General features: G+C 71.9%; 62 protein-coding genes and 1 pseudogene (1 of these 63 cut by a window edge). 31 read left to right on the forward strand and 32 right to left on the reverse strand.

The genetic code is table 11. From position 1 onward, the window contains the following. The first annotated feature begins 148 nt into the window (after window positions 1-148). A complete protein-coding gene (locus ACFWE1_RS13205; protein WP_376933887.1) occupies window positions 149-583 on the forward strand; it encodes a VOC family protein in 435 nt (144 codons plus the stop codon). Here ACFWE1_RS13205 and ACFWE1_RS13210 read toward each other — a convergent pair. Next, on the reverse strand, window positions 543-1,001 hold the full coding sequence (locus tag ACFWE1_RS13210) for a pyridoxamine 5'-phosphate oxidase family protein (RefSeq protein ID WP_376933888.1): 459 nt from the start codon (window positions 999-1,001) through the stop codon (window positions 543-545). The genes ACFWE1_RS13205 and ACFWE1_RS13210 overlap by 41 nt on opposite strands. 20 nt (window positions 1,002-1,021) lie before the next feature. Continuing rightward, on the reverse strand, window positions 1,022-1,735 hold the full coding sequence (locus tag ACFWE1_RS13215; protein ID WP_285464422.1) for a CoA pyrophosphatase: 714 nt from the start codon (window positions 1,733-1,735) through the stop codon (window positions 1,022-1,024). A gap of 92 nt (window positions 1,736-1,827) precedes the next feature. Here ACFWE1_RS13215 and ACFWE1_RS13220 point away from each other — a divergent pair, with 92 nt between their 5' ends. Beyond that, window positions 1,828-2,538: an endonuclease/exonuclease/phosphatase family protein gene (locus ACFWE1_RS13220; RefSeq protein WP_376933889.1), complete on the forward strand. Its 711-nt coding sequence runs from the start codon at window positions 1,828-1,830 to the stop codon at window positions 2,536-2,538. Window positions 2,539-2,551: 13 nt separating this feature from the next. Here ACFWE1_RS13220 and ACFWE1_RS13225 read toward each other — a convergent pair whose 3' ends face one another. Further along, entirely contained in the window at window positions 2,552-2,920 is a 369-nt protein-coding gene (locus tag ACFWE1_RS13225) for a hypothetical protein (protein WP_376933890.1), read from the reverse strand. 147 nt (window positions 2,921-3,067) lie between these two features. Here ACFWE1_RS13225 and ACFWE1_RS13230 point away from each other — a divergent pair, with 147 nt between their 5' ends. After that, window positions 3,068-3,517 (forward strand): DUF805 domain-containing protein, encoded by a 450-nt coding sequence (locus ACFWE1_RS13230; RefSeq protein WP_376933891.1) that lies wholly within the window; start codon window positions 3,068-3,070, stop codon window positions 3,515-3,517. Window positions 3,518-3,524: 7 nt separating this feature from the next. On the opposite strand, the gene ACFWE1_RS13235 is transcribed toward ACFWE1_RS13230, so the two are convergent. Continuing rightward, window positions 3,525-3,938 (reverse strand): hypothetical protein, encoded by a 414-nt coding sequence (locus ACFWE1_RS13235; protein ID WP_376933892.1) that lies wholly within the window; start codon window positions 3,936-3,938, stop codon window positions 3,525-3,527. 46 nt (window positions 3,939-3,984) lie between these two features. Then, window positions 3,985-5,400 carry an amidase gene (locus ACFWE1_RS13240; protein WP_376933893.1) on the reverse strand — a complete coding sequence of 472 codons (1,416 nt, stop codon included), beginning with the start codon at window positions 5,398-5,400 and terminating at the stop codon, window positions 3,985-3,987. A gap of 70 nt (window positions 5,401-5,470) precedes the next feature. Between ACFWE1_RS13240 and ACFWE1_RS13245 the strand changes: the two genes are divergently transcribed. After that, window positions 5,471-6,091 (forward strand): TetR/AcrR family transcriptional regulator, encoded by a 621-nt coding sequence (locus ACFWE1_RS13245; protein WP_376933894.1) that lies wholly within the window; start codon window positions 5,471-5,473, stop codon window positions 6,089-6,091. Then, the gene (locus tag ACFWE1_RS13250; protein ID WP_376933895.1) at window positions 6,088-6,873 is read left to right on the forward strand and encodes a DUF2188 domain-containing protein; all 786 of its coding nucleotides are present in this window, start codon (window positions 6,088-6,090) and stop codon (window positions 6,871-6,873) included. Before ACFWE1_RS13245 ends, ACFWE1_RS13250 begins: the two co-directional genes overlap by 4 nt. Before the next feature lie 18 nt (window positions 6,874-6,891). Here the strand turns inward: ACFWE1_RS13250 and ACFWE1_RS13255 are convergent, their stop codons facing one another. After that, window positions 6,892-7,389: a hypothetical protein gene (locus ACFWE1_RS13255; RefSeq protein ID WP_376933896.1), complete on the reverse strand. Its 498-nt coding sequence runs from the start codon at window positions 7,387-7,389 to the stop codon at window positions 6,892-6,894. A 276-nt stretch (window positions 7,390-7,665) separates the two neighbouring features. After that, window positions 7,666-7,830, reverse strand: a complete 165-nt coding sequence (locus tag ACFWE1_RS13260; RefSeq protein ID WP_376933897.1) for a hypothetical protein — start codon at window positions 7,828-7,830, stop codon at window positions 7,666-7,668. A 332-nt stretch (window positions 7,831-8,162) separates the two neighbouring features. On the opposite strand from ACFWE1_RS13260, the gene ACFWE1_RS13265 reads away from it, so the two are divergent. Beyond that, window positions 8,163-8,384 carry a DUF2283 domain-containing protein gene (locus ACFWE1_RS13265; protein ID WP_376933898.1) on the forward strand — a complete coding sequence of 74 codons (222 nt, stop codon included), beginning with the start codon at window positions 8,163-8,165 and terminating at the stop codon, window positions 8,382-8,384. A 63-nt stretch (window positions 8,385-8,447) separates the two neighbouring features. Here the strand turns inward: ACFWE1_RS13265 and ACFWE1_RS13270 are convergent, their stop codons facing one another. The 3 genes from ACFWE1_RS13270 to ACFWE1_RS13280 all read right to left on the reverse strand — a co-directional run bounded on the left by ACFWE1_RS13270 (window position 8,448) and on the right by ACFWE1_RS13280 (window position 13,586). Continuing rightward, window positions 8,448-11,147, reverse strand: coding sequence for an ATP-dependent Clp protease ATP-binding subunit (locus ACFWE1_RS13270; protein WP_376933899.1), 2,700 nt, complete (start codon window positions 11,145-11,147; stop codon window positions 8,448-8,450). A gap of 913 nt (window positions 11,148-12,060) precedes the next feature. Further along, window positions 12,061-12,429, reverse strand: a complete 369-nt coding sequence (locus ACFWE1_RS13275) for a hypothetical protein (protein WP_376933900.1) — start codon at window positions 12,427-12,429, stop codon at window positions 12,061-12,063. Window positions 12,430-12,656: 227 nt separating this feature from the next. After that, entirely contained in the window at window positions 12,657-13,586 is a 930-nt protein-coding gene (locus tag ACFWE1_RS13280) for a LysR family transcriptional regulator (protein WP_376933901.1), read from the reverse strand. A 266-nt stretch (window positions 13,587-13,852) separates the two neighbouring features. Here ACFWE1_RS13280 and ACFWE1_RS13285 point away from each other — a divergent pair. Further along, window positions 13,853-14,602: pseudogene (locus tag ACFWE1_RS13285) on the forward strand (EamA family transporter); the annotation flags it as partial. A gap of 81 nt (window positions 14,603-14,683) precedes the next feature. Here the strand turns inward: ACFWE1_RS13285 and ACFWE1_RS13290 are convergent. After that, the gene (locus ACFWE1_RS13290; protein ID WP_376933902.1) at window positions 14,684-16,276 is read right to left on the reverse strand and encodes an ABC-F family ATP-binding cassette domain-containing protein; all 1,593 of its coding nucleotides are present in this window, start codon (window positions 16,274-16,276) and stop codon (window positions 14,684-14,686) included. A gap of 153 nt (window positions 16,277-16,429) precedes the next feature. Between ACFWE1_RS13290 and ACFWE1_RS13295 the strand changes: the two genes are divergently transcribed. Together ACFWE1_RS13295 and ACFWE1_RS13300 are read left to right on the forward strand one after the other, a co-directional pair. Then, a complete protein-coding gene (locus tag ACFWE1_RS13295; RefSeq protein ID WP_376933903.1) occupies window positions 16,430-16,924 on the forward strand; it encodes a DUF6993 domain-containing protein in 495 nt (164 codons plus the stop codon). A 34-nt stretch (window positions 16,925-16,958) separates the two neighbouring features. Continuing rightward, entirely contained in the window at window positions 16,959-17,207 is a 249-nt protein-coding gene (locus tag ACFWE1_RS13300; protein WP_376933904.1) for a hypothetical protein, read from the forward strand. Here ACFWE1_RS13300 and ACFWE1_RS13305 read toward each other — a convergent pair whose 3' ends face one another. After that, a complete protein-coding gene (locus tag ACFWE1_RS13305) occupies window positions 17,208-17,615 on the reverse strand; it encodes a VOC family protein (protein WP_376933905.1) in 408 nt (135 codons plus the stop codon). A gap of 110 nt (window positions 17,616-17,725) precedes the next feature. Here ACFWE1_RS13305 and ACFWE1_RS13310 point away from each other — a divergent pair, with 110 nt between their 5' ends. Further along, window positions 17,726-18,001 (forward strand): hypothetical protein, encoded by a 276-nt coding sequence (locus ACFWE1_RS13310; protein ID WP_376933906.1) that lies wholly within the window; start codon window positions 17,726-17,728, stop codon window positions 17,999-18,001. 63 nt (window positions 18,002-18,064) lie between these two features. On the opposite strand, the gene ACFWE1_RS13315 is transcribed toward ACFWE1_RS13310, so the two are convergent. Next, on the reverse strand, window positions 18,065-18,841 hold the full coding sequence (locus ACFWE1_RS13315) for a type I restriction enzyme HsdR N-terminal domain-containing protein (protein WP_376933907.1): 777 nt from the start codon (window positions 18,839-18,841) through the stop codon (window positions 18,065-18,067). Window positions 18,842-18,917: 76 nt separating this feature from the next. Continuing rightward, window positions 18,918-20,075, reverse strand: a complete 1,158-nt coding sequence (locus ACFWE1_RS13320) for a Cmx/CmrA family chloramphenicol efflux MFS transporter (RefSeq protein WP_376933908.1) — start codon at window positions 20,073-20,075, stop codon at window positions 18,918-18,920. A 286-nt stretch (window positions 20,076-20,361) separates the two neighbouring features. Between ACFWE1_RS13320 and ACFWE1_RS13325 the strand changes: the two genes are divergently transcribed. Continuing rightward, window positions 20,362-20,706: a hypothetical protein gene (locus ACFWE1_RS13325; RefSeq protein WP_376933909.1), complete on the forward strand. Its 345-nt coding sequence runs from the start codon at window positions 20,362-20,364 to the stop codon at window positions 20,704-20,706. Here ACFWE1_RS13325 and ACFWE1_RS13330 read toward each other — a convergent pair. Then, window positions 20,696-21,169 (reverse strand): hypothetical protein, encoded by a 474-nt coding sequence (locus tag ACFWE1_RS13330; protein WP_376933910.1) that lies wholly within the window; start codon window positions 21,167-21,169, stop codon window positions 20,696-20,698. The genes ACFWE1_RS13325 and ACFWE1_RS13330 overlap by 11 nt on opposite strands. A 148-nt stretch (window positions 21,170-21,317) precedes the next feature. Here ACFWE1_RS13330 and ACFWE1_RS13335 point away from each other — a divergent pair, with 148 nt between their 5' ends. The 4 genes from ACFWE1_RS13335 to ACFWE1_RS13350 all read left to right on the forward strand — a co-directional run bounded on the left by ACFWE1_RS13335 (window position 21,318) and on the right by ACFWE1_RS13350 (window position 24,626). Beyond that, window positions 21,318-22,493, forward strand: coding sequence for a DUF4303 domain-containing protein (locus ACFWE1_RS13335; protein WP_376933911.1), 1,176 nt, complete (start codon window positions 21,318-21,320; stop codon window positions 22,491-22,493). Beyond that, window positions 22,490-23,113 carry an HD domain-containing protein gene (locus ACFWE1_RS13340; protein ID WP_376933912.1) on the forward strand — a complete coding sequence of 208 codons (624 nt, stop codon included), beginning with the start codon at window positions 22,490-22,492 and terminating at the stop codon, window positions 23,111-23,113. Before ACFWE1_RS13335 ends, ACFWE1_RS13340 begins: the two co-directional genes overlap by 4 nt. 81 nt (window positions 23,114-23,194) lie before the next feature. Then, window positions 23,195-24,274: a hypothetical protein gene (locus ACFWE1_RS13345; RefSeq protein WP_376933913.1), complete on the forward strand. Its 1,080-nt coding sequence runs from the start codon at window positions 23,195-23,197 to the stop codon at window positions 24,272-24,274. 112 nt (window positions 24,275-24,386) lie between these two features. After that, window positions 24,387-24,626: a hypothetical protein gene (locus tag ACFWE1_RS13350; protein WP_376933914.1), complete on the forward strand. Its 240-nt coding sequence runs from the start codon at window positions 24,387-24,389 to the stop codon at window positions 24,624-24,626. Between the two features lie 131 nt (window positions 24,627-24,757). Here the strand turns inward: ACFWE1_RS13350 and ACFWE1_RS13355 are convergent, their stop codons facing one another. The 4 genes from ACFWE1_RS13355 to ACFWE1_RS13370 are packed head-to-tail and all read right to left on the reverse strand — an operon-like array spanning window position 24,758 to window position 28,823. Beyond that, the gene (locus ACFWE1_RS13355; RefSeq protein ID WP_376933915.1) at window positions 24,758-25,648 is read right to left on the reverse strand and encodes a nucleoside hydrolase; all 891 of its coding nucleotides are present in this window, start codon (window positions 25,646-25,648) and stop codon (window positions 24,758-24,760) included. Window positions 25,649-25,706: 58 nt separating this feature from the next. Further along, window positions 25,707-26,588, reverse strand: coding sequence for a carbohydrate ABC transporter permease (locus ACFWE1_RS13360; protein ID WP_376933916.1), 882 nt, complete (start codon window positions 26,586-26,588; stop codon window positions 25,707-25,709). A 1-nt stretch (window position 26,589) separates the two neighbouring features. Next, window positions 26,590-27,534, reverse strand: coding sequence for a carbohydrate ABC transporter permease (locus tag ACFWE1_RS13365; protein WP_376933917.1), 945 nt, complete (start codon window positions 27,532-27,534; stop codon window positions 26,590-26,592). Beyond that, window positions 27,531-28,823, reverse strand: coding sequence for an extracellular solute-binding protein (locus tag ACFWE1_RS13370; RefSeq protein ID WP_376933918.1), 1,293 nt, complete (start codon window positions 28,821-28,823; stop codon window positions 27,531-27,533). The genes ACFWE1_RS13365 and ACFWE1_RS13370 overlap by 4 nt, the downstream gene beginning before the upstream one ends. A gap of 238 nt (window positions 28,824-29,061) precedes the next feature. Here ACFWE1_RS13370 and ACFWE1_RS13375 point away from each other — a divergent pair, with 238 nt between their 5' ends. From ACFWE1_RS13375 to ACFWE1_RS13405, 7 genes are all read left to right on the forward strand, one after another. Beyond that, window positions 29,062-30,075 carry a LacI family DNA-binding transcriptional regulator gene (locus tag ACFWE1_RS13375; protein WP_376933919.1) on the forward strand — a complete coding sequence of 338 codons (1,014 nt, stop codon included), beginning with the start codon at window positions 29,062-29,064 and terminating at the stop codon, window positions 30,073-30,075. A gap of 66 nt (window positions 30,076-30,141) precedes the next feature. Continuing rightward, window positions 30,142-30,654: a hypothetical protein gene (locus ACFWE1_RS13380; protein ID WP_376933920.1), complete on the forward strand. Its 513-nt coding sequence runs from the start codon at window positions 30,142-30,144 to the stop codon at window positions 30,652-30,654. 76 nt (window positions 30,655-30,730) lie between these two features. Then, the gene (locus ACFWE1_RS13385) at window positions 30,731-31,198 is read left to right on the forward strand and encodes a VOC family protein (RefSeq protein WP_376933921.1); all 468 of its coding nucleotides are present in this window, start codon (window positions 30,731-30,733) and stop codon (window positions 31,196-31,198) included. A 270-nt stretch (window positions 31,199-31,468) separates the two neighbouring features. Then, window positions 31,469-31,918, forward strand: a complete 450-nt coding sequence (locus ACFWE1_RS13390) for a DUF6389 family protein (protein WP_376933922.1) — start codon at window positions 31,469-31,471, stop codon at window positions 31,916-31,918. Between the two features lie 76 nt (window positions 31,919-31,994). After that, the gene (locus ACFWE1_RS13395; protein ID WP_376933923.1) at window positions 31,995-32,861 is read left to right on the forward strand and encodes a DsbA family protein; all 867 of its coding nucleotides are present in this window, start codon (window positions 31,995-31,997) and stop codon (window positions 32,859-32,861) included. A 2-nt stretch (window positions 32,862-32,863) separates the two neighbouring features. Further along, a complete protein-coding gene (locus ACFWE1_RS13400) occupies window positions 32,864-33,727 on the forward strand; it encodes a cytochrome c biogenesis CcdA family protein (protein ID WP_376933924.1) in 864 nt (287 codons plus the stop codon). 53 nt (window positions 33,728-33,780) lie between these two features. Next, window positions 33,781-34,422, forward strand: a complete 642-nt coding sequence (locus ACFWE1_RS13405) for a GntR family transcriptional regulator (protein ID WP_376933925.1) — start codon at window positions 33,781-33,783, stop codon at window positions 34,420-34,422. A gap of 15 nt (window positions 34,423-34,437) precedes the next feature. On the opposite strand, the gene ACFWE1_RS13410 is transcribed toward ACFWE1_RS13405, so the two are convergent. Then, window positions 34,438-34,857 carry a pyridoxamine 5'-phosphate oxidase family protein gene (locus tag ACFWE1_RS13410; RefSeq protein WP_376933926.1) on the reverse strand — a complete coding sequence of 140 codons (420 nt, stop codon included), beginning with the start codon at window positions 34,855-34,857 and terminating at the stop codon, window positions 34,438-34,440. Window positions 34,858-34,996: 139 nt separating this feature from the next. On the opposite strand from ACFWE1_RS13410, the gene ACFWE1_RS13415 reads away from it, so the two are divergent. Continuing rightward, on the forward strand, window positions 34,997-35,386 hold the full coding sequence (locus ACFWE1_RS13415; RefSeq protein WP_376933927.1) for a RidA family protein: 390 nt from the start codon (window positions 34,997-34,999) through the stop codon (window positions 35,384-35,386). Window positions 35,387-35,399: 13 nt separating this feature from the next. Here ACFWE1_RS13415 and ACFWE1_RS13420 read toward each other — a convergent pair whose 3' ends face one another. From ACFWE1_RS13420 to ACFWE1_RS13465, 10 genes are all read right to left on the reverse strand, one after another. Beyond that, entirely contained in the window at window positions 35,400-35,783 is a 384-nt protein-coding gene (locus ACFWE1_RS13420) for a type II toxin-antitoxin system death-on-curing family toxin (protein ID WP_376933928.1), read from the reverse strand. After that, a complete protein-coding gene (locus ACFWE1_RS13425; protein WP_376933929.1) occupies window positions 35,780-35,983 on the reverse strand; it encodes a TraY domain-containing protein in 204 nt (67 codons plus the stop codon). The genes ACFWE1_RS13420 and ACFWE1_RS13425 overlap by 4 nt, the downstream gene beginning before the upstream one ends. An 86-nt stretch (window positions 35,984-36,069) precedes the next feature. After that, a complete protein-coding gene (locus ACFWE1_RS13430; RefSeq protein ID WP_376933930.1) occupies window positions 36,070-37,626 on the reverse strand; it encodes a hydantoinase/oxoprolinase N-terminal domain-containing protein in 1,557 nt (518 codons plus the stop codon). Further along, entirely contained in the window at window positions 37,626-38,753 is a 1,128-nt protein-coding gene (locus tag ACFWE1_RS13435; protein ID WP_376933931.1) for a DUF917 domain-containing protein, read from the reverse strand. The genes ACFWE1_RS13430 and ACFWE1_RS13435 overlap by 1 nt, the downstream gene beginning before the upstream one ends. Continuing rightward, a complete protein-coding gene (locus ACFWE1_RS13440) occupies window positions 38,750-40,108 on the reverse strand; it encodes a cytosine permease (protein WP_376933932.1) in 1,359 nt (452 codons plus the stop codon). Before ACFWE1_RS13440 ends, ACFWE1_RS13435 begins: the two co-directional genes overlap by 4 nt. Before the next feature lie 77 nt (window positions 40,109-40,185). After that, complete coding sequence (locus tag ACFWE1_RS13445; RefSeq protein WP_376933933.1) at window positions 40,186-40,764, reverse strand: TetR/AcrR family transcriptional regulator; 579 nt, start codon at window positions 40,762-40,764, stop codon at window positions 40,186-40,188. 83 nt (window positions 40,765-40,847) lie between these two features. Further along, on the reverse strand, window positions 40,848-41,327 hold the full coding sequence (locus ACFWE1_RS13450; protein ID WP_376933934.1) for a GNAT family N-acetyltransferase: 480 nt from the start codon (window positions 41,325-41,327) through the stop codon (window positions 40,848-40,850). 48 nt (window positions 41,328-41,375) lie between these two features. Continuing rightward, window positions 41,376-41,864 (reverse strand): FBP domain-containing protein, encoded by a 489-nt coding sequence (locus ACFWE1_RS13455; protein ID WP_189085774.1) that lies wholly within the window; start codon window positions 41,862-41,864, stop codon window positions 41,376-41,378. A gap of 228 nt (window positions 41,865-42,092) precedes the next feature. Continuing rightward, entirely contained in the window at window positions 42,093-43,169 is a 1,077-nt protein-coding gene (locus tag ACFWE1_RS13460) for an alpha/beta hydrolase fold domain-containing protein (protein ID WP_376933935.1), read from the reverse strand. Window positions 43,170-43,225: 56 nt separating this feature from the next. Beyond that, the gene (locus ACFWE1_RS13465; protein WP_376933936.1) at window positions 43,226-44,239 is read right to left on the reverse strand and encodes an SDR family NAD(P)-dependent oxidoreductase; all 1,014 of its coding nucleotides are present in this window, start codon (window positions 44,237-44,239) and stop codon (window positions 43,226-43,228) included. A gap of 129 nt (window positions 44,240-44,368) precedes the next feature. Between ACFWE1_RS13465 and ACFWE1_RS13470 the strand changes: the two genes are divergently transcribed. Both ACFWE1_RS13470 and ACFWE1_RS13475 read left to right on the forward strand, forming a co-directional pair. Then, window positions 44,369-44,935 (forward strand): TetR/AcrR family transcriptional regulator, encoded by a 567-nt coding sequence (locus tag ACFWE1_RS13470; RefSeq protein ID WP_376933937.1) that lies wholly within the window; start codon window positions 44,369-44,371, stop codon window positions 44,933-44,935. A 45-nt stretch (window positions 44,936-44,980) separates the two neighbouring features. Next, window positions 44,981-45,556, forward strand: coding sequence for a GNAT family N-acetyltransferase (locus tag ACFWE1_RS13475; RefSeq protein ID WP_243569203.1), 576 nt, complete (start codon window positions 44,981-44,983; stop codon window positions 45,554-45,556). On the opposite strand, the gene ACFWE1_RS13480 is transcribed toward ACFWE1_RS13475, so the two are convergent. Next, window positions 45,549-47,093, reverse strand: a complete 1,545-nt coding sequence (locus tag ACFWE1_RS13480; protein WP_376933938.1) for an aminotransferase class I/II-fold pyridoxal phosphate-dependent enzyme — start codon at window positions 47,091-47,093, stop codon at window positions 45,549-45,551. The two genes, ACFWE1_RS13475 and ACFWE1_RS13480, sit on opposite strands and share 8 nt — an antisense overlap. A gap of 83 nt (window positions 47,094-47,176) precedes the next feature. On the opposite strand from ACFWE1_RS13480, the gene ACFWE1_RS13485 reads away from it, so the two are divergent. Beyond that, window positions 47,177-48,085, forward strand: coding sequence for a LysR family transcriptional regulator (locus ACFWE1_RS13485; protein ID WP_376933939.1), 909 nt, complete (start codon window positions 47,177-47,179; stop codon window positions 48,083-48,085). Between the two features lie 21 nt (window positions 48,086-48,106). On the opposite strand, the gene ACFWE1_RS13490 is transcribed toward ACFWE1_RS13485, so the two are convergent. Next, the gene (locus ACFWE1_RS13490; RefSeq protein ID WP_376933940.1) at window positions 48,107-49,096 is read right to left on the reverse strand and encodes a DUF5937 family protein; all 990 of its coding nucleotides are present in this window, start codon (window positions 49,094-49,096) and stop codon (window positions 48,107-48,109) included. 46 nt (window positions 49,097-49,142) lie between these two features. Between ACFWE1_RS13490 and ACFWE1_RS13495 the strand changes: the two genes are divergently transcribed. The 5 genes from ACFWE1_RS13495 to ACFWE1_RS13515 form a co-directional block, all read left to right on the forward strand. Beyond that, a complete protein-coding gene (locus tag ACFWE1_RS13495; protein WP_376933941.1) occupies window positions 49,143-49,478 on the forward strand; it encodes a cupin domain-containing protein in 336 nt (111 codons plus the stop codon). Between the two features lie 32 nt (window positions 49,479-49,510). Continuing rightward, window positions 49,511-49,801 (forward strand): DUF4287 domain-containing protein, encoded by a 291-nt coding sequence (locus tag ACFWE1_RS13500; RefSeq protein ID WP_243569208.1) that lies wholly within the window; start codon window positions 49,511-49,513, stop codon window positions 49,799-49,801. Window positions 49,802-49,926: 125 nt separating this feature from the next. Next, window positions 49,927-51,054 (forward strand): ABC transporter substrate-binding protein, encoded by a 1,128-nt coding sequence (locus tag ACFWE1_RS13505; RefSeq protein WP_376933942.1) that lies wholly within the window; start codon window positions 49,927-49,929, stop codon window positions 51,052-51,054. Between the two features lie 2 nt (window positions 51,055-51,056). Next, the gene (locus ACFWE1_RS13510; RefSeq protein WP_376933943.1) at window positions 51,057-51,986 is read left to right on the forward strand and encodes an ABC transporter permease; all 930 of its coding nucleotides are present in this window, start codon (window positions 51,057-51,059) and stop codon (window positions 51,984-51,986) included. Continuing rightward, on the forward strand, window positions 51,983-52,665 hold the 5' portion of the coding sequence (locus tag ACFWE1_RS13515) for an ABC transporter permease (protein WP_376933944.1). It continues 151 nt past the right edge of the window; only the first 683 of its 834 coding nucleotides appear in the window; the start codon lies at window positions 51,983-51,985; the stop codon falls past the right edge of the window. Before ACFWE1_RS13510 ends, ACFWE1_RS13515 begins: the two co-directional genes overlap by 4 nt.

Below are 52,665 nucleotides of genomic sequence, written 5' to 3' on the forward strand. Positions count from 1 at the left end.
TACGGAGGCATTGTGGCCGCTTCCCCTCCCTCCTCTTCGCCCCTCTCCCCCCCCCCCGCCTCCCGGACGGAATGGTTCGCGCCACTTCCGCGTTGCCACCAGGCACGGGCGCCGCGAGGGCGCGACGGCATCGACGGGGAGGCACCACATGGCAGCACAGGGCGAGGGTCGGGTCAGGCAGCTTCGGCTCGTGGCATCCGTGCCGGAGGGCGAGGACTTCGAGGCGACGCTCGCGTTCTACCGCGACGTGCTCGGCATGCCGGTGCAGGAGTCGTACGAGGCCGAGGGCGACGCCCGGGTCGTGATCCTGGATGCCGGTCGGGCCACGCTCGAGCTGTCGAACGCCGCGCAGGTGCGCTTCATCGACCGGGTCGAGGCCGAGGGCAAGCCGAGCGCCGCCCTGCGGGTCGCCCTCGAGGTCGACGACTCCGTCGCCGCGACCGACGAGGCGGTCGCCGGTGGCGCCGAGCTCGTCGCGGAGGCGCGCGAGACGCCGTGGCGCTCGATGAACTCGCGGCTGAACGGCCCGGCCGGGCTGCAGCTCACGCTGTTCCAGGAGCTCGACGGGCCCGCCGAGGCGTAACGCCGAGCGCGACCTCGCGCATCACGGGCGTCTCCCCTCGGAAGTCGCCGTGCCGGGCCCAGTCGAGCACGATGCGCACGAGCACGACGGCGCCCGCCTCGAACGATCCCGCGAACTCCGGGAAGGCGTCGAGGTACTCCGCCGTGCAGCGCTCCAGCTCGGCTCCGGCGGGGAAGTCGGAGCGCCCCTCGGCCTGCAGCGTCGTGCCGTCGGCGCCGCCGACGACGACGGCGACGCGCCCGTCGCGGCGGAGGTTCGCGATCTTCCGCGAGTCCGGCTTCGCGTCGAACAGCAGCTCACCGCGGTCGCTCACGGTGATCGCGAGGTAGGCGGCCTGCGGCGAGGCATCCGGTCCGAGCGTCGAGACGACGCCCGCCCGCTGCGCCCGGACGTACGCGATGAGTTCGGCGAGCTCCATCGCGCCAGCGTATCGGCGTCTCAGCGCGACAGCTCGCGGGCGGGCGGCACGACCTCTCGGCCGGTGTCCCAGGGCTCGGCCCAGCCGAGCTCGTCGAACATGCGCGAGAGGATCAGCGCCGTCACGCCCCACACCAGCCGCTCGCCCACCGTGAAGGCCGGCGAACGGTGCACGAAGCCGTCGCGGCGCAGCACGGTCATCGCCCGGTTGGCGGGCGCGAGCAGCTCCGCGACCGGCACGCGGAACACGTCGACCGATTCGTCGTGGTCGACCGCGGCGACGCGCGACTCGTGCGTCCACCACGCGGGCACGGGGGTCACGAGGTGGCGGCTGAGCGGCACGGGCATGGGCGGCAGCTCGCCGAGCGGCTCGACGCCGCCCGTCTCGACACCGGTCTCCTCCCGGGCCTCGCGGAGCGCGGCATCCACCGCTCCCCCGTCGGATGCCTCGAGCCGCCCGCCCGGGAAGGCGATCTGCCCGGCGTGCGTGCCGAGCGTCGCCGCCCGGCGCAGCAGCAGCACGTCGAGGTCGCGCGGCACGACGGTGGCCGCGGCATCCGCGGGGCTGGCCGGCACCCGGTCGAGCACACCGAAGAGCACGAGCACCGCGGCAGGGCGGAGCTCCGAGGGGTCGGGCATCGCGAGCCCGGGGATGCGGGTGGTCGGCGCATCCGGCCCCGGGAACCAGTCGAGCCCACGCTCGCAGAGCGCGAGCAGTTCGGCACGGGCATCCACGGCCCCAGCGTAGCGAAGCGACGGATACCGTTCACCCGACTGCCGCGCAACCCTCAGCCGCCATCCACGGAACCGCGCGTACGCTGTGGAGAATGCTGATCATCAGCTACAACCTGCGGAAGCACCGCGCGATCTCCGAACTCGCGGCGCTCGATGAGCGCTACTCGCCCGACGCCATCTGCCTGCAAGAGGTGGACACGGCGGGCCTCGCCGAGGACATCGGGCGGATGCAGCTCGCCCACTCGACCACGGGCAACCGGCTCGGGCTCGCGATGTACTACCGGCCCGATCGGCTGCTCCCCCGCGACGTGCGCGCCTTCGCCCTGAAGAAGTCCCTGCACGACCGCGTGCTGCGCCCGGCGCACGAGCGCCTGCTGGCGGTGCGTTTCGACGACCTCGAGCACGACCGCGAGCTCACGATCGCCTCGTTCCACGCGGCCCCGCTCACCGCGCTGAACTCGCTGCGGCGAGCGCAGATCAACGCCGCCCTCGGCGAGCTGCAGCTGCTCGGCCCGAACCTGCCCGCGCTCATGGTCGGCGACTACAACTACCCGGTGTTCAAGGACAATCTGGCCGAGAAGGTCCGCGAGGCGGGCTACGAGCTGACCCTCAGCGACCGGCACACCTACACGCGCTACCGCTACTTCCGCGGGCACTTCGACTTCGCGACCTCGACGGGGCTCGTGCTGCGCAGCATCGAGACGCTGCCGCGCGGCGAGTCCGACCACCTGCCGATCCTCGTCGACGCGCACTACACGGGCACGGCCGCCGAGGTGCCGGCCGACATCGACGTCGTCAGCTGAGTCGGGGGCCTGGTCACCCGCCGAACGCCCCGTCGAGCGCGCTGCCCACGGCTCCGGCGAGCACACCGAGCAGCACCGCCCCGACGATGACGCCCATCGCGGTCACGAGCGGCCGCCGGCTCCGGCCGCGGCGCGCGAGCCGCACGATCGCGACGACCATGCCGACGATCAGGGCGATGGCGGTGGTGAGCATCGCGAACCAGCTGCCGGAACGCTTGACCACGGCGCAGACCTCGCCCGCGCAGCCCGCCGCGTCGACCCCCACGAGGGCGCCCGCGATGAGCGCCGCCCCGGCGACGACGAACAGCAGGATGAGCACGAACACCGTGCGCAGCACATTCGTCAGCTGATCGGGCGCGGGTCGGGCGTCGCGAGGGCTCATGCCTGCGAGCCTATGGCGGCACCATGCGCACCGGCTGGGCCCCTCGCTCGGGGGCGTGCCGCCCGCGCAGTGCGGCGCTACGCTGACGCCGTTCGCGGGCAGTGCTGCCGCGGCGCATCCGGTTCCACCCCTACGAGGAGCACGATGATGACGACCACTGCGACGACCGACGCCGCCCTCGACCGCCCGCTGCACGGGGCGACGTTCGGGCAGGCGATCTCCCGATTCTTCAAGAAGTACGCCACCTTCTCGGGCCGCGCGAGCCGCAGCGAGTTCTGGTGGTGGTACCTCGCGAGCGTGATCGTGAGCGGCGCGCTGTCGCTCGCGATGTCGCTGTCGGGCGGCTGGATGTACGACGCGACGACGAACACGATGACCCCGCCGAGCGGCGGCTACGTGTTCTTCGCCTCGGTGCTGGGGCTCTGGGGCCTCGCGACACTCATCCCGTGGATCGCCCTCAGCTGGCGGCGGCTGCACGATTCGAACCGTCCGGGTCCGTGGTGGTTCATCGGCCTCATCCCGATCGTCGGCGGGATCATCCTGCTGGTGTTCTTCCTGATGCCGAGCGACCCCGCCGGCGCCCGCTTCGATCGCTGAGCGCGGCTCAGCGCCCGAGCAGGCGGTTCAGCCAGCCCGGCCCCGCGACGAGCGCGGCCGGTGAAAGGCGCGCGCGGAGGCCGCGGTCGGCGGTGACGACGAGCGGGCGGAGGGATGCCTCGGCCGCGGCGAGCTCGACGATGGTCGAGTCGCCGTCGGCGGGCGCGGCCACGACGAGGATGCCGCTCGGCTCCGCCGCGCCGCGCGCCGCCCCCTCGACCACGGCGGTGATCGCGTCGAGGCGCAGCAGCGCTCCCGACTCGTCCGGCCCCTCGACCTCGGCCCCGACGAGCGCGGGCAGCCCGGCGAGCAGCCGGGTCGCCGCGCCGCGCCGGTCGCGCCACCAGCCGTCGGGGCGCGAGCCCATGACGTTCGCGACGTCGACGATCAGGCGCACGGGGATCAGGCGCTCGTCGGTCATGCTCCGATTCTGCACCCGGCCGACGTTCGGCCCGCGTCGGGCCGGCTCAGAGCGCGGGCCACCACGAGGCATCCGTCCAGAGCGCGAGCTCCTGTTCGAGCGCCGCGCCGACCCGGAACACCGCTGCGTCGTCGTACGTGCGCCCGACGAGCTGCACGCCCGTCGGCACGCCGTTCGGCGCGAGACCCGACGGCAGCGCGAGCACCGGCACCCGCCCGATCACGTTGAACGGCAAGGTCATGAGCTGGGAGAAGATCGCCGTGCTGTCGGTGCACGGTTCCTCGGCGGCGAGGCCGGTGGAGGCGACGGTCGGGCAGAGCAGCACGTCGAAGCCCGTCATGAGCTCGGCGAAGGGGCGGTAGAACGCGGACTCGGCGACGAGCCCCTCGACGTAGTCGCCGCCGGCCGCCGCCTGCTCGGCGAAGGCGCGCGTGTACGGCATGAGCTGCGCGGCGCGCTCGGCGTCACCCTCGACGACCTGCTCGATGAACGGGCCCATCACCGCGCCGAAGTGCGGCCAGGCGGTGTCGAGCACCCGCTGCGGGCCCCAGGGCAGCTCCACTTCGACGACGCTCGCCCCCGCTGCGGCGAGCGCGGCGGCCGCCGCCCGCGTGTTCGCCTCGACGGCCGGGTCGACGTCGTAGCCGCCGAGCTCGAGGCAGAGGGCGACCCGCACGCCGTCGAGCGAGCCGGCGCGGCCGGAGACCTCGGCGATCTCGCGCAGCGAGGCGGCGTCGCCGACCCACGGGCCTGAGAGCACGTTCTGCAGTAGGGCGACGTCGGCGACGCTGCGGCCCATCGGTCCGTCGGCGCAGTAGGTGTCGGAGTTGAAGGGCGCCATGCCGGGTACGCGGCCGAACGGCGGCTTGTAGCCGACGACGCCGCAGAAGGAGGCGGGGATGCGGATGGATCCGCCGATGTCGGAGCCCGTGGCGAGCAGCGTCGCCCCGGCGGCGAGCGCCGCGCCGGAGCCGCCGGAGGAGCCGCCCGGGGTGTAGTCCGGGCTCCACGGGTTGCGGGTGACGCCCCAGAGCTTCGAGTGTGTGACGGGGGCGCAGCAGTACTCGGGCGTCGTGGTGCGGGCGTGCACGACCGCCCCGGCCGCCTGGATGCGATCGACGATGGGATGCGTCTCCTCGGCGATGTTGCCGCGCTCGAGCAGGCAGCCGTCTTCGAGCAGGCGTCCGGCGATCGGCTGTTCGTCCTTCAGCATGAGCGGGATGCCCTCGAGCGCGCCGAGCGGGGCCCCGCCGCCGGTGCCCGCTGCCGCCGCAGCGAAGCGCGCCTCGGACGCGAGGGCTGCGGCGCGGGCCTCGTCGATCCACTGCTCGGTGACCGCGTTGATCGTCGGCTCGACGGCCGCCGTGCGCTCGAGCACCGCCTCGAGGAGTTCGACCGGGGAAAGCTCGCGGCGGCGGAATCGCTCGGATGCCTCGGTGGCGGTGAGGTGGTGCAGATCCATCGGTGCGTGCCTTTCGCGCGGCCGTACAACGTACGGCTCCGTACAGTGTACGGACGATACTCTTGCATCCATGCCGTCCCGTCAAGAGGCGCCCGCCGCCCGCCCGGCGCTGAGCCGCCGCGAGCTGGCCACCGCGGCCATCGAGCTGATCGAGCGCGACGGCCTCGAGGCGCTGACGATGCGCCGGCTCGCGAGCGAGCTCGGCTTCGCCCCGATGAGCCTCTATACGCACGTGCGCAGCCGCGACGACCTGGTCGACGCCATCGTCGAGCAGCTCATCGAGCGGCTCGAGCTCGGCGACGACGATCCCGAGGGCGCGGCCGACTGGCGCGAGCTCGTGCGCCGCACGCTCGGCGCGTACCGCGACCTCGCGGTCGCGCTCCCCCGCTCCTTCGAACTGCTTGCGCTCGCGCCGTACGGCACCGCGCCCGTCGCCCCGCACCTGCTGGCGACGATCGAGCGCCTCGAAGCCGCGGGCCTCGACCCCACGGCAGCGCGGGAGATCCTCGGCATCGTCGACGGCTACGCCTCAGGCTTCCTCGTCGTCTGGGCCAGGAGCCGCGAGACGGGTGGCGCCGCGGACGGCGTCGCCGCGCTCCGTGACCTCGCCATGTACGACCGCGGCATCGACGCGATCATCGCCGGCCTCGACGCGACGCTCGTGCAGAGTGGAACGGACGGTCCGGCATGAGCGAGGAGTACCGCTACGACGTCGATCTCGTGCGGATCATGTACGACTACACGGACTCGGTGGTGTGGTTCCCCGACCCCGTCGACTACGACGCGAGCGGGCTCAGCGCCGAGCTCGTCGCCGAGCTGCGCGCATGGAGCGCGCTCTACGAGGAAGGCCTCGACGAGGACTTCGAATGGCGCTCGCCCGAGTATCCGGCGCGAATCGCCCGTGCGTCGCCACGCCTGGCCCGCCGGCTCGGGGACGAACTGGGTGACGCCTTCGAGATCGAGTACGAGGAGCAGCACGGGTCGCCAACCGGCCCGCGCACGGACTTCTACCGCTCGGCCCGCCCGCCGAGCAATCCGGCCGCGGCGGCGTACTTCGCGGGGCGCGCCGAGGCCGCGGCGGCCGAGCAGGGAGGCGAGCGCACGCAGTCTGCGGCGGCCGGCTCGTGGTTCGCGCACCAGCCCCTGAGCGGCGACGTCTTCGTCCCCGACAGCGTCAACCCGGTGACACGCGAGCAGGCGGAGCGTATCGTCGCGAACGCGGGCGCAGCCGCGTCGGCGTCGTCAGCCGGGAGGGAGCGTGCCGGGATGGCACAGGGAGATGTCGTGACCCGTTCGAACCGCGGGCAGTGGGAGAACGAGGTCGAGGGCGAGCCCGAGCGCTCGCAGAGCTTCGCCAGCCGCGAGGAGGCGATCACCGCAGGCCGGGAGCTCGCCGCCCTGCTCGGCACCACGCACACCGTGATCGAGTCGGAGCCGACGGGCGTCATCACCGACGAGGAGCCCGAGGACTAGCCGGGCACAGCGGATCCGCTACTTCGCCTCATCTTCGGCGACCCGCCGCTGATTGTCTCCGCCGAGAACGAGGAAGGTGCCGACCTGCGTCACCCCATCATGTTCGTACACGGGGACCGATCGATCGCCGCGCCCCTCGGCCTCCTGCCAAGCGAGCGCATCTTCGGGGCTGGTGAACGATTCGGCGGCGGCTTGACCGTTCGCTTCATCCAGATCGACCTTCCGGACGTAGCCCTCGCGGCCATTCGTTGCGACGACCAGAATGAGGTCGGGCTCCTGGTCGGGTGATGCCGCGTCGGCTGCTGAACCGAAGGTCTGGCCTTGGGCGTTCTTCGGGTACTCGGCGGCCGGAATCGACACGGAGGAGGCGCCTCCTTCAGGGGTGAGCCCGGTTGGCGAGCGCAACACTGGGCCTGCCGCGACGGCCACTCCGAGCCCCAAACCCATTGCCGTCGCGAGGGCGAGGCCGAAGAGCAGTCCGGCCGACTTCCTTGGGAGCGATCCGCTCACGGTCATCACGTCCGATCTACGAGTTGCCCCGGACGGGCCATCGATCGACTCGTTTCATGTTCCGCCCCCATGTCAACGTCGGTGTTGTCATCCCATTACCCCACCCTGAGACACAAGCGTCAATACCGGATACCAAGACAGATGCGAGAGCATTGGGTTAATCGTCCGCATCGGTGCCGTTTGGGAAGTATGGGATCCCTGAGGTGCCCTTGGGGGTGCACCCGACCGATCGACCCAGCCGACGGGCGTCATCACCGACGAGGAGCCCGAGGACTAGCCGGATCAGTCCAGCCAGTCGAACAGGATGGCCCGCGGGTCGATCCCCGCTCGTCGGGCGATCAGCTGACGGGCCCGCCGCTCGGCCGCAGCGCTGTTCAGCCCCAGCACGCGGACGCCACGATCGGGCGCGTCGAGGATGACGAGCGGACCCGAACGCGAGGTCCGCACCCGCACGACCTCCGGGTCGAGGTCGGAGAGCGCGTAGGCGACCTCATCGTCGGCGAAGCCCGCCGCCCGCAGGCCCGCCTCGACCCGGTCGGCCTGGCACTCGAGGTGCCCCCGGCCGCACCTCTGTCCGCGATCCGCGCAGCTCGAGCCAGCCCATCGTCGCCGCGAACGCGAAGACGAGGCCGAGCACCACGAGCCCGACGACGTTCATGCCCTCAGGCTAGGCGAATCCGCGGCACCCGGGCGGATGCGTTGTCCACAGCTCGGGCGCGCCCACGGCCCGCGCAGCCGCTGGATCGCCTACGATCTGGACGCACCGAGGAGGCGAATCAATGAAGCTCACGTACGACCCCGAGGTCGACGCGGCCTACCTCACCCTCGGAGACGTCATCGCTCCCGGCTCGATCAGCCACACGGTCGAGTTCGAGTCGCCGGCCGAGGGCACGATGCTGCTCGCCGACGTCGATACGAACGGGCGCATCCTCGGCTTCGAATTCATGGGCGCGCAGCACGTGCTCGATCCCGCCCTGCTTCGCGACGCGCCGCTGCCCTAGCCCTCCCCGCACACGCGGAACGCCCGGCCCTCCGCGGAGAGCCGGGCGTTCCGGTCGATGGGGTTACGCGGCCTGCGGCATCCCGGTGGCGGGAACCGCGGATGCCACGACGAGCTCGCCGCCCGAGGCATCCACCCGCACGAGTCCGCCGTCGCCGAGCTCGCCGGAGACGAGCAGGTCGGAGATGCGGTCGTCGACCTCGCGCTGGATCAGGCGGCGCAGCGGGCGGGCGCCGAACTCGGGCTCGTAGCCGTGCTCGGCCATCCACGCGACGGCCGCGTCGGTCACCTCGAGGCCGATCTCGCGCGCGCCGAGGCGGGCACGGGTGGCGCCGAGCATGAGCGAGACGATCCGGGCGATCTCGTCCTTCGTGAGCTTCTTGAACAGCACGATCTCGTCGATGCGGTTCAGGAACTCGGGACGCATCGCCTCGCGCAGCTTGCCCATGACGCGGTCGCGCAGGTCCTTCTCCGAGGAGAAGCCGTTGGCCGAGGCATCCGCGGACGCGACGAAGCCGAGCGCACCGGAACGCGAGGCGAGGAACTCCGAACCGAGATTCGAGGTCATCACGACGACCGTGTTGCGGAAGTCGACCGTGCGGCCCTGCCCGTCGGTGAGGCGTCCGTCGTCGAGCACCTGCAGCAGCAGGTTGAACACGTCGGGGTGCGCCTTCTCGATCTCGTCGAACAGCACGATCGAGTACGGGTTGCGGCGCACGCGCTCGGTGAGCTGGCCCGCCTCGTCGTAGCCGACGTACCCGGGAGGGGCGCCGACGAGCCGCGACACGGTGTGCCGCTCGCCGAACTCCGACATGTCGAACCGGATGACGTTCTCGCTCCCTGAGCCCGTCGAAGGGAACAGGTTCGCGGCGAGCGCGCGGGCGAGCTCGGTCTTGCCGACGCCCGTCGGTCCGAGGAACAGGAACGAGCCGACCGGCCGCTTCGCATCGCCCATGCCGGTGCGGTTGCGGCGCACGGCCTTGGCGACGGCGGTGACCGCGTCGTCCTGCCCGATCACGCGGGCGTGCAGCTCGTCCTCGAGGGTCGCGAGGCGCTCGCGCTCCCCCTCGGTGAGGCGGTTCACGGGGATGCCGGTGGCGCGCGAGATCACCGCGGCGATCTGCGCCTCATCCACCGTGGTCCCCTGAGCCTGTCGAAGGGAGTCCTGGCTGGTTCCCTGAGCCTGTCGAAGGGACTCGCTGGTTCCCTGAGCCTGACTGGTTCCCTGAGCCTGTCGAAGGGAACTCGCCCCCACCTCGTCCAGCTTCCCCTGCACCTTCGCGATCTCGTCGCGGATGCGGGATGCCTCCTCGTAGTGCTCGGCGGCGACCGCGGCGTTCTTCTCGGACTCGAGCTCGGCGAGCCGCGCCATGAGCGCGGGCACGTCGGTCTTCACACCGAGGCGGAGGCGCAGTCGCGCGCCGGCCTGGTCGATCAGGTCGATCGCCTTGTCGGGCAGCACCCGGTCGGGCAGGTAGCGGCTGCCGAGTTCGACGGCGGCGCGCAGCGCGTCGTCCGTGTACTCGACGCCGTGGTGCTCCTCGTAGGCGGGCTTCAGGCCGTGGAGGATGCGCACGGCGTCCTCGATCGAGGGCTCGCCGACGCGCACCGGCTGGAAGCGGCGCTCGAGGGCGGGGTCCTTCTCGATCTGGCGGTACTCCTTGAGCGTGGTCGCCCCGATGAGGTGCAGCTCGCCGCGCGCGAGGCGCGGCTTCAGGATGTTGCCCGCGTCCATGCCGCCCTCGCCCGCGCCTCCGGCGCCGACGACGGTGTGCACCTCGTCGATGAAGACGATCAGCTCGCCCCGGTGGGCGGCGATCTCCTCCATCGTCTTGGTGAGGCGCTCCTCGAAGTCGCCGCGGTAGCGGGTGCCGGCGAGCATGCCGGGCAGGTCGAGCGCGATGACGCGCTTGCCGAGGAGGGCTTCGGGCACCTGCTCGTCGACGATGGCCTGCGCGAGGCCCTCGACGATCGCAGTCTTGCCGACGCCCGCCTCGCCCACGAGCACGGGGTTGTTCTTCGTGCGGCGGGAGAGAATCTCGATGGTCTGCTCGATCTCGTCGGCGCGGCCGATCACGGGGTCGAGCTCGCCGTTGCGGGCGCGCTCGGTGAGGTCCATGCCGAACTTGTCGAGCGTCGGCGTGCTGGTCCCCTGAGCCTGCTCGTTGGTTCCCTGAGCCTGTCGAAGGGAATCCTCGTCAGTGCCCTGTCGAAGGGAATCCTCCACCCCGTCCCGCATCGTCTGCGTCAGGGCCTCGGCGGTGACGCCCGCGCGGGCGAGCACCTGTCCGGCCGGGGCATCCTGACCCAGCACGAGCGCGAAGAAGAGGTGCTCGGGGTCGATGTAGGTCGCGCCAGAGGAGCGCGCCACCTGGTAGCTGTGGAACAGCGCGCGGGAGGCCGAGGGCGTGATGGTCGCGGCGTCGCGCCGCTCACCGAGCTCGTCGAAGGGCACGTCGCCGGATGCGGGCAGGCGCGCCTCGGTCGCGGTGATGATGCGCTCGGGACTCGCGCCGACGCGGCGGATCGCCGCCTGCACGCTCTCGTCCTCGACGATGACGCGCAGGATGTGCAGCGCGTCGAGCTCGGTCTGGCCGCGCTCGAGGGCGAAGCGTCCCGCCTGCTGAAGAATGCTCTGGGTGCGGGCCGTCAGGAACCGGCTGAGGTCGATCGACCGCGCCTGACGGGCCTGCTCACCCGCGAGGTATCGGGCGAGGAACTCGTCGAACGAGCTCGCGCCGGCCTCGTTGAAGTCGTTGGGCACCTGGCCTCCTGGTTGAAGTTGAGTGTGGTTCGCTCAAGTTCAACACCGTGGGGCGGGAGGTATTCCCCAAACCCGGAGTCTCCGTTCGGCGACCGCACCTCACTACAGCAAGCCGCGCGGCCGACCATCCCCAGAACTGGGCCATGTCTTTCGGCTGGCAGTGGCTCGTATGCCACCTCTTGCTTGAGATACTTCGCGGTATGGCACAAACGGAAGATCCACTCGACGTAGAGAGGCTCGAATCGCGGCTTGCGGTACGCGCGGGCACGGTGAAGTCACCGAAGGTGAGGACAACCAAAAGGCAGCCACAGCCGTTCGCCCCATCGCATCCTCTGACATCTGAGATGTCCGCTTCAGACCTCGCCGAAGCCGTCCGTACCCATATTCGCGAAGCGAAGGAGTACGCGCGATGGCGGAGGACTCGATGGAGCCAGTTAGCCACAGCTTCCCAGGTAGTCGTGTTTGCTCTCTCAGCGACCGCGACGATCGCAACCGGGTTTGCGAATCTCTCCTGGCCAGCGAATCTCGGCTTCGTCGCCGCTGCGCTCGTTACAACTGCGTCCGCGCTCGAGCCCTACTTCAACTGGCGCGCCAGATGGGTTCTTGCTGATGAGAGCCTCGCGAGGTGGCACGCGTTGGAAGACAGCCTCTACTTCTACGTGGCTTCCACTCCCGCGTCGGAACTTTCGACTTCGAGAATCCTGGACTTGCAGGAGCAGAACCGACAGATTTGGGCGGACTTCAGCTCGGACTGGGTCAGTGCACGTCGAGGCGGTTCGGCACCGCAAAGGTAGCCTCTTCCAGCGTGAAATCGCACGAAAGCGCATTCACCACAGCACCGGCTTCGCCACTGCGGACGCCTTCGAACCGCCAGCGCTACAGACGACTTCCACGCCACAGGAGCCTCGGTCGGTCATAGAGCCGGCAACTCCACCGACACGTATCTACCGACCTGCTCGTCACCGCCTGAGGCATCCGGCTCGAGCGTGGCGCGCAGGCCGGACGCGATCGTGACCTCGACCGGCAGCGAGGTGGCGCATCCGGTCGACCAGTCGTCATCGCTCGCGACGACCGTCAGGCAGACGGCCCTCCCCTGCGGGTCGTTCGCCTCCGAGGCGAAGTACTGCGTTCCGATCGAGTCCTCGCCGAGGTAGCGAATGGTGTCCTGGTAAATCGTGTCGGGGAACTCGACGAAGGAGGGCGGCTGGTCTGCGGCCTGCTGCTCGCGGTCGAAGATCGCGAGGTCGAGCGGCGACGAGGAGCATCCAGCGAAAGCCGCCACGACCGAGACCGCAGCGGCGGCACCGAAAGCAGCTTGACCCAGGCGACGAACCCGCGTTCTCGATGACCGGGGCATGCGGACCTCGCACTTACGAAACGGACGATATGCTGCGATTCTGCTGGATCATCAACGCGGCCACAAGAGGCATCCCAGATCCAGCGTGCGCAGCCCGAACAGGGCCAATCGGCTCGAACCGCCATCGAGTTCAGTCCAGGGCCTGGAATCCTCTACGCCGCACCGCGCGCATCTACCACCGCCCGCACTCCCTCCAGCACCACCTGCAACGCGGGCGAGTCCGCCTGACTCCGCCGGTGCACGGCCGACACTCCCCGGGTCGACGCGGGCTGCGTGGTCGGGATCGCGACGAGGTCGGGATGCAGCGCCGGCCGCCCCATCCGCGGCACCAGCGCGACCCCGAGCCCGGCGCGCACGAGCTCCAGGTGGTTCTCGAACTCCATCGATTCGTGCACGATGCGGGGCGCGTTCGAGACGCCGTCGAACAGTCGCCGCAGCCACTGGCGGCAGATGGTCGAGTCGAAGGTCGCGATCCAGTCCTCGTCCGCGAGGTCGGTCGGAGTCAACGAAGCGGCGGCGGCCAGCGGGTGGTCGCGGCGCAGGATCACGTCCGCGACATCCGTGAACAGCGGCGTCTCGACCAGGTGATCGGGCATCGCGAGCGCGACGCCGCCCCAGCGGTGCACGATGCCGAGGTCGCGCTGGCCCGACGCGACGAGCGCGATCGTCTCCCAGGGCTCGCTCTCCCGCAAGGGCACGCGCAGCTCGGGGTGCTCCGCCCGCAGCTTCGGCAGCACGTCGACGAGCAGCCCGCGCACCGCGGTCGAGAACACGCCGATGCGCACCTCGCCGACGACCGGTCCGCGATCCGCGGCGGGACCGCCCGCGAGGTGCAGATCGGCCTCGATCCGTTCGAGCTCGGCGAGCACCGTCGCCGACGAGGTCACGAGCTGGCGACCGGCATCTGTCAGCACCACACCGCGCCCCGCCCGCTCGAGCAGGGCGACGCGCGTGCCGCGCTCGAGCCGCTTGATCTGCTGCGACACCGCCGAGGGCGTGAATCCGAGCGCGTCGGCGGCCGCCGCGACGCTGCCGTTGGTGGCCACAGCGCGCAACGCGACCACGGCTTCGAGATCGATCATGCACGGATGCTACCGAATCATCCGTCCGACTCGTCACCACGGCTTCCGATCGCCGAATGGACGAGATTCGTTCCATGACCGTGACCTGGAACGAATCTCTTCCATCCAGAGAACGGAGAACGCGAAAATGCGGCGTGCCCCCGGCTGACCATGCACGAACGCTACCGAATCATCCGCAGAAACCATCGCTGGTGTTTCCGGATGCCGTGCGCTGAACTCGGAGGATGACGCGACGAGACATGCTGCTGGCCGCCCTGGTGGCGACGATGTGGGGCTTCAACTTCGTCGTCATCGACTGGGGCATGACCGGCATCCCGCCGCTGCTGTTCGTCGCGATCCGCTTCGCCGTCGTCGCCCTCGCGGTCGTCGTCGTGCCGCGCCCGCTCGCGAGCTGGAAGACCGTCGTCGGCGTCGGCCTCTTCATGAGCCTCGGCCAGTTCGCCCTGCTCTACACCTCGATGGCGCTCGGCCTGCAGCCGGGCATCGCCGCGCTGCTGCTGCAGGCGCACGTCGTGCTCACGATCGTGGTCGCGGCGCTCGCGCTCCGCGAGCGGCCGACGCGGATGCAGACGATCGGCGTGCTGGTCGGCACCGTCGGGCTGGGGGTCGTCGCGCTCGGACGCGGCGGGGATGCCCCGGCCCTCGCCGTCGTGCTCGCCCTGCTCGCCGCGCTCTCGTGGGCGATCGGCAACGTCATCTCGCGGAAGGCCGGACCGGTCGCCCCCGCGAGGCCCCTCGGCGCGCTGTCGCTCACGGTGTGGTCGTCGCTCGTCGTACCGCTGCCGGCGCTCGGGCTGTCGGCGCTCATCGAGGGGCCCGACGCGATCGCCGCGGGGCTCGCCGCCTTCGGTTGGCGACCGATCCTCTCGACGCTCTACACCGCCGGGCTCTGCACGCTCATCGGCTACGCGATCTTCAACGCCCTGCTCGCGCGCAATCGCGCCGCCTCGGTGGTGCCGTGGGTGCTGCTCGCACCGGTCGTCGCGATGGCGTCGACCGCGCTGCTGCTCGGGCAGGTGCCGAACCTCTGGGAGACGGTCGGCGGCGCGGTGCTCGTCGCCGGCGTCTTCATCGCGAACGCGCCGGCACGGCGGCGCCTACAGCGCCCCGGTCGCCGGCTTCTCGACGACGCGGCCGTCGCCCTCGAAGGACAGCAGCCGGTCGGCGAGCTTGTCGACGAAGAAGCGGTCGTGCGAGACCACAACGACCGCGCCCGGGAAGTGCGTCAGCGCCCGCTCCATCACCTGCGTCGAGGTGATGTCGAGATGGTTGGTGGGCTCGTCGAGCACGATCACCGCAGCTCCTGAGAGCAGGCACTGCGCGATCGCCACGCGCGCCCGCTGCCCGCCCGAGAGGGTACCGATCTTCTGCTGCAGCTCGGCGTCGGAGAACTGCAGCATCGCGAGGAACCGCGCCACGCTCTTCTTCGTCGCCGTGAAGGCGAGCGAGTCGGGGTACGCGTTCACCGCGTGTCCGACGGTGTCGGTCAGGTCGAGCTCGGCGTACACCTGGTTGTACGACACGAAGCGGGCGCCCTTCGCCCAGCGCACGGTGCCCGCATCGGGCGACGTCACCCCGGTGAGCACGTCGAGCAGGGTCGACTTACCGGATCCGTTCGGCCCGATCACCGCGACCCGGTCACCGCGCTGCAGGTCGAGGCTGAGCCCGTCGAACACGGGCGCGCCGCCGAACGACTTCGACAGCCCGGTGACGGTCAGCAGGTCGTTCGACACCTTCAACCCGTCGTAGATCGAGGTGATGATCTGGTCGATGGGTCGCGGCGCCTGCCGCTTCTTGATGTCGGCGAGGCGGCGGGCGACGGCGTTCGAGGGGTTGCGCGCCGCTTCGCGACGGGCGGATGCCGCGGCCTGCTCGTAGGCGAGCAACTCCTCCTCGTGCGCGAACTGGCGCTCCAGCATCTTCAGGCGGGACTGCTTCGCGTGCACGTACGCGGAGTAGTCGCCCTCGTACTCCTGCAGGCGGTAGTTCTCGATCTCGATGATGCGGTCCACGACGCCGTCGAGGAACTGCCGGTCGTGCGACACCACGAGCACCGCCCCGGCAAAGCCCTGCAACCAGTTCTCGACCCACTTCACCCCGTCGAGGTCGAGGAAGTTCGTCGGCTCGTCGAGCAGCAGCACATCGGGTGCCTGCACGAGGATCAGCGCGAGCGCGGCGCGGTTGCGCCATCCGCCCGAAAGCCGATCGACGGGCAGGTGCCGGCGCTCCTCGTCGAAGCCGAGCCGCGTGAGCACGGTGTCGATCGTGGTCTCGTAGGTCCAGCCGCCGATGGCGTCCATCCGCTCGAAGAGCGCGCCCTGCTCGGTGAGCAGCTTGTCCATGGCCGAGGCATCCATCGGCTCCGCGAGCTGCGCGCCGATCTCGTCGAGCCGGGCCTGCGTCTCGTGCACCTCGGTGAAGTGGTCGCTCAGCGTCTGCTGCACGCTGCGCTCGCCGTCGAGCTCTGAGAACTGCGAGAAGTAGCCGATCGTCGTGCCCTGCGTGACGTCGACCGTGCCGCCCGTGGGCTCGCGCCGGCCGAGCACGATCTCGAGGAATGTCGACTTGCCCGTGCCGTTCTTGCCGATGAGCCCGACTCGGTCGCCCTTGCGCAGCTTCAGGAACGCCTCTTTGAGCACCGGTCGCCCGTCGTAGTCCATGCTGACGTCGTTCAGGCGGATCAGGCTCACGGGTGTCCTCGCGTCGGGGGTCGGGAGCGGCGAGACGGATGCCTCGAGCCGCCAGTCGACTCTACCGAGCGCGCCTGTGCACGGGCGGCGACGCCGCGCAACGGATTGTGCGAGGCTCCAGGTCGCGAGAACGCAGGTCGGAGGGAGATGCGGATGCCTCAACGAGTGCTCGCCGTCGCGGCATCCATGATCGCGCTGACGCTCGCCGGATGCGCCCCGACCGCTACGCCCGCATCGCCGAGCACGCCGGTGTCTGTTCCTCCGCCGTCGACGTCGGCGACACCACCCGCGCTCGACCTGAGCGCGCCACCCGCCGGCAACCTCGAATCCTTCGACGCTCTCGCTCATGAGGTCATCGCACGGGATGCACCGCCGACGACGTCAGACTTCGTCGATGCGCTGCGCACCGCGGGCGCACCCGATGAGCGCCTTGAGTTCGGCACGGACCTGACGACCGAGGGAAAACCGGTCGATGCGTACTTCTGGGCGGTGCGGTTCGACGACGGATGCCTCGTCGGCCAGTTCCGGCCGCTCGAAGCGGACCCCAATCGGCAGTACCTCAGCGCCGAGGCACCGCTCGTGGGCGGGCGTTGTCTGGTGGCCCGACCGCCCGAGACCCGGAACAGACCGGATAAGGTCGCACCATGAATCCCGCCGCGACATGGAACCAGCGGACACTCTAGTGAGTCAGACCACCGCCGAACTCGTGTTCGCGAGCATCGGTTTCGTCGGCTTCTTCGCGTTGGGCATTGCCTCAGTCGTCGTCCCGCGCCGAGTCGGCCGGTTCTTTCAAGTGGGAGGAGGCCCGCTTCTAGGTCCTCGAATGGCCGCCAAGATGTTCTCGACGGGCCGCATCCGCTACACGGGGTGCGTGTTGACGCTCATGACGCCATTCATGGCGTGGGGCGCCGTCACGAACATCCTCGCGTGATCACTCCGCGTCGCGGGGCGGGTTGTGCATGAACTCGATGCGGATGCCGTTGTCGTCTTCGAGGAACGAGGCGTAGTAGCGCTCGTTGAAGCGGGGGTACAGCTTCGGCTCGCGCACGACGCTCCACCCGGCATCCGTCGCGACCGCGTGCAGCCGGTCGACCTCGTCGCGGGAGTCGACCGCGAAGGCGAGGTGCTGCCAGCCGACCCGGCCGTGCTCGTGCGGGCCGGAGTCGGGCTCGCGCGCGGCGAAGACGATGAACTCCGTCTCGCCCTCCTTCCACCAGGCGGCCGAGTCGTGGTGCTCGCCGCCCTTCTCGAACCCGAGGGCGGTGAGCACGGCGTCGAACTGGTCGATGCCGCGGCGGAGGTCGGCGACGGAGACCCCGAGGTGATCGAAAACTGGCATGCCCACCAGTCTGACGGATGCCGGCGACGCGCGCGCATGGGCAGGGCTCCCCATTCCCCTGGCGTGACGGCCTGGATAGCTTGGCGACACGCACGACCGAAGGGAACGCGATGCGCACCTCCATCCGCACCAAGGCGGCGGCCCTCGCCACCGCAGCGAGCCTCACCCTCGGCGGCGGCCTCGCGCTCGCCACCGCCGCCCCCGCGAACGCCGCCTACGAACAGATGCAGACGTACAGCAACTATCCGACGAAGCAGCGCTGCCAGTCGGAGCAGACGTACGCGTTCCAGCGCATCGCTGCGACCGGTCACAAGCGCACCGCGTACACGCCGTGCCACTACCAGGACTCGAAGCGGAAGTGGATGTTCCAGGTCTGGTTCATCTGAGCCAACAGTTCGCGGCTCGCTCGTCAGCGACGCGGCCTCCAGGCACTGACGAGCGAGCAGCCGCTACTTGCCGGTCTGGATCAGCAGGTCGGGCTTGATGACACCCGCCCGCAGAATTTCTTCGAGGTCACTGACCTCGGCGTTGAATCCGCTCTGTCGCCGGATCTCCTTGCGAACCGCGTCGAGCACGGATGACGACTGCAGCACCTCGGCCAGAGCCTGAGGCGACGTCGCTGCCTGGCGCTTCCAGAGTTCGTCGATCGTGCCCCGCTTGAGCGCAGAACGATGGAGATGGAACAGCCGCTCGACCTTCTTGGGTGCAGCCTCGTCCGCGAGGAGGTCGACGTCGAGGGCCAAATTCGTCGCGACCTGCTGTCCCGTCGCCACCGAGACGTGGTACGCCTGCCAGCGCTGCCCGTTGGTGAGGATGATCCACTCGAGACCCTCCTTGACGGCATAGGTCTCGACCTGCCGGAGATGCCGAGCGTTCAGCTGCTGGGCTGCGCGCTTCACCTCAATGAACGCGATGAGCTGCTTGTCGATACGCACGCCGTAGTCGGCGAACTCCCCACGAACCGCGTACTCCGTCGTGAGGTCCTCGTACTTGTCGTATCCGAGGGCCATGCAGAGGAAGTCAGTTACGAGCAGACGGGTGTCACCCTCGTTCGCATCGCGCTCAACGAGGTCCTGCAGCGGGCGCTGGAACTTCCGCAGCGCACCGCGAATCTCGTCGCGGGCGTCCGTCTCCCACTTCGGGCCGGCGGTCTTCTTGGGGGCGGGCTGGGCGTCACTCATGGGTTCCCTCGTGTGGTGCATCATTGCGCCGACGATCGACACCATGCCAGCGTCCCAAACGCACGACCGCAGATCGTGGGAGAGGGTTACCCCAAAACTGGGGTGACCCCCTCCGAATGACTCAGCCTCGCCGCACCACCGCAACCACCGCGGCCACCGCCACGAGCCCCGCGCTCACCATCAGCGGGCCGACCGCGCCGAGCGCGCTCGCGTAGGCCGCTCCGCCGAGCACCGGCCCAACGGCCGCACCGACGTTGAGTGAGGCCGTCGCGTACGAACCCGCCATGGTCGGCGCACCCGTCGCGGCGCGCATCGACGCGGCGATGAGCGTGCTGCCCACCGCGAACGACAGCGCACCCTGCGCGAAGGTGAGCACGAGCAGCGCGGCCGGGTTCGCGGCGAGCAGCGCGAAGGCGCACCATCCGGCGAGCAGCGCGACTCCCCCGAACCGCAGCATGCCTCGCGCGTGCCGGTCGCCGAAGCGCCCCGCCGCCCACACGCCGAGGAACGATCCGAGCCCGAACAGCGCCAGCACGAGCGGCACCGCCGGCTCGGCGAGCCCGGCCCGCTCGGTGACGAGCGGCGCGAGGAAGGTGAAGGCGCAGAACGTCGCCCCGTTCACGAGCGCCCCGAGCGCGAGCGGGCGCAGCAGCGCCGGGCGGCGGAGTTCGGCCAGCTCGGTCCGGAGCGGTGGCGCGGCGGGTCCGTCGCCGCGGGATGCCGTCGAGGCATCCGTCCGCGTCGGCACGGCGAGTGCGACGCCGAGGAGCGCCGGCAGCGAGAGAAGGGCGACGCCCCAGAGCGCCGCCCGCCAGTCGAGCAGCGCGCCGACCGCGGCGCCGGCGGGCACCCCGACGATGAGGGCGAGCGTCGTGCCGCCGAGGATCACGGCGAGCGCGCGGGCGAGCCGGTGCGGCGGCACGAGCGCTGAGACGGTCGAGAGGGTGACGGCGAGGAAGCCCGCGTTGCAGAGCGCCGCGACCACGCGCGTCGCGAGCAGCACGCCGAAGTGGTCGGTCAGGGCGCCGACGACGTGCATCGCGATGAAGCCGAGGAGGAGCGCCGAGAGCGCGATCCGTGGCGACCAGCGCCGGGCGAGCGCCGCCATGAGCGGCGCTCCGACGATCATTCCGACGGCGAAGGCGGTGGTGAGGAGCGCCGCTTCGGGCACGGTGACGCCGAGGTCCGCGGCGATGGCCGGCAGGAGGCCGGCGAGCATGAACTCCGAGGTGCCCTGCGCGAAGACCGCGACAGCGAGCAGCACGATGAGGATTGGCATGAGTGAACTCCGATGGTGGTGACGGTCGGTCGATGACGGACCGGCACACCGGAGCCCCGAACCGGGCTCGGCGCAGCGCCAAGGCGATGCAGCGAAGCGCGCGCCGCTCAGAGGGCGCGATGGAGGTTGGAGCTACCGGCGGGCCGGCAGCTCGACTCTGGATGCTTCGGGAGAACTCACCCGGCCAGGCTAGCGGATGCCTCGACGAGCCGGCGTGCGCCGGTTGATAGGGTGCCGGGACACGCGCGTCGCGAACCAGGGACGACGCAGGAACCCGGGGGCCACGATGAGCGTTTCACCGAATGACGCCCGAGCGGCGACGCCGAACCCGCGCCTCGCATTCCGGTACCTCATCGTCGGGCTCGTAGCGGAGCTCGTCGCCCTCGGCCCGTGGTTCGGGGTCGCGCTCCTCGAGCAGGGGTCCCCGCCGGCCGTCGCGCTCACCTTTGTCGCCATCGCGCTGCACGCGTTCTCGCTCGCGTTCCTGCTCGCCGCGACCATCTTCGGCATCGTCAATCTGCGCCGCCGGGTTCAGCCCACCGCCCTTCAACTGCTGGCGGCGCTCGCGCTCCCGATCGCGGTGGTGCTGCTGGTGCCCTTCGTGGTCGTGCTGTTCCTCATCACGACCTAGTCTCGACGACGAGCGTCTCGAAGCGGAACGGACCCGGGCACTCCCCGAACATGCCGGTGCGCTCGACCGCGACCGGGATCTCGTACTCGCCGTCGAGCAAGCCGGTCCCGTCGACCGTCTCGACGGCCACGCGCAGAGTCCGCTCGTTCCCGTCTCCGTATGCGCCCTCGCCGAGGTACGGCGCCGCCTGGGGCACCCGCCAGACGCCGCCGGGCATGGTCTCACCGACGGTCGGCTCGGCGCCGCGCTCGACGGGCGAGGCTGCGCAGCCGGCGCCGAAGCAGGCCGAGACGATCACGTCGTCGGGAAGCGCCGGGTCGAAGGCGACGACCGCCGGGCCGTCGTAGAGGTACCCGACGGCCGAGCAGGCCACGACGCCGGGGCCGGCGCAGCCGCTCAGGGCGAGCGCGAGGCCGCCGGCGAGCGTTGCGACGCCGGCAACTCCGAATCGTCGGGTGGGCATGCCTCGAGCATGCCAGGCACCCCTCCCACGCGACGCGGGGCCGCGGCATCCGTTGTCGAAGCGATGCGCGATCGTCGCCGAACCGGGACCGCGCGCCCCCAACCCCGACCGCGTTCCACTCGTCGGGGGTGCATGCGAGGATCGGCATATGAGCCCCGACGCCATGACCGCCGCCGACTGGCGCGCCCTCGAGGCGCACATCGCGGAGCGCTACGCCGAGGCGGTCCACGCCTACCTGGCGGACCACCCCGGCGAACGCGTCTACGGCGTCGCGTCCCATGTCTTCTACAGCGAGACCGGTGGGGTCATCGCGTGGCCGGGGCTCGCCGTCGGCAGCGAGGAGTCGCTCGCGGCGGCCGCCGAAGGCTCGAGCTTCAGCACCGAGGAGCTGCGCTGGAGCCCCGCCGACTGGGCGTTCCAACTCGACCCGAGCGAAGCCGATGACGCCTGGGCGGCCCGCGTCGAGGAGGCTGCTCGTGCCGGCGACGACGCGCACTGGGAGGCGATCTTCGCGCGGTTCCTCCGCAGCTTCGCGACCGCGGCCAAGCCGGCGAAGAAGCGGCTGCGCGCCGAAGGCGCCGTCGCGCCCGGGTTTCTCGCCCTCGCCATGGACGAGGCATGGGAGCTCGTCCCCCTGAGCCTCACGAAGGCCGAGCTCGAGCGGCACTTCCCCGAGCTCGGCGAACAGGCGCAGGAGCTGGCCCGCCTCGAAGCCCTTCCCGCGCCCGAGCGGGCCGCCGCCCTCGGCGAGCTGCTCGACGCGTACACGCCGGGCGTCGTCTCGACCGAAGACGCGGAGCGGCTGCTGCGCGGGCTCGGCGAGGCATCCGTCGATGTCGCGCTCGAGCGGATGCCTCGCTCGCACCGCCGCTGGCAGTGGGCGAAGCTGCTCGCCGACCTCGGCATCCCTCGCGACGACGCGATCGACGCCCTCGCGACGGTGCTGCGCGCGAAGAAGCTGCCGGAGCCCGACCGCGCCTGGGCCGCCGCGGCGCTCGCGCGACTCGGACGCCTCGACCTCGTGCTCGCCGAGGCCGAGCGGATGCCTCGCCCCGTCCTGCTGCGCGGGCTCGCCGCGCCGTACACCTCGTTCCGCGACCGTGCAGTGCGGCACCTGCCGCTCGACTACGCCCCGCTCGAAGCCGCCCTCGCCGAGCGCCCGGAGCTGGCCGAGGCGATGCTCGACGAGCTCCGACCCGGCAGCGGGTACTGCGCCATCGAGCCCGCCGAAACGGCGACCGCGCGCGCGGCGCTCGACTCCCCCTTCGAAGTGGTGCGGCGGCACGCGCGCCTGGTGCTCGACCACGCCGGGCTGTCAGCATGAGCCCGCCACCCGATGCCGCGATCGGTGCCGCGCTGCTCCGGGTCGCGGCCGAGGCATCCGTCCCCTCCGTCGCGCTGCGCGACGCCGGCCTCATCGACGCCGTCCCGGAACTCGCGGCGCTCGCCGCCACCCCGCAGGATCCGCAGTGGCACCCGGAGGGCGACGTGCTCGTACACTCCCTCGGCGCGGCCGACCTGGCGGCCCGCCTCGCCGACGAGCTGGGCACTGCCCCCGAACGCCGCCGCCTGCTCGTGCTCGGAGCCCTGCTGCACGACGTCGGCAAGCCCGCGACGACCCGCGAGCGCGAGGGACGGATCACCTCGCTCGGTCACGCAGAGCACGGCGGCGCGCTGGTGCGCGAACTGGGCGCCCGCCTGACGTGGCCCGAGTCGCTCATCGAGCCGCTGGCGGCCCTCGTCGAGACGCACATGGCGCATGTCTCGGTGCAGGGTGAACCCTCGCGCCGCGCGGTGCGTCGGCTGCGCACCCGGCTCGAGGCCGCCGGCACCACCCTCGCCGACTGGGCGGTCGTGGTGCGCTGCGACGGCGACGCTCGCGGCGCCACAGCGAGACCGGATGCCTCGCTCCCCTGGCTGCGGATCGCCGCCGAACTCGGCTGAGCGCCGCGCCGTCCTGCGTTCCTGCGGCGCGGCTGTGGATGTCTCGCGGCGCATGTCGGGCGTGTGCCCGAGAGTGGAACGATGCTGCCCGCCCTGCTCTGGAGCCAGTACTGGCTCTCGTCGCTGATGCTCATCTTTCTGCTCACCTTGATCTGGGGGTGGACGGTGATGGTCGGCATGGCGCCGTGGGGCGGAGGGTTCCGACTCGGGCGCTGGGAGATGTGGGCGGCGCGCCTGCCACAGTGGTGGCGCGTCTGCACGGCTCCATTGACTCCGAAGCCCGCGGCCGTCGGACCGAGCCATGCGCGGCTCGAGGCGGAGAACGGCTCTGTCGCTCGCATCGCGCACAACGCCTGGCTGGGCATCTGGAGCGCTCCGACCCTGCTCGCTTGGCTCCTCATCGGGCTCGGCGGTGCGCAGGCGATCTGGACTCTGCTGACCTTCCTCGGGTCGCGCTCGACGGGATGGCTCGTGCTCGCGTTCGGCGTCCTCGTGCTCACCCTGGTGCCGATGCTGGTCACGCTTACCCTCCGTGAACGTGCGTGGCTCGCTCGCGCGCCGTTCGAGTGGCGGTTCTGCGTACTGGCTGCCCAGACGCTGGAGCGAGCGCGAAAGGCCGGCGCAAGTCCGCCCGCCGGGTGGGGCGATGCGGCCCCGACGCAGACCCTCGAACAGCTCGTCGAGCGTCGTGAACTGCCACGGGGCACCACGTCCGATGCCCTCGTTGCTGAGCGCTGGCGCCTCGGCTCGCGCCAGCTCAGCCGGGCCGTCGCCGAGCAGCGGGCGCAGCGTACGGGCGGCGTCGCGCTCCTCGCTTGGTATGTGGAGGCGGCGTCGCGGCTCACCCTCACGGGCAGAACGGCACCTCGACTGCGTCTTCGGAGGCCGAGCTCGCCCGGCACCAGCGGCGCGATCGAGCGCCGAATCGATCCGTTCCTGAGGGCGGCGATCATCGTCGCCGCCATCGGGCTCACGACGGCGGTCGCGTCGGGTGTCCTCATCGCCGCCGAGCGAGGTGAGCAGCTCACGATGCCGCTCGACCTCGTCCCCGGCTGGCTCAACGGCCTCGCCGCCATCGCCACCGTGCTCACCCTCGTGCTGAGCGCGGCGCGCGCCTGGTCGGCTCGTCATCGCGCCCGCGACGAACTGCTCGCCGGCTGACCCTCCGGCATGGGCAGCGCTGCCCATTCCATTGGCGACCGCGCCGTCGCTAGCCTGGGGCCACGCCGCCGCGGGCGACCGCCCCGGTGGAATCTCGGGGGAAGGAACGCAGATGCGTGCACGTGGAATGAAGACCTTGGCGGCGCTCGGAGTCAGCCTCGCGATGGTGTTCGGCGGCTCGGCCGTCGCGAACGCCGCACCGCAGACCTGGTACTACATCACGGGATACAGCCAGACCGACTGCCAACGCATCTCAAACCAGTACCGGGGGCTCGGCGCGCGCATCGTGACGGCCTGCCACAAGCGCTCGTACGACCAGAAGTGGGCGTTCTCCTACTACTGGATCAACTGAGGCGGCGCCGACGCCTCGGCCCCTGCGGAGGAGATCGTCACTGAGGGAGGGCTCCGGGCCGCAGAACGACCTCCCTGGGTGACGATCTCCTCCCGCGGAGCCCGGCACCGACGGCGCACCGGCCCGCCGACTCAGGCCGCGGCGGTCCCGGCGGCCACGATCGCGGTGACGATGTGCTCGGCGACGGCCTCGGCATCCAGCTCGCGCACCACGCGCGTCGCCCCGCCGCCCGGCGTGAAGACGCTGCGTCCCTCGCCCTCGCCGTCGCGCTCAATCGTGACGGTGCCCGGCTCGGAGACCTCGAACAGGCCCGGCTCGGTCAGGGTGAGCACGGTCACCGGGTCGTGCGGCACGTTCCACTCGACGTTCCAGTAGCGCCACCACTGCTCGACCTCGGCGAGGACGAGCGCGCCGAGCGGACCCGCCGCCCCGATGCGGTCGAGCTGGTCGCGGCGGATCTCGACCCGGCGGGTCACCTCGAGTCCGGTGACGGTGGTCGGGATGCCGGCGCCGAAGACGAGCTCGGCGGCCGCCGAGTCGCTGCGCAGGTTGTGCTCGGGCTCGTCGTCGGTGAACGAGCCGCCCATGATCCAGAGGTGGCGCACGGCGCCGGCGAAGCGCTCGTCGGCCTCGATCGCGGCGGCGATGTTCGTGAGCGGCCCGATCGCGACGACGTCGATCTCGCCCGGGTTGGCGACGACCTGCTCGACGAGGAAGTCGACGGCGTCGCCCGCCTCGACGCGCTCGCGCTCGAGGTCCTCGAGCAGCGCGCCCTCGTGCCCGGCCCACCAGATCTCGCGGCCCGAGCGGGTCTCGGCGCGGCCCGCGTAGACGGGCACGTCGCGGCCCGCGAGCTCGACGATGCGGCGGCTCATCCGGGCGCGCAGCAGCGTGTCGCCGTAGACGGTGGTGACGCCGACGAGCTCGACGGCGGGAAGGCCGAGCAGCTGGCTGAGCGCCATGGCGTCGTCGACGTCGGAGCCGAGGTCGGTGTCGAGGATGACTCGGTGGGCAGCGCGCATCGGCGGTGCTCCTTTCGGGGTCGTGCGGGAGGTGCGAGTGGTGCGGAGATCGGGTCGGCTACTTGAGCCCGGTCGTGGAGACGGACTGGATGAAGTAGCGCTGGAAGCCGATGATGATCGCCAGCGGGATGAGGATGAGGATCACGGAGGCCGCGAACAGCACCCCGTAGTCGACGGCGAACTGCCCCTGCAGGTTCGACAGTGCGACGGGTCCGACGACGTGGTCGCGGTCGGTGCCCATGAGCAGCGGCCACACGTACGCCTGCCACTGGAACAGGAACAGCATGAGCCCGGCGCCGATGAGCGCCGGCACCGACAGCGGCAGGTAGATCCGGCGGAACACGCCCCACGGTCCGAGGCCGTCGAGGCGGGCCGCCTCGACGAGCTCCTCGGGGATCGCGAGGAAGAAGGTGCGCAGCAGGAAGATCGCCATGCCGTTGCCGAGGCCCGGCAGGATCAGCCCGAAGAACGTGTTCTGCAGGTTCCAGTCGCGGAACATGTCGGCGAGCGGGATCGCGATCGCGTCGAACGGGATGAGGAACGACAGGATGATCAGCGAGAACACGAGCCCCTGCCCGCGGAACTTGAACGCCGACAGCCCGTAAGCGGCGGTCGCGCAGATCACGAGCCCGACGACGACGGTCACGAGGCTGATGAACAGCGAGTTCAGGATGGCCCGGCCGAGGTCGGTGTCGAGCAGCGCGAAGTAGTTGTCGAGCGTCGGCGTGAGCGTGAAGAAGGTGCGCCACTCGAGTGGGTTCAGGTAGCGGAAGGTCTCGTCGCCGGGGCGGAGGGAGTTCACGACCGTCCACCACAGCGGGATGAGGAACGCGAGGCCGATGACGGCGCCGAGCACGGAGGTGCCGACGGGGCCGAGGCGGCGCCGGCTCGATCGGCGGCGGCCGGCCGGTGCCTGGGAGGGGGCGAGGGATGCGGTCATGTCAGTCCTCCGACCGGAGCAGGCGGAACTGCAGGGCGACGATCACGAGCGTGATGAGCACGAGGATGACGACCTCGGCCTGCGCGGTGTTCAGGTCGCCGAGCGTGTACGCCCTGGTGAAGATGTCGTACATGAGGAGGTTCGTGGAGCCCTCGGGCCCGCCCTTCGTGAGGATCTGCACCGGCGCGAAGACGAGCAGGTTCGACACGGTGTCGGCGACGAGCACGAAGGCGAGCGGGCGGCGCACGAGCGGGAAGGTGATGGTCCACAGCTGCCGCCACGCGGAGGCGCCGTCGAGCGAGGCGGCCTCGTAGTAGGAGCGCGGGATGTCGTTGATGCCCGCGATGAGGAACATCATCCAGTAGCCCACGCCGATCCACGACAGCAGCACCATGATCGAGGCGAGCGCCTGCTGCGGCGAGGTGAGGAACGGCTGCGCGGGCAGGCCGAGCAGGTCGAGGAACGCGTTCGCGAGGCCGTCGGGCCGGTAGATCACGCTCCAGATGACCGCGGAGACGGCGGGCGGCACGGCGATCGGCAGGATGACGAGCGAGCGCCAGATCTTGGAGCCGGCCGCCTTGCGGGTGTAGAGCACCGCGAGCAGGAAGGCGGTCGCGACCTGCAGCGGGTTGATCAGGATGGTGAAGACGAGCGTGACGAGCAGCGCGTTCTGGAAGTCGGGGTTGCCGAACAGCTCGAAGTAGTTGCCGAGGGCGACGAACTGCGTGCCGCCCAGGATGCTCGTGCGGAACAGGCTGTCCCAGAGGGCGACCGCGGCCGGCGCGAGCCGGAGCACGAGCAGCGCGATGAGCGCGGGGGCGAGGAACGCGAGGGCGATGAGGGCGGGATGCCGCCGCCCGCGCCGCGTGGGGCGGGCCGGCGGCGCCGGCCGCACCGCCCGGCGGGCGCGGGAGTCCGCGCCCGCCCGGGTGGTGGGAGTGGTCATCGCAACTTCTTCCAGGCGTCCTGGATCTGCGTGGTCGCCTGCTCGAGGCGGGCGGCCGGGTCGGAGCCGTTGCGGATGTCCGCGAAGGCGGTGTTCATCGCCGACTCGAACTGCACGTAGCCGACGGAGACGGGCCGGGGAACGGCGGTCTCCTCGATCTCGTAGGTGATGAGGTCGGCGACGCCGGCGGCGTGCTCGCCGCCGAGCTCCTCGAGCCCCGGCAGGTACTTCGCGGCGGCCTCGGTGTTCGAGGGGATGATCGTCGTCGCCTCGGTCGTGGCGAGCGCGCCGGCCGGGTCGAGCGCGGCGAACTCGATGAACTCGCGCGCGGCGTCCTTGTTCTTCGACGCGGTGTTCACGCCCCACGACCAGGAGCCGGTCGGGGTCGCGACCTCGCCGCCCTCGAAGTACGGCATCGGGGCGACGCCCCAGTCGAAGCTCGCGTCGGAGGCGAAGCGGCCGACGTCCCACGGGCCGCCGACGAAGAAGGCGACGTTGCCGTCGATGAAGACGGGCGCGGTCTGGAAGCCGCCGACGCCGCGCGGCGAGAGGCCGCTCTCGAAGGTGTCGCCGTACCAGGCCATGGCCTGCTGCCATCCCTCGTTCGTGACGTCGACGGTGAGCATGTCGTCACCGGTGATGCCCGAGCCGCCGCCGAGCGACTCGGCGAGGGGCTGCAGCTGGTAGTACGCCTCGACCTGCTCGAGCAGCAGACCGTACTGGGTGCCGGCGGCCTGGGCGGCGCGGCCGGCGTCGGCGGTCTGCTCCCACGTCCAGCGGGCGGCGGGGTCGGCGGTGGGCGCCTCGACGCCGGCCGCGGCGAGGGCGTCGCGGTTGAAGAACAGCATCTGCGTCGAGTTCCAGACCGAGAGGGCCCACATCTTGCCGTCGTACTGGTTGATCTCGAACTGCGCGGAGCTCGTGGCGGCCTTCGCCTCGTCGGAGAGGTCGCTGAGGTCTTCGAGGAAGCCCTGCGCGGCGAGCTGGGAGAGGTTCGGCTGGTCGACGGCGTAGACGTCGATGGTGTCGTCCTTCGCGCCGAGCCGCTGCTGCAGCGTGCTCGAGTACTGGTCGAACGGCACCTGCGTGTAGTCGATGGTGATGTCGGGGTGCTCGGCCTCGAACGCCGCGATGACCGGGGCGAAGGTCGCCGGGTCCTCCGGGCCGAGGAACCGGACCGTGCCGGATCCGTCGCCGGCCGAGCCGGAGTCGGCGGGGGCCGAGCAGCCGGCGAGGAGCACGGCGCTCGCCGCGACTCCGGCGAGCAGCAACGCTCGTGAACGCTTCATTGGGTGCACCTTCCGTCGGGGGAATCGTCGCGCTCGTCCGCCGCGCCGGCGAGTGAGGCCGGGATCCCGCCTGCTGTGCGCAGGATCTAAGCGGATAGACGAAGCGGTTAGATGGCACTCTAGGCTACCGCCTCCAGCGACGCAAGACGCCATCGCCGAGGCATCCGGGTGCGCCCCGCCGGCGCGCCGCACTGCTAGCATCCATGCAGGTCTAACCGCTTAGCAGGAGGGAGCCGCGATGGCCACCGGACGCGATGTCGCCCAACTCGCCGGCACCTCGACGGCCGTCGTGAGCTACGTCTTCAACAACGGCCCACGCAACGTCTCCCCCGCGACCCGCGAACGCGTGCTCGCCGCCGCCGCCGAACTCAACTACCGACCCAACGCGCTCGCTCGCGCGCTCAGCTTCGGCCGCACCTCGACGATCGGGCTCATCGTGCCCGACATCGCGAACCCCTACTTCGGCGAACTCGCCCGCGCCCTCGAGGACGCGGCGATGGAGCGCGGCGAGCTGCTGCTCATCGGCGACTCGAGCCTCGACCCGGAGCGGGAGCGCCGGCACATCGCCGCCTTCGTCGAGCGCCGCGTGGACTCGGTCGTCATGGTCTCGCTGCTCGACGAACCCGACTTCGCGGCGTTCGACCAGGCCTCCATCCCCGTGATCGCGCTGCACCCCATCGGCGACGACGCCCCGGCGGCCTCGCTCACCATCGACTACGAACTCGCCGCCCGCGCCGCCGCCGCCCACCTCGTCGCCCACGACTTCGACTCAATCGGCCTCCTGAACGGACCGGCGCACTCCGTCGGCGCCGGCCAGCACCGCCGCGGCTTCCTCGCCGCCATGGCCGAGGCGGAACGACCGCTGCGACACGACGAGCGCAACAGCGGCACCTCCCGAGCGGATGCCTCGGCCGTCTCCCTGCGCTGGCTCGCCGAGCCCGACCGCCCGCGCGCCATCACCTGCGCCACCGACGAACAGGCTTACGGCGTGCTGCACGCTGCCTACCTGCTGGGCCTGCGCGTGCCGCAGGACCTCGCCGTCATCGGTTTCGACGGCACTGAGCACTCCGAGTACGCGGTGCCCCCGCTCACCACCGTGCGCCAGCCGATCCGGGCGATCGCGGCCCGCGCCATCGACCTCGTCGCCGAGGCCGCCGCCGAACCCGCCGACGGCGCCGACTTCACCCGCGTGCGCGAGCTCGCAGGCCACGAGCTGATCGTGCGCGCCTCCTGCGGCTGCGCGCAGGGCTGAACCGCCTCTAGCCCGGAAGCCCCGGGCCGTGCCAGCATGTCCTCACCGACGAGCCGGGAGGCCGCCATGCGAGACACGCTGCACCACTCCCCCGACGCACGACTCTCCACCCTGCCCGGCGCGACGATCATCCGGCGCATCCGACGCCTGCTGCTCTGGGGGCTCGGCACCGCGCTCGTCTACACCGGCCTGAGCGTCGCCTCGAAGGGCCTCTGCCGCGGCGGGATCACCGGCGACGGCGGCTACCTCGACGGGGACGGGCGCGCGACGACCGCCGTGCCGCTCTGCGTCGACCTCGTGCTGCGACCGAGCCCCGTCGTCTACGTCGCCATCGCGGCCATCGCGCTCATCGCCATCACACTCGTGCTCCGGCGCGCGGCCGACGAGGCATCCGCCCTGCGCACCCTCGACCGCGCCGTCATCCTCATCGTCGCCGTCACCGCCGCCTGGCTGGCGCTGACGCTCGTGTCCTTCATGTCGATCCCGCTCGACGCCTGGGACGGCGGCGAGCAGTTCTGGATCCCCTTCACCTTCGGCAATGTCGACATCGACGTCTCGCCGATGCAGTCGGGCGGCTGAGCGCTACCGGTCGGCGCGCGGGCGGCGTAGCCTGTGCCCGACGCGAACACGCCCCACTCGATCAAGGGAGACCGTCATGGCCGCACTCGCAGCGATCCAGCCCTGCCTCTGGTTCAACGACCAGGCGCGCGAGGCGATGGAGTACTACGTCGGGGTGTTCCCGGACTCGCGGATCAACTCGATCGAGGCCTACCCCGACGAGTCGCTCGACGAGCACTTCGCCGGCATGGGCGGCAAGGTCATCAACGGCAGCTTCACCCTGAACGGCATCGACTTCGTCTGCCTCGACGGCGGCCCGCTGTTCACCTTCAACGAGTCGATCTCCTTCGTCGTCTCCTGCGCCGACCAGGCCGAGATCGACCGCTATTGGGCGGCGCTCTCGCACGTGCCCGAGTCGGAGCAGTGCGGCTGGTGCAAGGACCGCTTCGGCGTGAGCTGGCAGATCATCCCGGCGAACATGTCCGAGCTGATGCAGCGACCGGCCCAGGTGCAGGTGATGATGGCGCAGAAGAAGATCGTGATCGCGGAGCTCGAGCAGGCCTGAGCGCACGCCCCGCGGGCCTGGTCCCCGCTCCCCGCGGGCCTGGTCCCCGCTCCCCGCTCCTGCTCCCCGCTCCCCGCTCCCGCTCCTGCTTCCCGCTTCCCGCTCCCCGCTCAACCCGCGAGGGGGTCGCATTCCGACATCCGCTCCGCCATGCACCCGTGCCGATGTCGCAAATTGACCCCTTGGGCTGGGGTGGGTGGGGGCGGGAGGGGCGGGAGGGGTGGGCGGGCGGCGGGCGGCGGGCGGCGCGCCTGCGGATAGCCTGGGCGGATGGATGCCTCCGCGTACGCCGCCGCCCTCCGCACCCAGCTCGACCGGGTCGCCGACGCCGCCGCCGCGAAGCTCGAACGCATTGTCGCCGCCGCGCCGGAGACCGCGCAGGAGCTGCAGCTGCTCGTTTTCCCCGATCAGGACGGCGAGGGCGGCTTCTCGATCGTCGCCACGCTCGAGGGCCCCGACGCGTACGTGCTGAACCGCGCGATCGAGGCCGACCGCACCCTCTTCGAGGTGCGGCACGGCGCGCAGGGCCCGACGCCGCCCGTGCCGATGTTCGCCCCCGGCCGGGCCGGCTTCGAGGTGCGCGACGTCATCGTCGACGCGGCGAGCGGCTGGCTCGAGGAGATCTGGGCGCGGGCGGCCCGCGGACGGAGCCCGATCCCCGGGTATATCGCGGGCATCGACGGCTGGGGCACGGTCGCTCCCGTCGAGCTCGAGGCCTGAGGACGCGGTGGGCCGTCGCCGTCACTCCCAGCCGCCGTGCATCCCACACTTGGATACAAGTTGTATCCTGGGCGCGATGTCCAAGACGCCGCCTGAGAAGCCCGCCCGGCCCGCTGCCGAGCCGACCGCACCAGCGACCGGCCCCGGCCACGCCACCGCGCACGCCGCGGGGCTCGAACGGCGACTGCGCCGCTCCCGCATCCTGAACGTCGTGCTCGGCGCGCTCGCAGCGTTCCTCGCGGTCGTCGTCCTCGCGCAGGCCCTGCCCGGCGCGACGGGCGGCGCCACCGCGAACGGCGACCCGGCCGGCAGCCATGCGCCCGCGACCGGCGCACCCGCCGCGAACGAGAACCCCGAGAACCCGGCCATCGCCAAGCGCGACCCCGACGACCCCTTCGCCATCGGCAGCGTCGACGCGCCCATCGTGCTCGTCGAGTGGGCCGACTTCCGCTGCCCGTTCTGCGCGGTGTTCACGAACGACACGATGCCCGTCATCCTCGACGAGTACGTCGACGCCGGGCTCGTGCGCTACGAGTTCCGCGACGTCGCGTTCTTCGGCGACGAGTCCGTCGACGCGGCCGTGGCGGCCCGTGCCGCCGGCGAGCAGGGGCGCTTCCCCGAGTACCTCGCCGCCCTCTACGCCGCGGCGCCCGAGTCGGGCCACCCCGACATGCCGCGCGAGAAGCTGCTCGGCTTCGCCGAGGCCGCGGGCGTCCCGGACCTCGCCCGCTTCGAGGCCGACCTCGACCGGCCAGAGCTGCGCGACGCGGTGACGAAGAGCACCGCCGACGCGCAGGCGCTCGGCGTCTCGAGCGTGCCCTTCTTCGTCGTCGGCACGCAGGCGATGGCGGGCGCGCAGCCGGTCGACGCGTTCCGCGAGTTTCTCGACGCCCGGCTCGCCGAGGCCGGCGTCGACGCCCCCGGGGCCGAGCAGGCGCGCTGACCGTGGAGCTCGGCCTCGCGGGCGCGCTCGTCGGCGGCATCCTGACGCTGCTGAGCCCCTGCTCGGTGATGCTGCTGCCCGCGTTCTTCGCCTACGCCTTCACCACGCCGGGCCGGCTGATGGCCCGCACGGGCGTCTTCTACCTCGGGCTGATCACGACGCTCGTGCCGATCGGGGTGCTCGCCGGCACCGTCGGCGCGTTCGTGAGCGCCAACCGGGTGCTGCTCGTGACGATCGCCGCGGTCGTCGTGATCGTGCTGGGGCTCGTGCAGCTGCTCGGCATCCCGCTGCCCGCGTTCACCCGTGAGCAGCCCGGCGACGTCGGATCGATCGCCTCGGTGTACCTGCTCGGCACGGTCTACGGGCTCGCCGGGGTGTGCGCGGGGCCGGTGCTCGGCTCGGTGCTCGCGCTCGCGGCGCTCGGCGGCAGTCCGCTGCAGGGCGGCGTCGCGCTCGCGGTGTTCGCGTTCGGCATGACGGTGCCGCTGTTCGTGCTCGCGTTCGCCTGGTCGCGCTCCGCGTGGGTGCGCCGGCTCGTGCGCCCGCGCACCGTGCGCATCGGCCGGTGGACGAACACCTGGACGCAGATCGTCGCGGGTCTCCTCGGCATCGGCATCGGCGTGCTGCTGCTCGTCACCGACGGCACCGCGGCCCTCGGCGGGGTGCTCGGTGCGACCGCGCAGTTCGAGCTCGAGGCATCCGCGCTCCGGCTCACCTCGGCCGTGCCCGACCTCGCGGTCGCGGGCGTCGCGCTCGCGGTGCTGCTCGCCGCCTGGCTGCTGCACCGGCGGGCGCGGCGCCAGGGTGCTTCGGAGCGCGACGCGTCCGGCTCAGACGCAGCCGGCGACGAGCGGAGCGGCGCGTGACGCTCGCGGCGCGGACGGATGCAGTGAGCCCCGCCGCGCGCGATGATAGGCGGGTGCCCACGCCCGACAGCGCCGCGCTCCGCGCGCACACCGCCATCCGCGCGGCGATCCTCGACGGCAGCCACCGCCCCGGCGAGATGCTGAGCGAGAACGAGCTCGCCCAGGGGCTCGGCATGAGCCGCACGCCCGTGCGCTCGGCGCTCACCCGGCTGCAGGACGAGGGGTGGATCACCATCTACCCGAAGCGCGGCGCGCTCGTCCGCCAGCTCAGCGACCGCGAGATCGCCGAGCTCGCCGATGCCCGGCTGATCCTCGAGGCGATGGGCGTGCAGCGGGCCTCGACCGAGGTGCGCCGAGCGCTCGCCGGCCGGCTCGAGCCGCAGCTCGACGCCCAGCGGGAGGCGCTCCTCGCGCGCGACCTCGACGGCTTCGTGACGCTCACGATCGCGTTCCACCGCTCCTTCGTGGAGGCGGCGGGCAACGCGGTGCTCGCCGAGATAGCCGACCGGCTGACCGATCGGCAGCGACTGCTGCTCAGCGCGCACCGGGAGACCCTGTTCGAGCGGGTCGAGGAGACGATCGCCGAGCATCGCGCCCTGGTCGAGCGGCTGCGCGCCGACGACCCGGCCGGCTTCGCCGCGGCGCTCCGCGGCCACCTGATGGACACGCACGGCCCGGAGCTCGGGCCGGTCTAGCCGGTCGCGGACCGGCTACTGCGCGCGGCGCTCGAACCAGCGGCCGTGCAGCTCGGTGACGTCGATGCGCACCCAGCGGTCCTTCTGCTCGGGCGCCCAGGGCTCGATGCCGAGCCGCTCGGCCGCGGCCACCTCGCCCTGCCGGTCGAACTCCCGCGCCGTGCCCTTCGCGACCACGCTGAACGCCTCGCGCTCGGTGAAGCCGTCGACCTGGAACGCGACGTGGTCGCGGATCGTGAGCTCGAGCAGCTTCGTGCCCGGCGCGGTGCGGAAGACGATCGAGGTGCCGTCGATCTTGTGGTTCACCGGGAAGATGTCGACCTCCCCTGCGACCGCGAGCGCGACGCGGCCGTACGGCGCCTCGCGCAGCCGCTGCCAGCACTCCTCGTCACTCAGATGCCTGGTCGGGTTCCGTCCGTCGACCTGTTCGCTCATACTCCGACGCTAGGCCGATCGGATCGGCAAGGCCAGAGCCGGGACGCGTCACCGACGGACGGATGCCTCGTCCGCGCCGCGGTCTCCGGCGCGGTCGGCGGCGCGGTCGGATGTCGGCGGTGCGCGGCAGAATCGGGGCATGACGAAGCCCACGCAGATCGATCCGCCCCAGCTCTTCCGCAGTCCGGCGTTCGCGCAGGGAATGCTCGCGCCGGCCGGTCCCGTGCTCTACGTCGGCGGCCAGAACGGCACCGACGCCGAGGGGGCCCTGCTGAAGGGCCTCCGCGCCCAGACCGAGCAGGCGCTGCGCAACGTGCTCGCCGTGCTCGCCGAGGGCGGCACCGACGCCGAGCACGTGGTGAAGCTCACGATCCACCTCGCGCCCGGCATCGACCCCTCCGACGCCTACGCCGCGACCCGCGAAGTCTGGGGCGACCACCGCACCGCGGTCACCGTGCTCAGCGTCGCCCCGGCCCGGCCCGGCGCCCTCGTCGAGATCGACGCGATCGCCGCGGTTCCTGCGGCCTGAGGCGCACCGCCGCTCAGGCGAGCGGGCGCAGCCGCGCGGTGATCCAGGCGGTCGCCGCGTCAAGGCCGATCGCCCCGTCGGCGACCTCCTCGATGAACTGCGCGGTCTCCTCCACCGGCCCCGGCACGAGGTCCATCCTGTTCAACTCGAGGAAGGCCACCGTGACGAACCAAGAGAGGCGCTTGTTGCCGTCGGCGAGGGCGTGGTCGCGGACGACGGCGATGAGCAGGGCGGCCGCCTTCTCCTCGAGGCTCGGATGCACCTCTTCGCCGAAGACGGGCAACGGCGCAGCGAGCGCCGACAGCAGCAGATTGCGCCCGCGGGTCCCATCCTTGAAGTGAAAGCCCTCCGCCTCGAGCAGTGCCTCGACGTCCGCGGGGTCGAGGTACTCCGTCATCGGGCGAGGCGGTCGAGGAGCGCCCGGTCGCGAGTCCGGACCCGCTCGAACGCGGCCAGCGTGCGTTCGGTCTTGTCGGCCCGCACCGCGAGCTCGTCGAGGGCGAACTGCACGACGTCGGTCTTCGAGCGCCCGAAGCGGGCGGCGAGCGCCTCGAGCAACGCGTCGTGCTGCTCGTCGAGGCGGAGCGTCATAGCCATGAGAAAACCTCCTGATGGGATGGTATCACCTTGATACCATCCCATCAGGAGCACGACCGCGGAGGCGGGCCGAGGCGCAGCGCCGCTCAGGCTGCGAGCCGCCCGACCGCCCGCGCCCGGATGAGCACGGCTTGCCCGTCGAGGTACGCCACCGGCAGCTCCTCCACCGCGACGAGCTCGATCGTCGCCGGGTCGGCGCCCGCCAGGCGGGCGCGCTCGGCGGCCTCTCGCGAGGCATCCTCCCGCGACGCCCGGCGGTCGGTGCCCTCGAGCCGGTAGATCTTCTCGACCTGTCCGGCGATCTCGCCGAGCGCGGCGCCCACCGCGTTGGCCGCACCGAAGTGCTCGGGGCGGATCAGCTCCGCGACCCCGTCGAGCTCGTCGGGCGCGATGATGCTGCCCCCGCCCACGAGGATGACGGGCACCGGCGCGGCGTTCGGCTTCATCCGGTCGATCGAGTCCTCGAGCAGTTCGCGGATGCCGGCCCAGGCGGCCGCCCCGGTCGCGCCATCCAGCTCGGGGGCGGTGAGCCCGTCGATCGTCGCACCGCCCACCGCGAGCGCCACATCGGTCGCGGTGAGCGTGCCACCGCCGAACGCGAGGCCCTCCTGCGGCAGACGGTAGCCGACGCTGTCGGGTCCGACGGTGACGCCGTCACCCTGCGGGCGCACGATCGTGCCGCCGCCGAGGCCGACGGACAGCACATCGGGCATGCGGAAGTTCGTGCGGATGCCGCCGATCTCGACCGCGTGCGCCGACTGCCGGGGGAACCCGCCGACGAGCACGCCGATGTCGGTCGTGGTGCCGCCGATGTCGACGACGAGGGCGTCGCTCGCCCCCGAGAGGTGCGCCGCGCCGCGGATCGAGTTCGTCGGGCCGCAGCCGATCGTGAGCACCGGGAACTCGAGCGCGTACTCGAGCTGCATGAGCGTGCCGTCGTTCTGCCCGAAGTACGGCGTCGCCTCGATGCCGCGGGCCCGCAGCGCCCCGACGAAGCCCTCCGCCATCTGCGTGAGCGTGCGCATCAGCGCCGCGTTCAGCACGGTCGCGTTCTCCCGCTCGAGCAGTCCGAGCGAGCCGATGCGGGCCGAGCGCGAGACCGGCACGCCGAGCTCCTCGGCCACGATCGCGGCGACCCGCTCCTCCTGCCGCTCGTCGACCGGCGAGAAGACACCGACGACGGCGACCGCATCGACCTCTCCGCGCATGCTGCGGCAGGCCTGGCGCACGGCGTCCTCGTCGAGCGGGGCGAGCAGTCGCCCGTCGACCTCGTAGCCGCCCGCGACGAGGTGGGCGTGCTCGCCGATCGCCCGGCGCAGATCCTCGGGCCAGCCTTCGAGCGGCGGCACGGCGGTCGTGGCCGGCGCGCCGAGCCGGAGGATGCCGACCCGGCCGAGGCCGCGGCGCTCGACGATGGCGTTCGTGCAGTGCGTCGTGCCGAGCATGGCGTGCGTGACGAGCGCCGGGTCGATGCCGGCGGCATCCAGCACCGCGTCGATCGCGGCGGCGACGCCGTCACCGGTGTCGGCGGTGGTCGGCCGCTTCACGGAGGCGACGACGTCGAGCCGGCCGTCGAGCACGACCGCGTCGGTGTTCGTGCCGCCGACGTCGATGCCGATGCGATAGCCCTGCGCTGCGGTCATCACGCCGCCTCCTTCCGCTCGCGCCGCTGCCGGGCGAGTTCCTCGACGGGAATCCAGTCGACGTCGTAGCCGAAGTGCGCGGGACCCGCGGTCGCGAGGCCGGCCTCGGTGCGCCACTTCTCGTGGCAGGGCATGGCGATGACCGTGACGCGCGCGCCGTAGCGCAGCGCCTCGGTCGTGATCGGCAGGCCGGTCGCGAGGTCGAGCACGGCGATCAGGTCGGGCGTGACCGCGGCGAGCTCGCCGTCGCGGCGGGCGAGCAGCATCTCGTTCTGGAAGTCGAGGCGGAAGCCGCGGCCGCGGTCCTCGCCGACGCCGTCGAGCTCGGCCGCGCCGCGGGTGAAGCCGCCGACGACCTCGCGCTGCAGGTCGGCGACCTTGCCGTCGAACAGCCGCACGGCGTCGAGTTCGGCGCAGAGCGCGTCGATCTTCTCGTCGTCGCGCAGTTCGGCGCCCGAGGCATCCCGCCCCAGCAGGATGCGGCCGATCCGCTGCGCCTGCGTGAGCGTCGCGGGGATGGCGCACTCGCGCACCACCTCGCCGCCGTAGGCGTAGTCGATCATCGTGGCCGCACCGCCCATCTCGACGGTCGCGGCGCGGGCGAGCCGCTCGGACCAGGCGCCGTCGACGGGCCGGCTGACGACCTCGTTGCCGCGGTGGTCGACGAGCACCGTCGCGCCCGGGCCGTAGCCGGCGAGGTGGAACGTCACCATCTGCGCCTCGGGGAAGGCCCGGCCCATCGCGTCGCCGTCGACGACGGGGAGGCCCGCGAGCGCGGCCGCCGCGATCGGCAGCATCGAGTTGCCGCCGCCGACCTCGATCGGCATGATCGCCGTCGGCACGCGGCGCACCGCGCCCTCGATCGCCTCGAGCGCGGCGAGCAGCTCGGACTCGGCCTGGATGCGCTCGACGCTCACGGACGGGGCGCCGATACCGCCGATCGGCACCACGAAGTCACGGTCTTCGAGGGCGTCGACGTCGATGAGGCGCACCGGTCCGTGCAGGCGGATGAGCCGCTTCGCGATGAGCGAGCCGACGTGCGGGTCGCCGCCGCCGCCCGTGCCGAGCACGGCCGCGCCGAGGGCGATCTCGTCGATGTCGGACTCGGTGATGAGCCGCTCGCTCATGCGCGGGCCTCCTCGGGGTCCAGGCCGGCACCGGCGGCGGCCCCGGTGGCGGCGCTCGCAGCAGACTCGACCTGCTCCGGCAGTTCGCGCCGTCGCAGCGGCAGCAGCGCGAGGTAGACCACGAAGCCGACGATGAGGCCGTCGAGCGCCGAGATCGTGGTGAGACTGAACCAGCCGAGGCCGAGGCCGTCGGCGGGGTTCGTCGTCGCGAGCGCGACGAGGATGCCGACCGCCCACGCCGCGATCGCCCAGCCGTCGACCGTGGGCACCGCCGCGCCCGCGCTCCAGCGGGGGCTGCGCCGGCCGGTGAGGTACGCGGCGAGGTAGACGCCGCCGTACGGTGCGATGACGACGCCGATCGCGAGGATGAACGGCACGAAGAAGTCCGCGGCGCCCGCGACGGCGATGACGATGCCGATCGCCCCGCCGATGATCGTCAGCGTGCGCCGGTTGAGCCGCCCGTTGATCGAGGCGAAGCTCAGGGCCGCGGAGTAGATGTTCGTCGTGTTCGTCGTCCACTGCGCGAGGATCAGCACGACGACCGCGACGACGCCCAGCCCGAGGGCGAAGTAGATGGTCATGAGCTCGGACTGGTTCATCACGCGGGCGAGCAGGATCGCGACGACGATGATGATCGAGTTGCCGAAGAAGAAGCCGACGAAGCCGGCCGCCATCGCCTGCTTCGGCGTCTTCGCCCAGCGCGCCATGTCGGGGGCCGACACGACGCCGAGGATGAAGATGCCCATGACGAGCGAGACCGCGCCGCCGAAGGTGATGGTCGCCTCGACCGGTGCGTCGAGGCCGCTCGCGCCGTGCACGGCGAAGGCGACGATGACGCCCACGACGAGCAGGATGAGCAGCAGCGGCACGGCGAGCGTGCTGAGCCGCGAGATCGAGCGGTACCCCCAGAGGGCGGTGAGCACCATGAGCACGCCGCCGATCGCCGTGAACAGCTGCACGGGCAGCTCGAGCCCGGTGAGCTCGGTGAAGGCGATCTGCGCGTTCGCGCCGAAGAAGCCCGCCTGCACCGCGAACCAGCCGAGCAGGCTGATCGCGAGGGCCAGGGCGAGCACCGCTCCGCCGATCTTGCCGAACACGGCGCGCGAGATCATCGCGGTGGACAGCCCGGTCGCGGCGCCGACGTAGGCGCACGCCATCGCGAGCAGGCCGAGCAGCAGGGAGCCGGTGACGGTCGCGAGGATGGCGGGCCAGAAGGCCATGCCCGAGGCGAGGGCGATGCCGAGGAAGGCGCCGGAGAGGTCGATGCCGATGGCGATCCAGACGGCGGCGATGGAGATCCAGCTCTTGCGCTGGTCGGCGGGCACGGTTCCGTGCTCGTAGTCGGTCGAGTCCATGGGGGTTCTTTCGGAAGCGAGAGTCGGACTTGCCCAACTTTCATGAAAGTCGGGCAAGTCGGGAGGGGGGATGCCGGTCAGGTGGAGAGCGCGGCGGCGAGCTGCCGCCAGGCGTGCTCGAATCGCTCGCGGTACACCTCGGGCGCGTAGTGCGTGAGCTGCAGGAACAGGCCGTCCATGATGACGAAGACGAGGGCGGTGAATCCCTCGGGGTCGCCCGGGGCGAAGCTGCCCGCCGCGACGCCGTCGTCGTAGGCCCGGCGCACGGCGGCGGCGAGCTCGGACTCGGTGTCGAGGAAGATCTGCCGCAGCGCCTGCCCGTCTGGGCCGTATTCGGCGAGCGCGGCGCGCAGGCTGAACTCGGCGAGGTCGGGTCGGTCGCGGTAGTACGACTCGATGCCGCCGAGGAAGTGGCGCAGCCGCTCCAGGGGCGGCAGTGCGCCGCTTCGCTGCACGAGCTCGTCGAAGAACGCGGTGTGCTCGACGACGACCTCGGCGTAGACCGCCTCGTACAGCGCCTCCTTGCTGGGGAAGTGCGCGTACAGGGAGGGCGTCTTGATTCCGACGGCCCCGGCGATCTCGCGCAGGCTCGCCTCGGCGTAGCCTCGTCGCCCGAACACCGCACGGGCTTCGGAGAGGATCTGCGCTCTGGTCATGGCCTGCCTAACGATCATTAGTTAGGCAGAGGCTAGTCCTCGATCCCGCGGCATGCAAGAGCGGTTTCGCCGTGCGTCGCCGCTCAGAGGGCGAGCTTGAACCCGACGTGGGATGCCTCGAAACCCAGCCGCTCGTAGAAGCGGTGCGCGGCGTCGCGGCGCGCGTCGCTCGTCAGCTGCACGAGCCGGGCGCCGCGCTCGCGGGCGTGCCCGATCGCCCACTCGATCATCGCCGCGCCGATGCCGCCGCCGCGCAGCGTCTCAGCGACGCGCACCGCCTCGATCTGCATGCGGGTCGCCCCGCCGCGCGACAGGCCCGGGATGAACGTCAGCTGCATCGTGCCCACGATCGCGCCGCCCGGCCCCTCGACCACGACGAGCAGCTGCGAGGCATCCGCGTCGATGACCTCGAACGCGCGCCGCGCGGCGGCGGCGTCGCTGCGCGACTCCTCCCGGCGCAGCACGTCGCCGGCGAGCAGCTCGAGGATCGCCTCGACGTCGTCGCGCTCGGCACGGCGCAGCGCGTAGCGGGACCCGGATGCCTCGATGGTGGTGAGCGTCACCCTCCCACGATGCCACGCATCGAGGCATCCACCGGGTCCCGCCCGCGCTCAGTCCGCCGTGACCGCGCGGACGAAGCCCGCGACGTTCTCGCGCAGCGCCTCGATGCGGCGCTCGCGTGCGGCCTCCACGTCGAAGCCGAGGTAGGCGACCGGCGGCCGCTTCCGCACGTTCTTCGAGCACTGGAAGTCGGCGCAGACGAGCGTGCCGACGGTGTCGCCGCGGCGGCCCGCCTGGCCGCCCCGCTTCGCGACGTAGAAGAGCACGTCGTTCGGCAGGTGCACGTCCTCGCACCACGCGCACTGCGGCCGGGAGCGCAGGCGCCCCTCGGCTCGGCGCAGCATGATGCCGACGGGTCCCTGCTCGCCCGGGACGACCGCGTACGCGACGAGCGGGAGCTTGGGATCGCGCCAGCCGAGGAAGTCGAGGCGATCCCAGTCGAGCTCGGCGAAGCCGGGCGGCAGGGTGAGGGCGGCGCGTTCGCGCACGCTGGCGTTGACGAAGGAGGCGCGGATCTGCGCGTCGTTCAGGGAATGCATGGTGAAGTGACCTTTGTCTGCGTGGCGCCCGGAGACGGGCGGCCGGAGGAAGCGATGACCTCGGCGCGCGGGCGCGCCGAACCGCGGCCCCTCCTGCTCGCGCGCGGAGGAACCGGGGGCGGGGTCACCTGATCGCGGCGCGTGGGGCGCCGGAGACCTCCTGGATGCAGACGGATCGAAGCACGGAGTCGAGTGTACTCCGGTGCCCGGCCAGGCGGCCCGACCGGCTCAGCGGTCGGCGTAGCGGTCGAGGAAGTCGATCGTCTGCACGAAGGCCTCCTGCGCCTCGTCGAGTTTGAAGTGGAACTGGTACTCGTGCGGCAGCTGCGGCTCGTGGTCGGCCGGCCAGAACAGCTCGGTCGTCTCGACACCGGCGTCGTGCAGGGCGTTCGACATCGGGATCGACTCGATCCAGGTGAGCGCGTCGCCGTTGCCGCCGCTGATGAAGGTGGGCGGCAGCTCCTCCGTGACGAACTCGATGGTCGACATCGTGCTGCCCGCGTAGTCGCTCGACCAGTTCTTCGTGCCCGTGTAGGCCCACAGTGCGACCTTGAGCCCCCACTGCCCGATGCCGTTCAGCTCGGCCATCGCGGGCAGGTCGTAGACGCCGCAGTTCAGCACGAGCGCCGAGAGCTGCTCCGGCTGCAGCGCGGGCTCGATGCCGAGGAGGTGCGCGTACTTCTGGTTGGTGGTGAGCACGGCGAGCTGGCTCGCGAGCTGCGCGCCGGCCGAGTCGCCCGCGAGCACGAGGTGGTCGGGGTCGACGCCGTACTCCTCGGCGTGCTCGAGCAGGTAGCCGAGGGTGTCGTTCAGCTGGTTCACCGCGGTCGGGTAGGTGGCTTCGGGGGCGACGGTGTAGTCGACGCCGATCGCGGTGTAGCCGTGGCTCGCGATGAGGCTGAGGTAGGGGGCGACGTTCTCCTTCGAGCCCGAGATCCACGCGCCGCCGTGGATCCAGACGACCGTGGGGTGCGCGCCGCTCGCGCCGGCCGGGGTGAACACGTCGAAGCCGGTGCCCGGCCCGCCCGCGACGTCCGTCGCCTGGTCGAGCCGTGCATCCACCGGGCCGGCGGGCTCGGGCCCGTACTCGAGCATCTCCTGCGCGGTGGCCGTGCCGCCCTGCTCGAACACCGAGCGGATGAGCATCGCCGCGGGCCACGGGGTCGCCGAGGTGAGGCCGGTGACCGCGACGATCACGAAGGCGGCGATGAGTGCGGCGAGGGTCCAGCGCCGTGCGCGGCGCGAGAGCGGCGGCCGCCGGTCCAGGACGGCGGCGTCAGGGTCGGTGCGCGGTCGACGGGTCACGCCTCACATGCTGGCAGCCGACCGGCGCGTCGCGGGAGCGAACGGGGTGGCCCGGCCTACTGCACCGACCAGCCGCCGTCGCTCGGCAGCACGGCGCCGTTGATGTTGACGCCGTCGTCGCTCAGCAGGAAGGTGATCGAGGCGGCGAGCTGCTCCGCCGTCGCGATCGTCGGGATCTGCTGCTGGAACGGGCTGAGTCGGGCCTGCCCGGCCTCCGAGACGTGCGGCGGGAACGGGATGCCGGTGGCGACGCCGCCCGGGGCGACGGCGTTCACGCGGATGCCCTGCGGCCCGTACATGAAGGCGGCGCTGCGGGTGAGGCCCACGACGCCGTGCTTCGAGACCGTGTAGGCGTTGCCCGAGGCGTTGCCGCGGATGCCGGCCTCGCTCGCGACGTTCACGACCGAACCGCGGCCGGCCTCGACCATGCCGGGCAGCACCGCACGGGTGAGCTTGAAGACGCCCGTGAGGTTGATGCCGATGACGCGGTCCCAGATCGCGTCGCTCGTCTCGGCGAGCGGCGAGAAGTCGTCGTTCACACCGGCGACGTTGGCGAGGCCGTCGATGCGGCCGCCCGCGGCGGCGACGACGCGGTCGATGTCGTCCTGCTTCGTGACGTCGGCGGCGACCGCGACGACCTGCCCCTCGGGAGCGGAGGCCGCGAACTCCGCGAGCCGCTCGGCGGAGATGTCGACGGCGACGACCCGGCCGCCCTCGCGCACGATACGCGAGGCGGTGGCCCGGCCGATGCCGGACGCCGCGCCGGTCACGACGATGGTGCGGCCGTCGAAGCGGCCGGGCGTCACGCGCTCCTGCCAGCCGGATGCCTCGGCGTCGCCATCGGGCATGACGCCGCCGTTCGCCTTCAGCACGAGGTCGTCGATCACAGACTGCGGAAGCTGGCCCTGGCTCAGGGCGACGAGCTGCTGCAGCGGGAGCCCCTTGATCGGGGCGAGCGTCTCCTCCGAGGCGCCGCTCGCGGCGAGCAGCCCGCGCACGAGGGGGCCGCCCTCCGGGTGCTCGAGCCACTGCTCGATCGAGCTGTTCGCGGTCAGGGGGTGGTGCGACATCGGGGTCTCCTTCTTCGGTCCCAGGCGCGTGATCTCGCGTCTCGTTCAGAATATCCGACATTTGTGGGAAAACCGACGAATGTCGGAAATCTCCCAGCTCTCGCGCCGTCGAGCTGGCAGAATCGCACGGTGGATGCACGAGTCGAACGGACCAGGCGGGCGCTGCAGGGCGCGCTGCTCGAACTCGCCCGCGAGCGGCCGTTCGACGAACTGAGCGTCAGCCTCATCGCCGAACGAGCCGGCGTCAACCGCAGCAGCTTCTACCAGCACTACGGCGACCGCGACGAGCTGCTCGCCGACGCCCTCGACGCCGCGGCCGACGCCGCCGGCGCGAGCGCCCCCGAGCTGGAGCTCGTGCCGACCGGTCGGCCGCCGGATGGCATGGCGCACTTCCTCGCCCACTTCGCCGACCACGCCGAGCTCTACCGGCGGGCGCTCGGCCCGCGCGGCTCCGCGCTCGTCGTCGCCCGGCTCCGGGGCCGGGTCGCCGCCCTCGTGCGCGAGGGCGTCGCCCGCACCCACTCGCACGCCTTCGACGAGATGCCCATCGAGGTCGCCGCCGGCGGCCTCGCCGGCTCGATCGTGGGCGTCATCACCGCCTGGCTCGAGCTCGACCCGCTGCCCGACGTCGACGTCGCCGCCGAGTGGCTCTGGCGCATGGTGCTCGGCCCCGGCGACACCCGCGAGCTGCCCTAGCGCCGGTGCGCCCGCGTTGTCGGCGGCGGATGCCAGACTCTGCGCATGGGGATCGAAGTTCGCCCGGCCGACGTCTTCGACGACGTCGCCGCCGTTATCGGGCCGAAGAAGCCGACGTCGAACGTGTGCTTCTGCCTGAGCTACCGCCTGCTGTCCTCGAAAGAGAACGTGTCGCTGAAGGAGCCGGCCCGATCCGCCAGGGTGCGCGAGCTCTGCGCGCAAGACCCGCCGCCCGGCGTGCTCGCGTACGATGGCGATGAGCCGGTCGGCTGGGCTGCCGTGCACCCGCGCGCCGACACGAGCTTCGCGAAGAACCGGCGCATCCCGCACGTCGACGAGCTCGACGTGTGGTCGGTGTGGTGCTTCCGGGTGCGCCCCGGCCACCGCAAGCAGGGCCTCGTGCACCACCTGCTCACCGGGGCCGTCGAGTTCGCGCGCGAGCGCGGTGCGCCCGCGATCGAGGGCTACCCGGTCGACAACCGGGGCGAGAAGGTCGACCTGACCATGGCCTACGTCGGCACCCGGGCGGTGTTCGAGGCGGCCGGTTTCGAGAAGGCGTCCGATACGCAGTCGGTGCTGTCGGGGCATCCGCGCGTCATCATGCGGCTCGACCTCAGCTGAGGGCGAGCTCCCGAGCGGCGTCGAGCGCCGCGGCGGCGTCGACGTCGGCGGTGTCGGGCTGCCCGTGATCGGCGCGCACCACGCGCAGCACCGAGAGCGCCGGGTCGGCCGCGCCGCGCACGTGCCCGCCGGGCATGGCCGCGATGCGGCGCAGAAACGCGACCACCTCGGCGGTGATGCGCTCGCCGGGCAGCACGTTCGGGATGCCGGGCGGGTACGCCGCGAGCGAGTCGGTCGACACCCGGCCGACGGCCTGTTCGATCGGCACGGCCTCGCCCGGCGCGAGGAACGCGTCGCGGGGGCGCATGACGAGCGGCCCCGGCGCGGGCAGCGCGAGCGCACCGGCGCGGGCGACGAGGGCCTCGCCGGCGGCCGGCTCGACGGCCGGGATCGCGTGCAGTGCCTCGACGATGCGGCCGATGTCGGGCACGGCCCCCGCGCCGAGCACGGCGACGACGGCCGAGTCGGTCGAGATCTCGAAGGAGACCCCCTCGTGCTCGAGCCGCTCGCGCACCGCGTGCCCGTTCAGCCCGGCCGCGCCGACGTCGATCGAGACGCGCAGCGGGTCGACCGCGACGATGTCCTCGAAGCGGTCGAAGCCGTCGCTCACGATGCCGAAGCGACCGCGCGCCCGAACCGCCTCGCGCAGCCGGTCCGCCGCCTCGATCGACCGGGCGATGCGGGCCTCGCCGTGCTCGATGCTGTCGCGGGCGAGGTCGAGCGAGGCGAGCAGCAGCGCGCTCGTGCTCGTCGACTGGGTGAGCGCGAACGCGCGCTCGAGCAGCGGCTCGAGCTCCGCGGCGAACGGGCCGTCGCCGAGGTGCAGCATGGCCGACTGGGTGAGGCTGCCGGCGAGCTTGTGCGTGCTCGAGACGACGAGGTCGGCGCCGAGCGCGAGCGGGTTCTCCGGCAGCGCCGGGTGGAAGCCGAAGTGCGCACCCCAGGCGGCGTCGACGATGAGCGGCGCGCCGACCGCGTGGGCGGCCTCGGCGAGCGCCGCCACGTCGGCGACGGCGCCGAAGTAGCTCGGTGAGATGAGGTAGACGGCCTTGGGCCGGGCCTCGCCGCGCTCGATCGCGTCGCGGAGGGCGGCGGGCGAGACGCCGTGGTTGATGCCGAGCACGGGGTCGATCGTGGGCGCGACGAAGGCGGGCACGAGGCCGGCGAGGATGATGCCGTCGATGAACGAGGAGTGCGCGCTGCGCTGCGCGAGCACCGGGGCCTCCGCCGCCCGGAAGGAGCCGAGCGCGATGGCCGCCATGCGGTTCGCCTGCGAGGCGCCGTTGGTAAGGAACCAGGTGCGCTTCGCCCCCCAGGCCCCGGCCGCGAGCCGCTGCGCCTCGTCGAGCGCATTGCCCGGCCCCTTGTCGAGCCCGGAGAGCAGCGGCGTCACGTCGTGGCGCAGCAGCTCGGCCCCGAAGTACTCGGCGAGCGCGGGCGCCGCCTCGGCGTCGGCGCCGTGCCCGGGCACGTACAGTCGCACCCGGTCGTCGCGGGCGGCGTACTGGGCGAGGGCGTCGGCGTAGGGGGCGGTCATGCCTCGATCCTCCTCTCGAGCGCTTCGATACGGAATAGCGGGTAGGCTGCAGATCTCGATACTGGGTATGGAGGTGAGCGACGATGCTCGACCTGCGGCAGCTGCGCGCCCTGCGCGCGGTCGAGGAGCACGGCTCGCTCGCCCGGGCGGCACGGGCGCTCGACTGGAGCCAGCCGACCGTCTCGCACCACCTCGCCGCGCTCGGCCGGGTCACCGGAGCGCCGGTGATCGCGAGCGATTCGGCCGGCACGAGGCTGACCGACGCCGGACGCGCCTGGCTGCCGCATGCCGTCGCGATCACCGAGCGCGCGGAACGGGCGCTCGCCGAGGTCCGGGACGCGCTCGAGACGGGGCGGCGCACGGTGCGCTTCGGGGTGTTCCCGACGGCCGCGGCCCGGCTGCTCCCCCAGCTTGTGCGGGCGCTCGACGGACAGGGATGGCGCGTGGAGGCCTTCGAGGCCGAGCTCGACGGCATCGAGGCGGCACTCGGGCGGATGGCGCTCGACGCGGCCGTCGTCTACGACACCCCCGGCGAGGCGCCTCGCGCGATGCCGGGCCTCACCCGTACCCGACTCTTCACGGAGCGCTTCTCGCTCGTGCTGCCGGCGGGGCATCCGCTGAGCGAGGGCGGGCCGGTGCCGCTCCGCGCCCTGGCCGGCACGCCGTGGATCATCGGCACGAAGGACGACGACCCGGTCGATGCGGCGTTCCGCGCCGCGGCGCGGCGGGCGGGCTTCGAGCCCGTGATCGGCCCGCGCAGCGACGACTACCGGGTGGTCGTGGAGTACGTCGCGGCCGGGCTCGGGGCCGCCCTCGTGCCCGAGCTCGCGCTGCCGGTGTGGCGCGACGACCTCGTGCTCGCACCGCCCGCTGGGCTCCGGCTCTCGCGCGAGGTCTCGCTCGTCACGGCGGCGACGATGGAGCCGGGGCTGCGCGACGCGCTCTCGGCGGCGCTCGACGCGGGCGCCGGCGGCGAGCGCGATCCCGCCTAACGCACGGGCGCCCGAGCAGGCCTAGAGCACCGCGCCGATCATCGCCTCGCCGAGCGGGGTGCGCAGGTGCAGCACGCTCGTGCCCTCGCGGCGGCTCGCAACGAGCCCGGCCTCGCGGAGCACCGTGAGATGGTGCGAGGCGGTCGAGACGGCGAGCCCGGCGTCGGCGGCGACCTGCGAGGTGCTGCGGGGGCTGTGCGCCGAGAGCAGGATGCCGGCGCGGGCGGGGCCGAGCAGCGCGCCGAGCGCGGCCTCGATGGATGCGGGGTCGCGCGCCCAGCGCTCGGTGACCCCCTGCGCCGGGTAGAACACGGTCGGCTGGGCGGGCGGTTCGGTGAGCACCATGCAGCCGAGGGAGCTCATCACCGAGGGCACGAGCACGAGCCCGCTCCCCCGGCAGTCGAGCGCCTCGCGGTGCAGGCGCAGCTGCACGCGGACCGAACCCTCGCTCCAGCGCACCGAGGGGTGCAGCTCGTCGATTATGCTCGCGAGTCCCGCGGTCGCGACGCGGCGGGCGCGCACGGCGATGTCGGCGCGCAGGATCCGTTCGAGCTGCGGCCAGACGGGGGCGAGCGCGGCTTCCCAGACCGCGTCCCAGGCGTCGGCGACCATCGCGCGCGCCCGCTCGGGGGCGGCGATCATGCGGCGCAGCGCGGCCTGCCTGGCCCCCTCGGAGCGGAGCACCATCTTCTCGAGGTCGACGAGCATGGGGGCGATCGGCGCCCGCCGGATGGCCTCGGCCTCGTCGGCCGGCTCGAGGTCCCACGCCGGGTCGGAGGTCAGGAAGTCGGGCAGGTAGCCGTCGACGCCGATGAGCACGGCGAGGAGTTCGAAGGGCTCGCGCGGCAGGCGCTCGCGCACCGCGCGCAGCCAGCCCCACTGCAACGGATGCTCGGCCGGGCGCTGCAGCACGCGCACCGCGTGCGCGAGTTCGTGGCCGGGCGAGACGCCGAAGCGGATCGCGGAGACGTCGCCGGGCGCGAGCCGGAAGTCGACGAAGTTTCGATCCACATCGAAAGACTACCGAGCGCGGATGCCTCGGGCGGAAGCTCATCGCATGTCCGCACACATCGTCACCGCCGAGGAACTCCGCATCGGCACCCGCGGCACGCGCCGCTTCGAGGGCCGCGAGCACGGGGCCGCCATCTCGTACTTCTTCGTCGACAACCGGCCCGGCGAGGGCGCCGAGCGGCACTGGCATCCGTACCACGAGACGTGGCTCGTCATCGAGGGCACCGCCCGTGCCACGATCGGAGACGAGGAGCTCGAACTGCACGACGGCGACACCGCCACCGTGCCGCCGAACACCTGGCACGGCTTCGTGAACGCCGGGCCGGGCAGGCTGCGCCTCATCGGCATCCACGCCTCCGACACCATCGTCCAGACCTCCTGACCACCCGCCGACCGACCACCAGGGAGCACCGCATGTCGTTCCAGAGCTACCTCGACAACATCGAGACGAAGACCGGGCTGACGCCCCGCCAGTTCCTCGAGCTGGCCCGCGAACAGGGCTTCGACGAGACCACCAAGGCCACCCCGATCGTCGCCTGGCTGAAAGCCGACTACGGCCTCGGCCAGGGGCACGCCATGGCGCTCGTGCACGTCATCACCAAGGGTCCGAAGATCAGCCAGAAGCACGTCGGCACCGACGGCGTGCACCGCGACGCCACCGACACGCTCTGGCTCGACGGCAAGGACACCAACCCGAACCGCTGAGTTCACCGGGCATTCACCGCCGCACTGCCGACCGTCCTCCTACGGCTCCTACCTTCGCTCTGGCGCTGCGGTCCCGACGCCCGCTGCACAGCTCGGGCGGCCCGGCGCCAGACGGAGGACACGCGTTGAAGAAGCACTACGCACTCGGTGCGCTCGCCCTGTCGACCGCGGTCGTGCTCGGCCTCGCCGGCTGCGCCGGCGGCTCGGCCGACGCCGCGGGCGGCGACGGCGGGACGGATGCCGCGACGGCCACGAGCCTCGCCGATTTCGGCGATCTCGCCGCGCTCGAGGAGGCCGCCAAGGCCGAGGGCCAGCTGAACGTCATCGCGCTGCCGCGCGACTGGGCGAACTACGGCGAGATCCTGGACCTCTTCGCCGAGAAGTACCCGGAGATCACGATCAACGAGGCCTCTCCCGACGCGTCCAGCGCCGAGGAGATCCAGGCCGCCGAGACGAACGCGGGCCTCGACACCGCGCCCGACGTGTTCGACGTCGGCCTCACCGTCGCCCTGCAGAACACGAAGCAGTTCGCGCCCTACCAGGTCGCCACCTGGGACGACATCCCCGCCGAGCTGAAGGAGCCCTCCGGCCTCTTCGTCGGCGACTACGGCGGCTACATGTCGATCGGCTACGACTCGGCGAAGTACGCCGAGCCGGCGAGCCTCGACGCGCTGCTCGGCGCCGACTACAAGGGCGCCGTCGCGATCAACGGCGACCCGACCCAGGCGGGCGCCGCGTTCGCCGCGGTGGGCCTCGCGACCGTGCAGTCGGACGGCACGCTCGACGACTTCCAGCCCGGCATCGACTTCTTCCAGCAGCTCAACCAGGCCGGCAACCTGTTGAAGGTCGACGTCACCACCGCGACGGTGACCTCGGGCGAGACCCCCGTCGTCTTCGACTGGGACTACCTGAACGCCGCGCACACGGCCGACAACCCGAACTGGAAGACGGTGATCCTGCCGGGCACCGGCTACGCCGGCTACTACAACCAGGCCATCAACGTGGACGCCCCGCACCCGGCGGCGGCCCGGCTCTGGCAGGAGTTCCTCTACAGCGAAGAGGTGCAGAACCTCTGGCTGAAGGGCGGCGCCCGCCCCGTCCGCGCCGAGGCCATGGCCGACGCCGGCACCATCGACCAGAAGCTCTTCGACGCGCTCCCAGAGGCGCCGGAGGACACGGTCGTGCCCACCGAGGAGCAGTCGACGAACGCCGGCACCCTGCTCGGCGAGAAGTGGGCTGCGGCGGTCGGCTGACCATGACCGTCGCCGCTCCCGCGGCACCGCTCGTCGACGCCGCCGCCGGGACGGAGGAGCTCCCTCCGCCCCGGCGGCGCGTCGGCTCCGGCGCCGCGGCGGTGCTCGGGCTCGTGCCCTTCGCCGCCTACCTGCTGATCTTCCTCGCACTGCCCACGGCCCTGACCGTCGCGAGCGGCTTCGTCGACGCCGACGGGAGCTTCACGCTCTCGAACGTCGCCGCCCTCGTCGACCCGGTCATCGTGCAGACCTTCGCGAACTCCGCGTGGTTGTCCGCGCTCACCGCCGCGGGCGGCGCGCTCCTCGGCGCCCTCGCCTGCTACGCCATGGCTGGGCTGCCCGAGACCGGCCGCACCCGCCGGCTCGTCGACGCCGCGAGCGGCGTGCTCGCGCAGTTCGGCGGCGTGATGCTCGCCTTCGCCTTCATCGCGACGATCGGCCTGCAGGGCCTCGTGACGCTCACCCTGAAGGACCGCTTCGGCATCGACCTGTTCGCCGAGGGCGCCTGGATCTACGGCCTGCCCGGGCTCATCCTCCCCTACCTGTTCTTCCAGGTGCCGCTCATGGTGATCACCTTCATGCCCGCGATGAGCGCGCTGCGCCCCCAGTGGGCGGAGGCGAACCTCACGCTCGGCGGAACCCGCGCGGGCTTCTGGCGGTACATCGGCATCCCCGTGCTCGCGCCCTCGTTCCTCGCGAGCCTGCTGCTCCTCTTCGCGAACGCGTTCTCCTCCTACGCGACCGCGGCCGCCCTCGCGAGCCAGGGCTCGCAGATCGTGCCGCTGCAGATCCGCACCGCGCTCACGAGCGAGACCCTGCTCGGCCGCGAGAATCTCGCGGGCGCGCTCGCCCTCGGCATGATCGTCGTGATGGCGGTGACGATGTCGCTCTACGCGCTCGTCCAGCGCCGCGCCGCGAGGTGGCAGCGATGAGCGCCCGCGGCTTCGCTCCGCATCCGGCCATGCGCTGGACGATCGGGCTCGTGCTCATCGTGCTCTTCGCGATCCCGATCGTGTCGATGGCCGAGTACACCCTGCGTGACGCCACCACGGGCGGTCACTCGCTCGTGCACTGGTTCGCGCTGTTCGACCCGGCGAAGGCGGGCACGTACCGGCCGATCTGGACGGGTCTCGGCAACTCGGCGGTGCTCGCCGTCGTCACCGTCGCGATCGTGCTGCTGCTGCTCGCCCCGACGATGGTGCTCGTCGAGCTCCGGTTCCCGAAGCTGAAGCGCCCCTTCGAGTTCCTCGCGCTGCTGCCGATCTCGATCCCCGCGATCGTGCTCGTCGTGGGGCTCGCCCCGATCTACCTCGCCATCGGCCGCACGATCGGCACCGGCATCTGGCCGCTCGCCTTCGCCTACGGCGTCACCGTGCTGCCGTTCGCCTACCGGGCCATCCAGGCGTCGATCGACGCGACCGAACTGCGCACCCTCGCCGAGGCGGCCCGCTCCCTCGGCGCGAGCTGGCCGGCGGTGCTCCTCCGGGTGCTCGCGCCGAACCTCCGCTCGGGGCTCCTCGCGGCATCCCTCATCTCCGTCGCGGTCGTGCTCGGCGAGTTCACGATCGCCTCCCTGCTGAACCGCCAGAACCTGCAGACGGCGCTCGTCGT

This window comes from Agromyces sp. NPDC060279 (genome assembly GCF_042726785.1).
GTDB lineage: Bacteria > Actinomycetota > Actinomycetes > Actinomycetales > Microbacteriaceae > Agromyces.

Bases quoted from the DNA above. Each gene is read 5' to 3' on its own strand.
- ACFWE1_RS13205 (WP_376933887.1), top strand. From the start codon at position 149: ATGGCAGCACAGGGCGAGGGTCGGGTCAGGCAGCTTCGGCTCGTGGCA.
- ACFWE1_RS13210 (WP_376933888.1), bottom strand. From the start codon at position 1,001: ATGGAGCTCGCCGAACTCATCGCGTACGTCCGGGCGCAGCGGGCGGGC.
- ACFWE1_RS13220 (WP_376933889.1), top strand. From the start codon at position 1,828: ATGCTGATCATCAGCTACAACCTGCGGAAGCACCGCGCGATCTCCGAA.
- ACFWE1_RS13225 (WP_376933890.1), bottom strand. From the start codon at position 2,920: ATGAGCCCTCGCGACGCCCGACCCGCGCCCGATCAGCTGACGAATGTG.
- ACFWE1_RS13230 (WP_376933891.1), top strand. From the start codon at position 3,068: ATGACGACCACTGCGACGACCGACGCCGCCCTCGACCGCCCGCTGCAC.
- ACFWE1_RS13235 (WP_376933892.1), bottom strand. From the start codon at position 3,938: ATGACCGACGAGCGCCTGATCCCCGTGCGCCTGATCGTCGACGTCGCG.
- ACFWE1_RS13240 (WP_376933893.1), bottom strand. From the start codon at position 5,400: ATGGATCTGCACCACCTCACCGCCACCGAGGCATCCGAGCGATTCCGC.
- ACFWE1_RS13245 (WP_376933894.1), top strand. From the start codon at position 5,471: ATGCCGTCCCGTCAAGAGGCGCCCGCCGCCCGCCCGGCGCTGAGCCGC.
- ACFWE1_RS13250 (WP_376933895.1), top strand. From the start codon at position 6,088: ATGAGCGAGGAGTACCGCTACGACGTCGATCTCGTGCGGATCATGTAC.
- ACFWE1_RS13255 (WP_376933896.1), bottom strand. From the start codon at position 7,389: ATGACCGTGAGCGGATCGCTCCCAAGGAAGTCGGCCGGACTGCTCTTC.
- ACFWE1_RS13265 (WP_376933898.1), top strand. From the start codon at position 8,163: ATGAAGCTCACGTACGACCCCGAGGTCGACGCGGCCTACCTCACCCTC.
- ACFWE1_RS13280 (WP_376933901.1), bottom strand. From the start codon at position 13,586: ATGATCGATCTCGAAGCCGTGGTCGCGTTGCGCGCTGTGGCCACCAAC.
- ACFWE1_RS13295 (WP_376933903.1), top strand. From the start codon at position 16,430: ATGCCTCAACGAGTGCTCGCCGTCGCGGCATCCATGATCGCGCTGACG.
- ACFWE1_RS13305 (WP_376933905.1), bottom strand. From the start codon at position 17,615: ATGCCAGTTTTCGATCACCTCGGGGTCTCCGTCGCCGACCTCCGCCGC.
- ACFWE1_RS13310 (WP_376933906.1), top strand. From the start codon at position 17,726: ATGCGCACCTCCATCCGCACCAAGGCGGCGGCCCTCGCCACCGCAGCG.
- ACFWE1_RS13315 (WP_376933907.1), bottom strand. From the start codon at position 18,841: ATGGTGTCGATCGTCGGCGCAATGATGCACCACACGAGGGAACCCATG.
- ACFWE1_RS13320 (WP_376933908.1), bottom strand. From the start codon at position 20,075: ATGCCAATCCTCATCGTGCTGCTCGCTGTCGCGGTCTTCGCGCAGGGC.
- ACFWE1_RS13325 (WP_376933909.1), top strand. From the start codon at position 20,362: ATGAGCGTTTCACCGAATGACGCCCGAGCGGCGACGCCGAACCCGCGC.
- ACFWE1_RS13330 (WP_376933910.1), bottom strand. From the start codon at position 21,169: ATGCCCACCCGACGATTCGGAGTTGCCGGCGTCGCAACGCTCGCCGGC.
- ACFWE1_RS13335 (WP_376933911.1), top strand. From the start codon at position 21,318: ATGAGCCCCGACGCCATGACCGCCGCCGACTGGCGCGCCCTCGAGGCG.
- ACFWE1_RS13340 (WP_376933912.1), top strand. From the start codon at position 22,490: ATGAGCCCGCCACCCGATGCCGCGATCGGTGCCGCGCTGCTCCGGGTC.
- ACFWE1_RS13345 (WP_376933913.1), top strand. From the start codon at position 23,195: ATGCTGCCCGCCCTGCTCTGGAGCCAGTACTGGCTCTCGTCGCTGATG.
- ACFWE1_RS13350 (WP_376933914.1), top strand. From the start codon at position 24,387: ATGCGTGCACGTGGAATGAAGACCTTGGCGGCGCTCGGAGTCAGCCTC.
- ACFWE1_RS13355 (WP_376933915.1), bottom strand. From the start codon at position 25,648: ATGCGCGCTGCCCACCGAGTCATCCTCGACACCGACCTCGGCTCCGAC.
- ACFWE1_RS13360 (WP_376933916.1), bottom strand. From the start codon at position 26,588: ATGACCGCATCCCTCGCCCCCTCCCAGGCACCGGCCGGCCGCCGCCGA.
- ACFWE1_RS13365 (WP_376933917.1), bottom strand. From the start codon at position 27,534: ATGACCACTCCCACCACCCGGGCGGGCGCGGACTCCCGCGCCCGCCGG.
- ACFWE1_RS13370 (WP_376933918.1), bottom strand. From the start codon at position 28,823: ATGAAGCGTTCACGAGCGTTGCTGCTCGCCGGAGTCGCGGCGAGCGCC.
- ACFWE1_RS13375 (WP_376933919.1), top strand. From the start codon at position 29,062: ATGGCCACCGGACGCGATGTCGCCCAACTCGCCGGCACCTCGACGGCC.
- ACFWE1_RS13380 (WP_376933920.1), top strand. From the start codon at position 30,142: ATGCGAGACACGCTGCACCACTCCCCCGACGCACGACTCTCCACCCTG.
- ACFWE1_RS13385 (WP_376933921.1), top strand. From the start codon at position 30,731: ATGGCCGCACTCGCAGCGATCCAGCCCTGCCTCTGGTTCAACGACCAG.
- ACFWE1_RS13390 (WP_376933922.1), top strand. From the start codon at position 31,469: ATGGATGCCTCCGCGTACGCCGCCGCCCTCCGCACCCAGCTCGACCGG.
- ACFWE1_RS13395 (WP_376933923.1), top strand. From the start codon at position 31,995: ATGTCCAAGACGCCGCCTGAGAAGCCCGCCCGGCCCGCTGCCGAGCCG.
- ACFWE1_RS13410 (WP_376933926.1), bottom strand. From the start codon at position 34,857: ATGAGCGAACAGGTCGACGGACGGAACCCGACCAGGCATCTGAGTGAC.
- ACFWE1_RS13415 (WP_376933927.1), top strand. From the start codon at position 34,997: ATGACGAAGCCCACGCAGATCGATCCGCCCCAGCTCTTCCGCAGTCCG.
- ACFWE1_RS13420 (WP_376933928.1), bottom strand. From the start codon at position 35,783: ATGACGGAGTACCTCGACCCCGCGGACGTCGAGGCACTGCTCGAGGCG.
- ACFWE1_RS13425 (WP_376933929.1), bottom strand. From the start codon at position 35,983: ATGGCTATGACGCTCCGCCTCGACGAGCAGCACGACGCGTTGCTCGAG.
- ACFWE1_RS13430 (WP_376933930.1), bottom strand. From the start codon at position 37,626: ATGACCGCAGCGCAGGGCTATCGCATCGGCATCGACGTCGGCGGCACG.
- ACFWE1_RS13435 (WP_376933931.1), bottom strand. From the start codon at position 38,753: ATGAGCGAGCGGCTCATCACCGAGTCCGACATCGACGAGATCGCCCTC.
- ACFWE1_RS13440 (WP_376933932.1), bottom strand. From the start codon at position 40,108: ATGGACTCGACCGACTACGAGCACGGAACCGTGCCCGCCGACCAGCGC.
- ACFWE1_RS13445 (WP_376933933.1), bottom strand. From the start codon at position 40,764: ATGACCAGAGCGCAGATCCTCTCCGAAGCCCGTGCGGTGTTCGGGCGA.
- ACFWE1_RS13455 (WP_189085774.1), bottom strand. From the start codon at position 41,864: ATGCATTCCCTGAACGACGCGCAGATCCGCGCCTCCTTCGTCAACGCC.
- ACFWE1_RS13465 (WP_376933936.1), bottom strand. From the start codon at position 44,239: ATGTCGCACCACCCCCTGACCGCGAACAGCTCGATCGAGCAGTGGCTC.
- ACFWE1_RS13475 (WP_243569203.1), top strand. From the start codon at position 44,981: ATGGGGATCGAAGTTCGCCCGGCCGACGTCTTCGACGACGTCGCCGCC.
- ACFWE1_RS13480 (WP_376933938.1), bottom strand. From the start codon at position 47,093: ATGACCGCCCCCTACGCCGACGCCCTCGCCCAGTACGCCGCCCGCGAC.
- ACFWE1_RS13485 (WP_376933939.1), top strand. From the start codon at position 47,177: ATGCTCGACCTGCGGCAGCTGCGCGCCCTGCGCGCGGTCGAGGAGCAC.
- ACFWE1_RS13495 (WP_376933941.1), top strand. From the start codon at position 49,143: ATGTCCGCACACATCGTCACCGCCGAGGAACTCCGCATCGGCACCCGC.
- ACFWE1_RS13500 (WP_243569208.1), top strand. From the start codon at position 49,511: ATGTCGTTCCAGAGCTACCTCGACAACATCGAGACGAAGACCGGGCTG.
- ACFWE1_RS13510 (WP_376933943.1), top strand. From the start codon at position 51,057: ATGACCGTCGCCGCTCCCGCGGCACCGCTCGTCGACGCCGCCGCCGGG.